Below are 57,671 nucleotides of genomic sequence, written 5' to 3' on the forward strand. Positions count from 1 at the left end.
ACGGTTTGAAAATTATCTATTTGGTGGGTCTCAAATGGCACATCTTTATCAACATAACCAATATTTAAATTTTGATACTCCCCAAACAAACTAATAGTCTCCTTTCCAAATACTGTTTTTAGAGGAATATCAAAACCTACTTTATTTTTTTTAATAGTACCTACTTCTGAATTTGGTAAAAATTCTGAAGTAATATACACACTTCCTGTTTCCTGTGAGAACCCTACACCAACGGTACTAAGAATTAAGATCACTACCAATTTTCGCATTTTCTTTTTCATTTAAAAAGTTAGGAATTAGATCTTAGCAGCTACATAATAGCTACTGCTCTAATTTCAAACGAAATTGATGAAAATGTAAAAAAACAGCAAAGCAAATAGATATGTAAGGGGTTTGGCTATACCAACCCACCATATTCATCTATAGAATGAGGAAAAGAAGGTAATTTTATTTCTTCCTTAACTTAATGGTCCATTCAAAATTAAAGGTAGATACCACTACTCCATCGGTATTAACTCCTACAGATTTCATCCAAATAGTTTGGCCTTCTCCTGTCGCTACCGTTTTATCAATACCTTCTTTAATTAAATGACCGTCTTCACAAGTAAATGTAATTTTACCTGTAGCCTTTTTAGTGAAACTAGCGTTATTATTTGCTACTAACATAGATATTTTCTGTCCGCTTTCTTTAATTTGATCAATCATCATAGCTCCAGTAGATAATTCTGCGGCCATACCTTGAACTGCCCAGAACATAGAATAAAAAGGATTTTGATTTATCCATCTATGGGTTACTGTTACTACAGCTTTCTTTGTATCTATATGACGCAAACGCACACCACACCACCAAGCAGAAGGCAATTTAAAAAATGTAAACGAATTAAACTTACTTGCGGAAACTCCCATAACTACTCTAAATTTTGTATAAAAGTATTGAAAATTAACGAGCTTACAAATGTTAATAAAAAGTTAATTTACAGTACTATGTGTTGCATAGTACCTTTTTTTAGACATATATTTGCATAAGAAATTACTAAGCCATGACAGATACTATATCAAAACACGAAAAAAACCTCTCTGCAATTTTGCATGCATCGACGTTCTCTAAGTTTTTTATTCCTTTCGGAAACTTCATAGTTCCTTTGGTTCTTTGGACCGCAAATAAGAATGAATATAAGTATGTAGATTATAATGGAAAACAAGCTTTAAATTTTCAATTAAGCTTATTGCTTTATTCTATACTTATTGGCATTATAAGCATTCCATTATTTTTAGGGTTAGTTCCAAACCTATTTGATTTCGGAAATTTCTCATTTGGAAATTTAAATCATTTCAATACTATGAATTTTCATTTTGACAGCAATGACTTCAGGTTTGGTTCTTGGCTAATTCCTTTTGGAGTAAGCGGTTTATTACACGGAGCTCTATTTGCACTAAATATTGTTTATACCATTTTAGCCGTCATAAAAACAAATGAAGGTCAAGAATTTTCATATCCATTAACTATTAATTTTATAAAGTAAAAAAAGGTCTTAATCACACCTTTTCAGTACAGGAGTTTATTCATTAATCACAATCAAAAAAATCAATCTGGATGTTTATTCATCAATCAAAAAACGAACCGTTAATCTATGCAAGAAGTTAGTTCTAAGAAAACAGAAAGAATTTCGAGGCTAAAAAAGCTGCATACAAAGCAAGACGAAATTATGAATGTAGAAAATACAAAGGCGCAAATGCGTAAAGGTGTACTGGAATATTGCATCCTCTCTATTTTAAATGGAGAAGACAAATATGCATCAGAAATCCTTGAAACATTAAAAAATGCCAAAATGCTTGTGGTAGAGGGTACCATCTATCCTTTATTAACACGATTAAAAAATGCAGGCTTATTAAATTATCGTTGGGAAGAGTCTACCTCTGGACCACCAAGAAAATACTATACATTGACTGAAACAGGGAAGCTATTTATCAAAGAATTAGATACTACTTGGGATGAATTACGAAGTGCTACTAACCTAGTGACCAACAACAAAAACAACTAACGATGAACAAAACTGTAAATATAAATCTCGCTAATATACTTTTTCATATTGATGAAAATGCGTACAATAAAATGCGACGTTATCTAGAATCTGTAAAAAGATCATTTGCAAATACCTCAGGTAGTGATGAAATTTTAGCAGATATTGAAGCAAGAATCGCAGAATTATTTCATGAGAAACTAGCCAATGAACGTCAGGTAATTACCACCAAAGAAGTAGACGAAGTGATCGCTATCATGGGGCAACCAGAAGATTATATGGTTGATGAAGATATTTTTGATGATGAACCTGTAACCACTTCAAAAGAGCCCAAAAGAGTTAAAAAATTATACCGAGATATTGATGCTAAATATGTAGCAGGTGTTTCCGCTGGTTTAGGGCATTATATTGGAGTAGATCCTATTTGGGTGCGTATTCTTTGGATTGTCTTAACCGTTGGTTCGGGAGGTAGTTTTGCGTTAATCTATGGCTTATTATGGATTTTGATTCCTGAAGCCAAAACAACCGCACAGAAACTAGACATGCGTGGTGAAGATGTGAACATCAGTAACATTGAACGTAAAGTAAAAGAGGGTTTTGATGAAGTTGCAGACCGTGTAAAAAATGTTGATTATGAAAAAGTAGGTAATAAAGTTAAAAGTAGTGGGAAAACTTTTTTTGACACCCTTGGCGAAATCATCATGTTCTTCTTTAAAATTATAGGAAAATTTGTTGGAATCATATTGATTATTACAGGCGGTGCCGGATTAATAGCTATGCTAATTGGTCTCTTTACAGTGGGTGTTTTTGATACTGTTCACTTAGGGCCCTTAAACTTATATGAATTAGTAGATGCTTCAAATACTCCTTTTTGGATTGTAGCCATAGTGGCTTTTCTCTTAGTAGCTATACCCCTATTCTTTTTATTATATCTAGGATTAAAAATTCTAATTACCAATTTAAAATCTATAGGGTCTGTCGCTAAATTTTCACTCTTAGGCCTATGGTTAATATCATTTATTGCTATTATCATACTTGGTGCTAAACAAGCTTCTTCTAGAGCTTTCTGGGATAGCGCAATTACAGATACAGAGTATTACATTAACAGCCCTAATGACACTTTAAATATTGCTTTTACCTCTAATGATCTACATTGGAATAGACGTACTTTAAATATTGGTGATATGATTGTGAGTTACGATGACAACGGACAAGAAATATTATCCTCTCAAGATGTAGAGTTTAATTTTAAAACTTCAAAAGATTCTCTTATTCACATAGAAGTTCAAAAAAACTCTAATGGAAAATCGTTCTTAAATGCCCGAGAGACTGCTGAAAAAATTGATTATGAATTTAGATTAGAAGGCAACACGCTAGAATTAGATGAATTCTTGACAACGCGAAGAGAAAACAAATTTAAGAATCAAGAGGTTCGTGTATTTATTTACTTGCCAAAAGGTATGAAATTAAAGTTTTTGAATACTGTAGATAATTGCTGGCGCGTAAACACTAAAAATGACAGCAAAATTAACGACTGTGATGTCTATGATTTTAAATGGATGATGGGAAACAATGGAACCTTACAATGCCTAGACTGCCCTGTAAAGGAATTAGAATTCTCTGAGGATGAAAATCGCGTAAAAATAAATGGTAATGGTATAGATATCAACATCAACGAAAATGGAGAAAAAGGCAAAATTAAAATAAATGAAGATGGTATTGATATTGATGTTCAAGACAATGGCGAATCATTTATTTTAAAAATAGACGAAAACGGCATTCGTGTTGATGCCGATGAAAACTAGTATTTAATACAAAGCTCTACACTAAACCACTAGTGAACTGCAATTAAATGTAATCTTAACAATTCATCAATCAAAAACAACAGTTGGGTTAGTATAATTATACAACAACCTAAAAAAGCATCAAATTTACACCAATCATAAAAACAACAATCATGACAACTTTAGTAAGAATTGCAATCACACTAGCACTAAGCGTTTTTTTAAGTTCCTGCGGAATGGATATAAAAATAGGCGAATTTGGATCTGGCGTTAAAGGAAACGGAATAGTAACCCAAGACATCAGGCCCGTAAATGAAGATTTCACAGAAATTTCGGCCTCAGAAGGTTTAGAAGTCATTGTAACCCAAGCAGCAGTATTCGAAATTAAAGTTGAGGCAGATGAGAATATTATTGATTTAATAGGAACAGATGTTAATAACAATGTCCTTAAGATTCATGCTATCGAAAACATAGGTAATGCTACAAAGAAAGTATACGTTTCTTTACCTAATATATCTGAGTTAAAAAGCTCTAGCGGTGCAAATGTAACAGCAACAAACACCATTAAATCAGACAAACTAACAATAGATTCTAGTAGTGGTTCTCTAGTTAATGTAAATATTGTAACAGATGAACTAACTGTCGATGCTAGCAGTGGCGCTAATCTTAAAATTCTAGGAGAAGCTACTAATGCTACTATTGATGCTAGTAGTGGCTCAAATGTAAGTGGTAAAGAATTGACTTCAAAAACTTGTAACGCAGAAGCAAGTAGCGGTGCTAATGTTGCAATTTATGTATCAGAAACATTACATGCAGATGCTAGTAGCGGAGGGAATATATCTTATTCCGGTAAAGCAAAAGTAAATTCTAATAAAAGTGTTTCGGGTAGTGTTACCTTTAACGATTAAAAACTAACTTAAATAGATGAAAAGCCATTGAAATTTCAATGGCTTTTCGTTTTTTTATATTTTCTCTTTGCCTATTTTCGTAGGAAAGATTTACACGATGGAGCTTCAATTAAAAAAATACATTTTACCCTTAAAACACACCTTTAGTATTTCTAGAGAATCCCATGATTTTCAAAATACATTAATTGCAAGCCTTAGTTTAAATGGATATACTGGTTATGGAGAAGCAACTTCAAACCCATACTATAAAATTTCTGTAGAGAGTATGATGGCAGAAATAAATGCCGTCCGATCGGCTATAGAAGAATTTACATTTACAACGCCCGAAATATTTCATGCTTTTATAACAAAAAAGGGACTTTCTAATTTTGCGATATGCGCTTTAGATTTAGCTGCTCATGATTTATACGGTAAACTAAAAGGAAAACCGCTTTATGAAATATGGAATACAAGCTTAGATCATTACCCAACAACCAACTATACAATTGGTATTGCTAGTATTGAAAAAATGGTGGCTAAGATGCAAGAAACACCATGGCCTATTTACAAAATAAAGTTAGGAACAGATGATGATGTTAATATCGTAAAAGAGTTGCGCAAACATACCGATGCAATTTTTAGGATTGATGTGAATTGTGCTTGGACCGCAGAAGAAACAATTTTTAATGCCCCATTATTAAAAGATTTAGGTGTAGAATTTTTAGAGCAACCCTTAAAAGCTGATGATTGGGATGGGATGGAAAAAGTAATGCACCATAGTGTTTTACCTATTATTGCCGATGAAAGTTGTATTGTAGAAAGTGATGTAGCAAAATGTGGGTTGCATTTTAGTGGTATAAATATTAAATTAACGAAGTGTGGCGGACTCACCCCTGCTTTACGGATGATTAAAGAAGGTAAAGACTTAGGCTTAAAAGTCATGGTGGGTTGTATGACGGAGTCTTCTGTTGGTATTTCGGCAATCGCCCAAATATTACCGCAATTAGATTATGTTGATATGGATGGTGCTCTTCTATTAAAAGAAGACATCGCAGATGGTATCATCATTCACAAAGATGCTAGTCTAAGCTATCCTAAGCTTGGAGGTAGTGGCATAACACTAAGATCATGACAAAATATATTAATTCTTTTCCAAGCAAAAACATACAAGTAAAAGGCACTAATTATCTTTATTTTGGTGGCACTGCGTATTTAGGCTTACAAACGGATTTAGAATTTCAAAATATATACATTGATAATCTTAGAAAATATGGCACAAATTATGGCGCATCAAGAAAATCTAATATTCGGATTTCTATTTTTGATCAAACCGAAAGTTATTTAGCAAAATTAGTAGGTAGCGAAGCTTGCGTAACCTTATCTTCTGGATACTTAGCGGGTCAATTCATAAGTCAATTTCTAAACAGAAAAGAGTTTCGCTTTTTCTATTCACCCAATACTCATTCTGCTCTTTACCTCTGTAACAATCAAGAAAATAAGCCTAAATCATATATTACATTTGCAGCGCTAAATATTGCATTGCGTGATCATTTAGAAAAAAATAAAGACAGTACGCCTGTTGTATTTCTTGATTCTATCGATTTTTCTGGCGCTAATTTTCCTGACTTTAATGGGTTAAAAGCACTACCATTAAACGATGTAATTTTGGTGGTAGATGATTCTCACGGAATAGGTATTCTTGGAAAAAATGGAGGTGGTGTATTTTCTTCTTTGAAAAAATTACATCCAAAAGAACTTATAGTATGTTGCTCCTTAGGAAAAGGTTTTGGCGTGCAAGGAGGTGCTATATTTGCAGACACTAAAAGAATTAATGAGTTTATTGAAACTGATTTTTTTGGTGGCTCTAGTCCCGCTGCTCCTGCCAACTTAGCTACTATCTATTTTGGAGAAGAATTATTAAATAAAAAGCGTTCTTTATTAGAACAAAATATTGAATTTTTCAGAACACAAATCAATCTTATCACTAAATTTAAATCTATGATTGGTCATCCAGCTTTTACTTTTGCAGATGAGAATTTAACACAACACTTGGAAGAGCACCAAATCTTGGTTACCAGCTTTCGTTATCCAAATGAGAAAGCCAGTTTAATGAGTAGAATTGTACTTAGTGCCGCACATACTAAAGAAGAGATTAACACCCTTTGTGGTGTTATTAATAAATATTAGTAATTTTCTTACATTTTAATAAAAAAATATTGTAACTTATTGGTATATAACAATTTAAAAATACAAGATCATGAAAAAATTAATCGGATTGATTTTCTTGATGTTATTTTTAGTTTCTTCAACTAATGTTACACCTCTTAAATCTTTGAAAAACCCTTCCTTAGAAGGTACATGGGAGCTCGTTAACCGTTTTAACTACGACGGTGTGAATGTAACTGACACTCTTTCCAATATTAATGGATATCGTCAGGTAAAAATTTATAGTAAAGGTAAAGTGATGTGGACACGTTATTCTCCAGATGATCCATCAGAATGGTTTGGTTATGGTTCTTATTCAAATTCAGAAAATAACTTGGAGGAACAATTAGAATTTGGCTCCGAAATGATGATGAAAATTCAAGATACTGTTCAAGTATTTAAATTTGAGTTACAATTGGACAAAGATTCCTTTAAACAAATTACAGTAGATGACGAAGGCAACAAAATTTCTTCAGAAAACTATAAAAGAATAGATTAATACTATTTTTCAAACTTAACCTTAAAAGACGTTGGGAGTATTAAAAAAAAGAGCCGCTAAAAAGCGGCTCTTTTTTAATTTAAGCCATTGAGGCCGGTGTTTCTATCGCTGCCAGGTAACGCTCGGCATCTAAAGCTGACATGCAGCCTGTACCCGCCGCAGTAATCGCTTGTCTGTATTCTTTATCTTGAGAATCTCCACAAGCAAATACTCCTGGAAGATTTGTCTTAGTAGATTTTCCTTTTGTAATTAAGTAACCAGTTTCATCCATATCTAACTGACCTTTAAAAATATCCGTATTTGGCTTATGCCCAATAGCGATGAATAGGCCTGTAATATCTATTTCTGATTTTTCACCAGTCACATTGTTTACCATACGTAAACCTTCTACTACTTGTCCTCCTAATACTTCATCTACTTCTGTGTTATATAGGACTTTAATATTTTTTATATTATGAACTCTGTGTTGCATTGCTTTCGAGGCTCTCATCTCGTCTTTACGAACTAACATGGTAACACTTTTGCAAATATTTGCTAAGTAAGATGCTTCTTCCGCTGCAGTATCTCCTGCTCCAACAATAGCCACGTCTTGGTTCTTATAGAAAAAACCATCACAAACAGCACAGGCAGAAACGCCTCCACCTCTTAATTTTTGTTCACTAGGAATATTTAAATATTTAGCGGTTGCTCCTGTTGAAATAATTACTGTTTCTGCTTCAATTTGAATAGAATCATCTACTGTAGCTTTGTGAATACCGCCCACTTCTGTGCTGAATTCTACTGCCGTAATCATTCCTATTCTAACTTCCGTACCAAAACGTTCTGCTTGAGATTGCAATTGCATCATCATTGTCGGTCCGTCAATTCCTTCTGGATATCCCGGAAAGTTATCAACTTCTGTTGTTGTCGTTAATTGTCCGCCTGGCTCCATTCCCGTATAAACAACAGGCTTCAAATCTGCCCTTGCTGCATAAATAGCCGCAGTATACCCTGCAGGTCCCGAACCAATAATTAAAGTTTTAATTCTTTCAATTTTATCTGACATAATCTAGTACTTCATATTTGTTACTTCAAAAGTAGGTTTTTTGTCAAAAAACTTACATTAAAAGTTATCAAAAGTTGTTATAGTTTAATAGTAGATTTCTCTTTGACGCATTTTTCTAAGAAAAATCTTAATTTTTAGTGAGCATCTTTGGAGTAGCCACAGTTCTAAAACCAACATGTTCTGCCCCGGAATCTGGACTTGAACCCATTCGTGAAGAAATTCTATAACTCGCACAATACGAAGCACTGCATAAAAAAGAACCTCCTTTTATTACTTTTTCTATAGCATACGGGTTATTGGGATTATAGGTTTTAGCGGGCCCTTGAGGATTTCTTGCCAGTGCCACATTATTGGCTACGTCTTTGAAATAATTAGAACTGTACCAATCTGAAGTCCATTCCCACACATTACCTGCCATATCATATAAACCAAAATCATTGGCAGGATAGGACATTACTGCTGCTCTGCGTTCAAAACCATCTAATTTAGAATTGGTAACAGGAAACTCCCCTTCCCAAGTGTTTGCCATAGTGGCTAATTTGCTAAGGTCATCACCCCAGAAATATATGGTTTTCTCTTGATATCCACGGGAAGCACGCTCCCACTCCGCTTCTGTTGGCAACCTTCTTCCGGCCCATGTACAATAAGCCATAGCATCCTCATAAGAAATTTGAACTACAGGCTCTTTATCTTTACCCTGTATGGTACTTTTTGGTCCGTTAGGATGTTTCCAATCTGCTCCAATCTTCCATTCCCACCATTGAGAAAAATCGTATAAATTAGGAACAGAACTTTTTGTTTTTTTGAAAATTAAAGCTCCCGGCTGTAAAATAGAATCATGAGGTTTTGGAGTACCTTCAGGTAGTTGTGTTTTCATTTCCTCCCAATCAATTGCTCGTTCAGCCACGGTAATATAGCCTGTCTCTTTTACAAATTTTGCAAATTGGACATTGGTAACTTCGGTAATATCCATAAAGAAACCATCTACTTGCACTTCATGCATAGGTTTCTCATGATCCATAGCCATTTTATCTTGAGGTACTGCTCCCTGATTAAAAGTTCCTCCTGGGATCCAAACCATGCCTTTTGGCACTTCAATATCTGCAGGTTGCTCCACTAAAATTTCTTTTAACACTTCTTTTTCGGGAGTTACAAGCACTACCTTATCCTCTTCTCTAACCAATTCTTCTTTCTTTTGTTCTTTACACTGGGTATTCAATAAGAGTAGCGCAAAAAGGGAGGGTATTAAGAACTTCATTAGAAAGGGTTTATCGGTTAAGTGTCAAAAATACAATTATAGTCTAATCGAATAAAACATTTAACTTTAAATTAATCCATAAAAAATCAGTAAATTATTAAACAAATGCATTTACAAAAAGTATACTTTTACTATGATTTAAATTTGATCACCCCATGAAAACCAAATCACTTTCTACTTTTATTCTGGTTTTATTCACCGCTACATTATTTTCTCAAAAACTTAGCAATGAAAAGATTACAGAACAAATAAACACCTATAAAAACGATATAAGAGGACCTTACAAAGATATTCGTTGGTTTTGCACCGATGGTAGTATTCGACAACCAAAAGACCCTTGTCCTGAAAATATTGGCCCAGGGGTACAACATGCTCGTTATAAAGATGCGGTAGTTGCTTTAGGAGAACAGAACCATATTTATTTTGGTCAGATTTTAGCATATACCGATATTCAAGAATTTTGGGATACGGAGCATAACCATTCTCGATTAAAACAATATCAATTAGATAAGTATCTAAGAACAATTGATGACGGTTGGATTTTGCAAAAAGGACAATACTATAGAGGTTCTATTCAATCTGAAGATGAACAAGCGTGGGGCATTCAATTTTATAAATGGTTATTAGCAGATCAAGAGCGCGTGGCTCAAAATTATTTTTTAATCCGACAATCGTTAAAAGATATTCCGCATGAGGGTGATGATAACACCTCTCAATTAATGCGTAGCCAGTCTAAAGTAATTTCTGATGGATATGACTCTTTTATGGATCTTAGGGTGAAAATTCATAGTCAACCAGAATTTGTAGACATTCAAAAAGTAAAAGATTTCAAACAGAAACATACGGCAAAATTAACAACGAGTCTTAGCAAACAAATTGATGCGTTGATTGGTACCATGCAAACCTTTTATAAACCTATAGATCCAGCTACATTTTTAGCGAATGCTCCTCTTGTAAAAAAAACAGCCATAGGTAAGAAAATTGAAGCGTATGCAATTACTTCCGCAACTGATACTCCAAAAAGTATTATCATTAATTCTTCTGACTTACTTTTGGAGTTGAGAGCTGCCATTTTAGAAGAAACAAATCCTGAAATTAAACTACAATTGCTGGATATCTCTTTAAAAGTAGAAGATATCCTATTCAAAAATGCTCCTAAATGGGAACCGGAATCTGTAAATGTTTTATTAGAAAAAATCTGTTATTTAGGAATGGCGACTGCAGGTGCTGGCTATGCTGAAACTTGGGAATGGGAACAGTTGATGGGGGCGTTAAGCAAATATGAAGCTAAAAAAATGACTTTAGGTGAACTTACAGCTGTTTTAGAAAATGCCCGTAGAGAAGTAGAATGGAGCGCCGCGATGGTAAAGGCTACCTATCAAGACATTGTTAGTGAATACACGGGTTTTGAACCTAAAGCTTATGGTTTTATTGATGATAAGATTAGAGGATCTATTGCCTTGTATTTAGGTAAAGCTGTAGGTGAGCTTGGCGATTTTATTGCAAAAGAATCTTCTTTGAGTAATAAAGTTTTAGACATACAAAACCAAAGCACATTTAGAGGCTTAAATCCCGGCTACGCCTATGGAGAATTGGTGGTGGTTGATGGCTCTCCTGATGAGATAGAAGTAGCCTCTGATAAGATTTATATTTTCCAACGTCCTCCGGCAGATTTAAAACCTGTTGCAGGAATAGGTACTGTAGCGGAAGGAAACATGGTTTCTCACGTGCAATTACTAGCCCGAAATCTAGGCATCCCGAATGCAGCATTATCCGATGAAAATTTAAAAGATTTACTAACCTATAATGGTCAGAAAGTATTTTATGCGGTCTCTAACAAAGGAAACGTAATTCTAAAATTGGAGAAAAACATGACAGCAGATGAACGTGCTTTATTTGCAAAAAAAGAACGGAAAGAAGAAAAAATTGCGGTGCCGGTAGCTAATATTCGTTTAGACGAAACTGAGATTCTAAATATGCGTAGTGTTGATGCGGATGATTCAGGAAAGCTTTGTGGACCAAAAGCGGCCAATTTAGGTCAATTAAAAAAGATGTTCCCGGACAATGTTGTAGAGGGATTAGTGATTCCTTTTGGAATTTTTAGAGATCACATGGATCAGCCCATGCCAGGACAAACGGTTACGTATTGGAAGTTCCTTAACACTATGTTTGCAGAAGCAGATAAAATGCGCGCAAATAATGTTATTGAGAAAGAGGTAGAAAACTATCAGCTTATTCAATTAGAAATCTTGAGAGCTGCTATAAAAATAATGCCGCTAAAAGATAGCTTTACCTCTTCCTTAGAAAAAGAATTCTCAACAGTTTTTGGTAAAGATTTAGGCGCAATTCCTGTTTTCCTGCGCAGTGACACCAATATGGAAGATTTAAAGGATTTTACGGGAGCGGGACTTAATCTAACCATTTTTAATGCGGTAGCTAAAGAAAAAATTATCGCGGGTATCAAAGAGGTATGGGCTTCGCCTTACACCGAACGTAGTTTTAAATGGAGGCAGAAATATCTATTAAACCCAGAAAATGTTTTCCCTTCTATTTTAGTCATTCCTAGTGTAGATGTAGATTATTCTGGTGTTTTGATCACTAAAGGATTAAATTCTGGTTTTGAAGAAGATTTAACCATAGCCTTTAGTCGTGGCGCTGGTGGTGCCGTTGATGGTCAGTCTGCAGAAACTTATGAAATTAAAAATTCTGGTGGCTATGAATTATTAGCGCCTGCACGTGAACCTTACCATAATACGCTACCAGATACGGGCGGTACTGGAAAAAAATTAGCAACTTTTGAAAAAGCGGTTTTAAATGAGCAGAATATAGAAGAGATACGGGCCCTTGCAGAAACGATCCGAAAAAGAATGCCTGCAGAAACCACTACAGATTATAAAGGTGCATATGATGTAGAATTAGGATTTAAAGACAATAAATTATGGCTGTTTCAAATTAGACCTTTTGTAGAAAACAAAAAAGCATTGAGTTCTGCCTATTTAGAATCCATCACCCCAAAAATAAATACGAATAAAGAAATAGCCTTATCTACTAAATTATAACCATGAAAAAATTACTTATCCTAGGAGTACTAATTAGTTCTTGTTTTGCATTTACGACCCTTTTATATTACCCTATTGATGGGTATGAGCAAACAGGAATCAAAAGATTACTCCGCTTAGAATTAATTAAGAATGGTGAGCTAAAAGAAGCTACTCCTTTACCAGAAGGGGCTAAAAAATCATGGAGTGACATTAAATTGAATTTAATCTCAAAAGCATCTGATAGTGTAGGGAGTTTTTTACAAGTAGATGAAGATTTCCAGAAGGAAATTAGTGGTTTATTCAGAGGTTTAGATAAAAGCTACTCGCTTACTGTTTTAGATATTTCAGATTTAGATAGCATTCGGTATGCCAAAAGAAATGAAACTGCCGGGTACCAACCAGGTAGTGTAGGTAAACTGGCGGTATTAAATGCCTTGTTTACGCAATTGGCTAAAATATATCCAGATTCTTGGGAAAGCAGAACAAGCTTATTGAAAAGTAAAACTGTTAAAGCGGGTGTTTGGGGGCTAACCGATGAGCATACCATCCCCATCTATAATGTAGAAAAGAAAACCTTGGTAAAACGCCAAGTTGTGGCTAGTGATGTATTTTCATTGTATGAGTGGGTAGATCATATGTTGTCTGTAAGTAACAATGGGGCTGCAAGTATTGTTTGGAGAGAAGCTTTACTAATGGCAGCTTTTGGCAAAGAGTATCCTGAATTGACAGAAGAAAAGGCATCAGCTTATTTTAAAACAACACCTAAAAAAGAACTGACAGACTTAGCAAATGATGTGGTTAATTTACCTCTGCGTGATTTAGGCATCACCCATGAAGAATGGCGTCTAGGGAGCTTTTTTACAGGCGGTGCTAATACGTATGTCGGTGACAAAGGAGGTAGTACTGGAACTCCTATCGGATTGATGAAATTTTTAGTACAACTGGAGCAAGGAAAAGTGGTAGATGAAAATAGTAGCCTAGAAATGAAGCGTCTTATGTACATGACAGATCGTAGAATTAGATATGCACAATCTCCTGCGCTAAAAGATGCTGCGGTATATTTCAAATCTGGAAGCTTGTACAAATGTGACCGTTCTAATGGTCAAGTTTGTGGAAAATATATGGGGAATGTTTCAAATTTTATGAACTCTGTTATCATCGTTGAACACCCAGATAATTGTACGTACATGGTGGTATTAATGACCAATGTATTGCGTAAAAATTCGGCTTCAGATCATATGTATCTAGCTTCTGCCATAGACAAAGTCATTAAGAAATAATAATTAAATTCTTCTTAGCTGGTTTACTACTTATGGACACATAACGTCATAATTCCATGTTAATAAAGTAAAATAAAAAACATACTACCTAGTATTTTATTACTTTTACTACATGGAGCAAAAGCAGAAATCGGAATTCACTAAACAATTAATCCTCGAGGAATCATTTAGATTATTTTATTCTAACGGTTTTAAAAGTACTAGTGTAGATAAAGTTATGCTCGCTACCAAGCTTACTAAGGGTGCCTTCTATCACCATTACAAAAACAAACAAGAATTAGGTCTCGCTGTAATTACCACAAAAGTAAAAGAGCGCGTTTATGATGGTATGGTTGCTCCATTATATCAACCGGGTAACGCTTTAGATATTTTAAAAGCTACTTTTATCGATCGTCTAAAATCATTTTCTATTCATGAAAAGAAACATGGTTGCCCCATGAATAATTTAATTAATGAAATTGGAGATGAAGAAATTGCATATCAAATCGCATTAAAAAAAATTATAGAAGAATGGCAAGCAGCGCTAATTTTCTTAATTGATAGAGGTAAATTAGAAAAGAGTATCCAACAAAATATAGAAAGTAAAGCGGTTGCTATTTATTTAATAAGTGCTTTTGAAGGCATCCGAGGGATAAGAAAGCTATACCAAGATGATGCTATTTTAGAAGCCTACATCTCTGGACTTTCTTTCTATCTGCAAAAATTAGAAGTTTAATTTTTTTTACATAAAAACATACTACATAGTATGTTTTAAAAAACCCCCATAATTATGAGTCAACAAAATGAACAAAGAAGAAATTTCGTGAAAAAATCTGCCTTATTAGGCTTAGCGGGTATTGCCGCGCCACACTTAGGCTTTGCTACCAATGACACCAAAGAAAATATAGCACCCACACTTTTGATAGAACGTCCTAAAGTAATTTTCTTTGATGTAAACGAAACCTTATTAGACCTAAACGCAATGAGAGAAAGCGTAGGGAATGCCTTAGGCAAGAGAAATGATTTACTATCCTTATGGTTTACCACCATGCTACAATATTCATTAGTAGACACGGTAGCAAGGCAGTATCATGATTTTGGAATCGTAGGCGTTGCTGCGCTACAAATGGTTGCCTCAAACAACGGAATTACAATATCTAAAGACGAAGCTACAGAAGCCATTCTCACACCCTTGCGATCACTACCTGCACATCCAGAAGTTAGGTCTTCTTTAGAAAATTTAAAAAAGGCTGGTTACACTTTGGTCTCTTTCACTAACTCATCAAACATAGGTGTAAAAACACAGTTTGAAAATTCTGGATTAATAGATTTATTTGAAGAGCGCTTGAGTGTAGAAGATATCGGAAAATTTAAGCCTCATGCAGATGCGTATGATTGGGCTGCACGAAAAATGGGTGTAAAACCCCAAGAGTGTTTACTAGTAGCTGCACATGGCTGGGATATTGCGGGTGCACTCTGGGCAAATTGGAGAGCTGCTTTTATCAGCAGACCCGGCGCACAATTATATCCTTTGGCACCAAGTCCAGAACTCAATGAATCTAATTTAAAATTAATTTCCGATAAATTGATTGCCTTAAAATAAGTGCAATATGAACGTCATTAAGGAAAATATTTTAAATGCTATCACCATCATCATCATCATGGTATTTTTTGCATTTCCTAAATTAACAGGAATGCCTCGAAGCATAGAAGGCTTTAAGCAAATTGAAATTGCGCTAGGTATACCTGCAACTTTTTTTAGAATATTCACTGGCATTTCTGAAGTAGCTTTAGCAGTTCTTTTAATATTCGCATTTGTCTATAAAAAACAAACGTTAGAAAAAATAGCGTTTGCCTTTTTATTGATTACCATGTTGAGCGCTATTTTACTTGAACTCCTGGCTAGACCAGAACCTAAACTTATTCTTGTAGCCATAGCCGTATTTCTAGCTATTGGCGCTACTTATAAATTAAATAAAACCTATAACAACAAAACATGGTATACAATAAAGTAATTATCGTAACAGGATCCTCTAAAGGTATTGGTAAAGAAACAGCCTTACTATTGGCTAAAAACGGTGCAAAAGTGGTCATAAATCACTCTAACAGTGAAAAGGAAGCTAAAGAAACCGTTGCTCAAATAGTTGCTAACGGCGGAAGTGCATTTTCATTTAAAGCGGATGTGAGCAAAAAAAAGGAAGTAACCGCCTTATTTGATGCTACTCTTGAAGCTTATGGTAAAATTGATGTTCTAGTAAACAACGCCGGAACCATGGTTTCTAAACTATTGAAAAATAGTAGCGAAGACGATTTTATTACCCTATTTAATGTCAATGTTAAAGGGGTATTCAATACGTTACAAGAAGCCAGTTCTAAATTAGCGGATAACGGTATAATCATCAACTTTTCTTCTAGTACCGCTAAATTAATGTTGCCAACCTATTCTCTTTATTCGGCTACAAAAGCTGCGGTAGAACAAATGACACGTGTATTCTCAAAAGAAATTGGAAGAGGAATATCTGTAAATGCAATTGCTCCAGGGGCCACAGAAACAGATATGTTTTTAGATGGAAAATCTGAAGAAACACTCACAAAACTTCGAGGCATGAATGCCTTTAATAGATTGGCAAAACCTATAGATATTGCTAAGATAGTATTGTTTTTATCAAGCGATGATTCTAAATGGATTTCTGGTCAGGTGATTGGAGCCAATGGCGCTTTAGTATAAAAACGCTCTAAATATAGCTCTCTTTTTGTGTATAAAGAGGGCTATACTATTTTATGCAATTCTTCCAAGGCTTCTTTTGCAAAAGATTTGATTTTGAAATTATCATCTTCCAAATACTTTTCTAGCAAGGGAATAAATTTTTTATCTTGTTGCTTACCGATCAAAAAGAAAACAGCAAGCTTTAGCTTTTGATCATTAGCTTCTAATAGCAATTGAAAGCATTCTAATTCCGTTAATATCTTTTGTTTAAATTGATGTATTATTTCTTCAGAAGTTACATCTACCACGCTACTCTCTATAATAGGAAGTAATTTTCGTTTTAATTCTCCTGAAAGTAAATTATCTAAAAATTCTATAGCATTAGTTCTTGCCTCCTGTTTTTCACTTACCAAGCCCGCATAGGCAATGGTAATATCGTTCTGCTTATATTTTAATCCTAATAATTTAAAAATACGTTCTAAACCTGCATCCAATCTACGCTCTAATAATTCTAATAAACTTGCACGTGCATCGCGTTCTGCTTCAGAAACTATTTCTTTTGTTTTTTTTCTATTTCGATACGAAACTATAATCTGCGTATGCATCGCAGATAAGGTATTATGATACAATTTGCACTCCTCATAAATACTAGAAACAATTTTAGCATTATTAAAGTGAAGGCTAGGAAAGTCGGCTTTTAAGTCGCTCAAGGCTCTAATTGCTGATAGCCGCACCGCTAAATCTTTATCTTCTAGTAAGCGAAATAGGTTACGGACAGAATCTTGCGAATGAAATGCTTTAAATACTAGCGGAATAAACCTAGCAACTTCTATAGAAACCTCATGAGTTTTAACCATATCTAACAAGGTAGGCTGTATTTGCTGCCCATAGTTCTGTAGTGCTAACAGGGCTGTATTTCTCAAACTTTTATTAGGTAAAAAGCCAACAAGTAATGGAATAAACTCCGGACTTAAGGTTTGTCCTGCGGCATAAATGGCGGTTTTCTGTACCGCTTCCGAAGAGTGCAATAGGTATTCTTTTAGGATGTCATGAAAGCTTGCAATATTAGCAGCCCCTATTGTTTTCAATAGAATCTGCAATCGGTCTACATCTGCTTGATTTTCTTTAACCGCTGCAATCTCCCTAGCTATTCGTTCGGTTAGTTTATAATTTGTACGCAATGAATAATTATCTCTAGACTCCCGTGCCAAACAGAGCAATGCGGTTGTGGCTACTAATAAATTTTCGTCATCCAAATAAGCATCAAATACAATAGCTTCATTCTTTTGAGCGTGTAATAATAAGTAAGCCAATGTAGCCGCTACCAAATCCTCATCCTCACTTTTGAGTAACTCAGGTATTTGAGAAATCATACTATTACTATTCAAAAAATAAAGGCTTTGGATTGCTGCTGTTTTTACTTTAAGAGAAGGATGATCTACTAATAGCTCAACTTCTTTTATAAATCGTTTGTCATTGATTTCCTGTAGTTTTTGCAGCATAAATAAGATTTGAGATTCTGATCCTGATTTAAATACTGTCTTCATACCTTCTACCACTGAAACGTTCTTTACAACGGAAGTATCTTTTATTTTAATATTGGCTAACTCGGCAAGGTTTTCTCTAAAGGTTTGAAAGTATTCTTTTCTAACTTTATAAATGAAAAACATCCAAATCCCCACAAGAAATATGATAATTGAAGTAATATAGTATATGGGTAAATCTAACCCCTTAATAGCAAAAATTAAGATAAAACCAGCGATACCAGTAGCTACACTATCTACAACAACATCTATAAAAGACTTTGTTTTGTTTTTAAGGTCAAAAGCTAAGGGTAAGGACAATAATTCCGTAGCACTCTTATGAATAGATTGCTTTAAGGTGCCATCTACCGCTTTAATAAAAATGATTACCGATAATTCTGGAACTACAAAAAATAATGCTGCTCCCAAGAATATTCCTAAAGGCAATAACATCAAAGAAAAACCAACGCCCCAAATACCTACAACTCTTTGCGTAAAAAATAATTGAATTAATAGCGCTAATAAATTGAAGGTGGAAAACCAAAAAGCAAAGAAAGAAGTCAGCTCATCTGGGTCTGGAATACGTGCAGAAGCAAAATCACTGTACAAATAGTCTACCAGTTTCGCAACAATAACACTGACCCCCACAATACCCGCTAGATAGGTTAGGTGCTTAGAGTTTTTAATTAATGTAATTGGTTTTACCTCTGGCACTCCGGTGCGCTTCTTCTGCTTAAATGTATTTAGTTTGATAATTCTGGCTTTCCATATTTTATTTAGCAAGGCGATACAAATCCCTAAAAACAAGGCGGCAATGAATATTACATTTTCATTGCCAATAAGCGGCGCTAATAATGATGTTAAGTACCCTCCTAAAATTCCGCCTAGAATAGCCCCAGAACCAATAAACCCGAACAGACGCTTGGCTTCTCTGGCGTTGTACACCAAATTTGCCATGACCCAAAACTGTGATGCGGAGAGAACAGCGTGAATGGCTACCCACACGTAAAAAAAATAGAGTGCCCACTTATTTAAGTAATGAAACCTCAGCAATAAGGCAAGAGCAATACTAAGAATTATAGAAACCGATAAGGTAAATCTAATTATTTTTTTTAGTGAAAAACGCGCTAATGCCCTAGAATAGGCATAGGAGCTTACTATTGCGGTTGCGGCAACTAAAAGAAAAGCCAAGGGAAGGTTTTCTACTCCTAATTCCGATAAAAATAAGGCGTTTACTGTTGGCTTGATAATTAGCAAAGAGGCTATTACCAAAAATATATACGCCAACATGTAGAAAGAAATTTTAAACTCTCCTTCTCTTATATCAAATGTTTTCTTAATTAAGTTTAGGAGCATGAAAGGTTTAAAATAATGCTAGTTACTAGCCAAAGATATTCGCTTTTTTAAAACTTTTTCTACTGGTTTTACTAAATCTCTAATAATTTGCTCTCCATTCGCATCATCTATTAAAGCTACTAGAATATAACGGCGGTCTGGATCATCTCCCCAAACCAATATAGAATCTGAATGGAAAGTACGCCAAGAACCAGATTTTCTAAACAAACGGGCATCTGGAGCAATTTGATCTAAGGTATTTACAAATTTGTGATGCAAGTCTGGATTTTCCATAATGGCCAACATTTGCTTAGAACGCTTTTCGTTCACTAATTTCCCATTAGCTAGTAAATAATAATACCTACAAACTTGCGTAACCGTAGCTGCATGACTTAAGTTCTTTAAAGGTTCTCTGTTAGTATCACCTCCGCTACCGTAGCGTTTGCCTACCCAAAGACCTCCTCCTTTATGCTCATCATAAAAAGCATATTTAGGATCTGTCATGACATCTTCTATTTTCTTGTACCCTACACGGTCTATCATTCTAGTAGAAGCTTGGTTGTTAGATTTGCTAATCATTAAACGCATATCTGCCTTCACTTCTTTAGTTTCCTTTAATTGTCCTTTTTCAATAGCATCCATTGCTGCTAAAAGAATGGCAATTTTAGGTAAGCTAGCAGCATACATCATATGATTACCATTGATTCTTGCAAATCTTGTTTGCTCTGGATTGCTTAAATCTACCACACCAACAGCCATTTTCTTTTCTGAGATTAATTTCCTCCACTGTGGATTTGATTTTAATTCTTTCTCAAGGCTATTTTGTAATGATTTATTGAAGACACTAGGAAGACTTTTAATTTCTGTATCAGGAATACGAATTGGCAGCTCATCTTGTGCAAAAAGTGACGTACTGATAAGTACTAATAAAACTACAAGTAGTGAGTTCTTTTTCATAATTAAAACACAGATTTATGCTGTGTCAAAAGTATTTTTTTTATTGGTTCCTTGTGTGTTAAATTTTCATTACAATGTAAAAAAATAAAATCCATATAACACAATAGCTTACAGCAAATTACAGCGCTAGATATGTTAAAAAATTAATATTCTACTAGGTAAAAAAATAAAGTTACGTATTTTCTAGCACCTTAAAAAATAAGGCCGGATTCGCAATAAAATGTGTAAAATATACGGCATTAAAAATTCAGCACTTCTTTTTCATCAGTACCTATTATCGTTATTTCAAATTTATAGGAAGAGAGATCAGCTTTTAACCGGACGCTATTACTGCCTTCAACCCATGAAAAATCAAGCTCATGCTCCGTAGTTGCTGCAATCGTCAGTTTTCCTGTAAAAGCCGCATTAGTATTTCTTAAACGCAATAGTTTTAATTGTTTTAGCACTACTGGTGTTGCTAGGCTTTTTTTAATTTCTTCAAGAGATAGGGTGGTCCTATTTATTTCTTTGTGCCCTCCACTACCACCATGATCAGCAGCTTCATAATTGTTTTTACCTGCAAATAAATCTAAATACCATATCTGAGGTGTACCGGGCATAAATATTTGAATAGCTCTTGCCAATACTAATTTCTGATCACTTTCTCCCAAAGCACTATAAAAAGTAGCATTGACTTGGTAATAAGAAATTTTCTTCCCTGACGGATCATAAAGATTTTTAACCCTTCCACCACGCGCAATAATGGTGTCCATAATTTCTTCTATTTCTTTATCGGCTAATAAACCCTCTTGGTACACACCCTGTACTTCTTTTCCTTTAAGGTCTAGCACAGGAATACCATCATGGCATCCTAACATATTTACGGTAGTATAATTTTTAGCAACAATCTCATTCGCCCATTTCAGAAGCGCTTTATTGGTACCTTTTTCTAAAGCATGAATGGTTAAACCTGGTAAGAAAAAATCATATATAACATATCCTTTAGCCGCTACCTCATCATGAAGATGTAATCCGTATTCCGCATGGATTTCTGGTAAGAGTTGTAACTCATTTTCTTGTGCAATTTTATTAATGCGCTCTAAATAATCCCAAGTACCCGGTGTATTAAAAAAATTAGTTTGTCCCACTTCTTTATGCAAGTATGCAAAAGCATCTAACCTAAGCACATTACACCCATAAATTCGCACTTTTTGTAAGGTCTCTTTGTAGAACTCCCATACTAAGGGCGACTTTGCATTTACATCCATCTGCCCTAAATACGAACGTTTCTTTTCTATAATTGCTAAGATCTGATCTTTATATATTTCGTGAGCTCCTAGATTAAGAGTTCTAAAATCTTGTTGCGTCGCTATCGCTGCATTCATGGTTTCACAAATAGCTACTGCTATTTTCTCTGATACATTTAAATTAGATACATCACCTATTGCTATTGGCTGATACTTAATTTCTTGGTAAAAGGTATTCCAATAGGGCTTTTCTGTGCCATCTGGGAAGATAACTTTAAGTATCGGTAGTCCAGATTTACGCATGAATAACTTATTCAAATGTTTAGCATCAGGTATAATCACTCCATTATCAGCTAGTTCTCCATGGCCCTCCCAAAATTGATTCCAATCAATAAAAAAGTCTTTATATTTTGATGCTTTCCCATATTGCAACATATCTTTAAATTGCGGGGAAGCAACAGAAAGGTGGTTTAAAACAATATCAAACTTAAGCATAATGCGCAATGCAGCTAAAGCTTTAAGGTCTTCTTTTGAAACAAGTTCTTGGTTAAAGTTATAATCAATAATAGAAAAACCACGATCTAAATCACTATTAAAGAAAGTAGGTAGTATATAGAATAATGAAAAAACATCTTCAAATTCGGGCATTTGTAATACCTCTATAGTATCGCTCAATTTGCTTCCAATACTATCTGGGTAAGCGTTTAGCATTACACCATTTCTAATCTCTGTCATATCTGAGGTTTATAATAACTTATTGTCTATTGCTGTAATGGATTGCTTATAATAATTCTGAAATAATATTAATATTATCTGGGAGTCGCCCTACATTTTGAAGCTTTAACGCCGCTAATTTAAGAGCCACTTCTAAGCACTTTTCAATGGGTTTTTCATTGATATAAGCAAATAAAAATCCTGACCAAAAAGCATCTCCTGCACCGGTAGCATCCATAATTTTGTCTACCTTAATTGCTGGTAAAGTGATGACACCATAGCCTTGCTTTGAAAGCTTAACACCTTTACTCCCCAATGTCAAACATACTGTAGTCACCCCCTCAGAATGAAAGAAGTTAAAAATTTCATCATGCGGTACTTCTTTCTTAAACAAGCGAAGCATATCATCCTCGCTAATTTTAACGAGTGGATTAAATTTACAATAGGCTTTGATAACTCTTAATGCTTCTGCCCTACTCTTCCACAGTTTTCTCGCATAATTCACATCAATACTTAATTGACAGCCCAATTCAAAAGCTTCATGCGCTTTTTTAAGAATCGTAGCCTGCGCAGGGTTTTTACTTAGGGCAAAGCAGGTGGTATGAAATATTTTACTATCTAATAGTAAGGCTTTACTTAATTGTTTTTCCGTGATTGCTTTATCGGCTTGTCTAAACGGAATAAAATCTGGCGTACCCGCTGTTCTTGAAACGAAGATGACACTGGTGGGTTTGTTCTTTTTCTTAGTGATGTATTTTGTAGAAATCCCCACCTCATCTAATCGTTTAAAAATATAAGACCCAAAACCATCATCACCAACGGAAGCCACAAGCGCGGGATTTAACCCCAATCGTGCTGCATTCATCGCTACATTGGTAGGAGAACCACCTAAATAGCGGTGATAATCTCTCGTATTATCAATTCCCATTCCGGATTGATGGCCTATAAAATCTATTAAAATTTCACCTACACAGAGAATGTCTATCGTTCTTGGTTTTGTTTTCAAGTTTTTGGTTTTAGAATACTATGTTATTTGGTTTAGTTTTAAGACGCTGACTTATAGTAAAGTATAGCCACTTTTACTAAATTAATTACCAAGATAAATCATAATTAATTTGTTTTGCAATTTTAGCTTACGAAAATGATTTCGTAATTGACTAAAACGATTTCGATTTTTATTTCTAACTTACTTATGAAAGCAAAACCTATATTTAGACTATGAAGCCGGCAACCTTAAAAGAAATAGCTCAAAAATTAAATATATCTGTATCTACAGCTTCCAAAGCATTGAAGGATTATCCTGATGTTAGTAAAAAAACGAAAGCATTAGTTCATGAATTGGCTAAAACCTTAAATTACAAGCCTAATAGTTTAGCGGTTAACTTACGTAATAAAGAGACGAAAACTATTGGTTTAATAGTTCCCGAGGTAGTACATCACTTTTTTTCTAGTGTCATTAAAGGAATTATCTCTCAGGCGGAAAAGAAAGGCTATTTGGTAATTATTTTACAGTCTAACGAATCGTATAAATTAGAAAAAAAACAGCTTAATTTATTAATGCAGCAACGTGTAGATGGTATTCTTATTTCCTTAGCAAATGGTACGGCCGATTTTATGCACCTCAATGAAATTGTTGCTCAAGACAAGCCACTCGTTATGTTTGATAAAATTGCAAAACTAGTACGTTGTTCTAAAGTTATTATTGATGACCGCAAAGCAGCATATGATGCTACGCAACACTTAATTGATATAGGTTGCAAGAAAATAGCGCATTTTAGAGGTGCCTTATTGCCGCAGAATTCAATAGATCGTTTTTTAGGCTACAAGAAGGCTTTGTTAGATAATCAAATGGACTATGACCCTTCACTAGTTTATATCTGTGAATGTGGAGATAAAAGTTTTGAGGAAGGTAAAACCAATGCATTACAACTATTAGAAGATCATACAGATGTTGATGGCATCTTTATAAATACCGATTTAGTTGCCATTGGTGCTTTAACAGCGTTTCAAGAAAAAGGAATACAGGTCCCTAATGATATAGCTGTAGTAGGATTTAGCAATTGGTTTATGTCTTCGGTCATATCTCCTAGTTTAACCACAATAAACCAACCTGGATTTTTAATGGGTAAAACAGCCTTTAAGCAATTATACAAAGAAATTAAAAGCAAAAAAAAGAATAAACCCATTGCTCTAAAAGAGATTATTTTACAAACAGACCTGATACAAAGAGCATCTACAACCCTTAGCTCTTAACCATTAAATCTTTTGTAATTTCTCTGGCTAACATTCCTTCAGAACAATTTTTAAATGACTTAGCTAAACTCTACTAAACTGTAGTATAGGCAATATCCATTCACACTCAAGTCTAATGCTAATTAACAATTTCCTGAAGCTCCGATGTCAATTCGTTATAAATCTCCATCTCCGCTTCACTTAATGTATTATCAAGTAAGTTCGTAATTTCAAGAGGATCTAAGTCTAGATTATAAAGAGCTTCAGTACCATTTCTAAATAACATATACTTGTACGTTGCAGATCTAACCGTATAATCAAGCGTATCGTCATCATAACTAACCTCTGAAAACGCATATTCTCTACTTCCTACACCTGAATCTGTTAGAACATTTTTAAAACTCTTACTATCTGTATTTGAATTCGTTGAATTTCCTGATAATTCTAAAATGGTGTTATATAAATCTGTAGCATTTATGATACTATTCTCTTCTATGTTTGTTCTAGTGATACCTTGACCGGATAATACCATCGGAACATTTATACCACCTTGATAAATAGATCCTTTTGCCCTAGACCTATCATATTCTTGCGCAACTTGGTTTGGCGACCCATTATCGCCTATAAAAATAATAACGGTATTGTCTCTTACCTCAGCACTCATTGCTCCTAAAAGCCTTCCTATTTCAGAATCCATAGCCTCTAACGCCGCTAAAAAATAAGGCAATGGATTGGCATCAATACTTGCCTGGTCTATAGGCAAATCTCCTTGGCTATGTAAATTTGATGGTGGTACATGAAACGGAGTATGAGGTGCATTATAAGCTAACCATAAAAACCAAGGATCATTTTGAGCATTCACCCAATCTATAGATAAATCTGTTAATTTTGAGGTCACATACTCGGTACTTGTAGCTGAATTTGAGTTTTCTACAAGGCTCCAATTGTAATAATCTTGAACGGTACCATTTAGTATTCCTGCAAAATAATCTATTCCCATTGTTGTAGGCTGGCTAGCATCGGTTGAAAGATGCCATTTACCAATTAGTGCGGTGTTATAATTAGACATATCATTTTGAAGAATATGCTCTGAACTTACAAGGGTCTGCGCCACTCTTGTGATACCTATCTGAGTACCGTATTTACCTGTTAGCATTGTTGCTCTGGTGGGACTACATAAAGGATTTACCCAAACATTATTAAACTTAATCCCATTTGCCATCAACCCCTCTAGGTTTGGCATATTTGGTTTTATACTCCCAATAGGATAATTAGGCGTCGCGTCTAAACCCATATCATCTGCTATAATTAAAAGTATATTAGGAGGGTTATCATCTTCAGTGCCATTATCTGCAATTTCTTCTGTAATTTCTTCCGCTGTGGTTTTACTGCTACACGAAAAAATAAAAAGTGCCATGACTGAATATGTAAAAATAGATAGTAGTGATTTCATAAGGAATTAATTTTTATTACTTTTTGTTTTAAGCATGAAGTATTAAAAATCTTCGTTTTTTAAAATATCAATATGCCGTATAAGACGTTTAATATCTAATGCAATAGTACCATTATAAACACCACGTATATAGCCGCTCTTATCTACCAAAATAAAATTTTCTGTATGTATAAAGTCATCTACATCCGTAGTTTTCGTAAAGTCATCATCTGCAAAATAGCCATCTCTTGCAATGGTATAGAGTTCCGTTTTATCCCCTGTTACCAAATGCCATTTTTTTGCATCTACATTTTTTATCCTGCTATATTTTTTTAGCTCCTCAACTGTATCAACCCACGGCATAACCGTATGTGACAATAGCATAATAGCATCATCATTCTGGTAAACTTCTTGAAGACTACTCATGTTTTCCGTAAGTTTTGGACAAATCCCAGGGCATATAGTGAAGAAAAAATTAGCCACGTAAATATGCCCTTTATAGGTTGCATTGGTAATCGTATCTCCGTTTTGGTCTAAAAATGAAAAAGACGGAATTTTATGTATTGGTGTATTCCATTGAGGTGTAAAATCTGCCGTATTAAAATATGGCAAAGCACTGATCTGTTTCCCATTTTTTAGTGAGTCTGTGTTTATTTTTTTTTCATTTTTACATGAACTTAATACTAGGAATAAACTTAATATTAGTACTATCTGCTGCATTTATTTATTTTATATTTTTACTATCAACCGTAACTTTGTAGCATTTCTTAAGACCAATTAAACCAAAACGTTCCCCATTGATAGTTTCAAAATTCGCCCTTATTTTACCTGAAGCATACCACATCTTTTGACTCCCCGCTTCTTTTCCTTTTGAATAATTAAAGTCTTTAAATAGCGTTCCTGTTTTATACCATTCTTTGAGATTTCCATCATAGGCTCCTTTAGCATTAAAATGATACGCAAATTTTGGAGTACCTGTGTCCCACCAACCTTTGTGAGTCCCTATTTTTAAATTATTAGCATAGGAACGCTCTGAGGCTTTTACCCCATTTTGATGCCAAAAAGATTCCAAACCTTCTTTCTTGCCCTTGTCGTAATTGATTTTAGATTTTAATTGACCATCCTGATGATACGCTACTAATACACCTGTGTACGGAATATTTTTATATAGTAACACTCCATTTTCCAAATTGAGGTTGGCATCAGATTCATTAAGATTTAATTGATCTTCTGAACATCCACAAGTAAGTATCAGACATAAAATGCAACCAATAAGTTTTGTAAATAATTTCATTGTACAGCGTGATGAATTAACTCATGCAATCGTTTGTAAATACTCTTTTGCTGTTTAAATTAATTAGTGATATTTCCTGGCGTTCCAAAAAAGCCATTTCCATTAATATATGGATCATCAGCTGTCACGTGATAATGGTAAATTCCATCCGGGAAATCTGCCGTTACCCCTATGTGCCCATGAAACTCATCTAAATCGGCAGATATAATTATCTCACCATCCTCTAGAGGCCCGTAAACTGGAAATCCATCTGCTAACAAACCTATAAAGGCATCTTCTCCAAACTCTTGAGTAAGAAAAGTAGGTTCAATATGATAGTGATAGGTGCTTTGGCCTTGTGGATGCCCCAACCATTGATCGAAGCTATCAATTTCATTAGTTAATGGTTGATCTGGTCCTGCATATTGATTATAGAGAACAATCCCGTTTCTTGCAATGCCTATAGTACCTAAAGACGTAGCCTCATGAATAGCCGCTTCTTCGGGATTTAATGTAATCGTTAAAGTAATATTCTGAGTCGCAATTTTATTAGGGTTTTGATGAAAGGCCGTATTTGTTCCATTATATTCCTCATACAAGTCATTTGATGTTGGCCAATATGGGCTTGTATGATTTGGTAGATCTTCTGTTGTAAATGTTACTGTACCATCATTAATGGCATAGGATAAACCTGTGCCATCAAATTTTGATAGTAACATAGATATATCGTTTATTGTATCTGGAGTTTCAGGTGTTACTTCATCAGCTATAGTATCATCAGCAGCATCATTAGTACTAGAACAGGCAACAAATAGCGCTAGTATACTTATTGTAGCTATTGATTTTAATTTCTTCTTCATTGTAATAGGTTTTGGGTTTTCTATTTATTTAGATGCCAATTAAAAAAATACCTTGCGTTTATTTTAAAATGAAATGAAATTGCAGTAATCCTGTGCTTCTATTCGTCTTTATGCTCAAAGAACTTAGGCCTTTCGTGTGTTGCTTCACTCTTATTTAATGCCTCTTTAATTATTTCCTGTAATTTCAATCGTTGCTTTTTAGTACAAATACGTTCAACATCCTTGAAATAATAAAAAGTCTTTTGCTCTTTCTGTTGTTGAATTTGCCCCATTAATGAGGTTATAGCATCTATTTGGTTTTCTTTTTTTGTTGAATCTGCCAAACTATTCCATAATTGCTTTTTTAGACCTCTATTTTCCATAGATAATTCTCGGATGGACCGTCTATGCTTTCTCGTAATTTTTCTAAATTGCTGTAATTGCCCTTTGTCAAATCCTAATTCTTTAGCAATAAAATTACTGGGTTGTTCTGATGCTGTTGGTTGTTTTTTATTGCCATCCGTCATATAGGTAACTAAAAAGAAACCATTCACTGCGATCAAAAAAAATAGGAATATATATGTTATTAAATTTTTATTCATTTTATCTATATCATCCGTCCAATAAAATTTAAAATAGCCAAGAATAGACAAATTATAAAATTGTATTGGTCGTATTTATTTTAGTTAATTAAACAACGCTGTTTCCTTATTACCTGATAAATCATAGGCTTCCACAAACTGTTCAAGGTTATCATTGTAGCTAAATTTTTTCATTTTAGTAAAGGCTAAAGTATTTAAAACAAGTATTAAAATTAGTAGTGCAAATTGAACTCTTACTGTTAACCATGAAAAAAATACTTTTTCATTTTCAGCTTTATGAAACAAGGTATGCATCACTTTTTCTTTAAAAAAAGGGGACACCGTTACAGGTTTAATCGCTGTTGTACTCTCAAAAACCTCCTGTACGCTATTCTCTATGTTACTGTCTTTTCGCTTCATACTATTTATTTGGATGTGAAAAAAAATAAAATCTCTCGCTAAATTTCATTTTTATAATAATTAACTAATAATTCCTGTAATTTCTTCTTTGCTCTAAACATTAGGGATTCTATTGAAGAAATACTTTTTCCCGTTAAGTCATTAATTTCCTGATAGCTTTTCCCTTCTAATTTATGCAAGGTAAAAACTAGTCTTTGGCTTTCTGGCAATTGGTTTATAGCATAAAAAAGCAATTTGGTTTTTTCTTTATTTTCTAGGATAATACCTGGATGATTCACCTCCGTAAAATAATTAGAATTAGTTAAAGAAATATCGTTTCCATTTATAACTTGCAGGAAGGCAAAACGCTTTTTCGTATTCTTTTTTCTAATAAATTCTAGACATTTATTCGTGGCTATTCTATAAATCCACGTAGATAAAGCTGAATTTTCCTTAAATTTTTTGATGGATTTAAATATTTCTATAAAGACCTCTTGTGCTATATCTTCAGCATCTTCTTTATTTGGAACAAAAGATAGACAAGTATAAAATATTTTATCTTTATATACATCAATTAGCTTACTATAGGCCGCCTGATGCCCGCTTCTTAATTCATCAATAAAATTTGAATCTTCCAATTATAAAAGCTGCATTAGTATTAAAGAGCACAAAAGTAAGTTTGTAATTCTCGGTATCGGTAAAAAGTTACGTTAAGACTTCCTCTTTTTTTGTCTGCTCCCTTTAGTTAACTAACGATATTCGCCTTAATTAATTGCAAGTCTAGACTTATGAACCTTTCCTCATACTAGAAATAGTATATTTATATCTTTGTATTAGACACAAGCTCAAAAATCAAGGTTGGAATTTCAATATTATATTCACGAAGATACATTTAGCACGAACAAACAAGGTTTGAAAGTTGGTACTACAATATCAAAGGTTCCTACCATTTACCAAATCAAATACTCAGAAGATAAAGATGACGGACCTTTTAAAGATATTCCAAGTCTTCGAAAAGAATCCAAAATCTTTCAACAACTTCTAATAACAAATCCAAAAAGAGCTCAACAGATTTGTTTAGAAAAGAATATCCACGAAGTAAAAAATTTCATTATTACAGATGAAAACAAAAGTGTTTCACCTGATTTTATAGAATTGTTAGAGCATTGTAGTAAAGGAAAAATTAAAAATGGATTAATAACTGGAATTCATTTTTACGATAAAGAAGTAGTGAAAATTAAAAAAATTCTGAAAAAAAATAAGTTCGGAGTGTTTGAAGCAAAGATAGAGTATTATGACTCTGAAATGAATAGATGGACAAGAAAGGAAAAACCTAGCACCTTCTTCCCTTCAACATGGACCTACAATCAGTTATTCCATGAATGTTTATTTGCAGTAAAAAATAAAAATAAAAAGTTTGGGACTTTAAACGTTTACAGGTCTAAAATGGAATCTGGAATAAAAGTAGAAATTATAATTAAAAACGGACTGCTTAAATCAATTTATCCCTTGATATAAAAAGCTTGTGCCTTACAATATCTATGAAGCAATACAGATTATGGTGTTTAATTTAATGTTTTACGTACATTTACTACGTCTGCAAAATCTTCCCGATTTTGCTCTGGAAACTAAAAATAAATCAAAACAAAAAAGCTTTTGATAAGTGCTAAAGCGGAAACGAAACAGTTTCCTTGCCCCCGCACTACTCATAGCTGTAGTTTTATCGAATAAATCAAGATCACAATTTCTCATAAATACAGAAAGGCGCATGTAGACCCTTTCTTTTAAGTTTTTCTATGGCAGCATTATTTATTCTAGGCATATTTTTAGTATTCATAGTATTTCTAGTTTGGCTTGTATTAAAACGTACTAAAATAGCCGCTAAACCTCCTGAACTTATCATTGGTTCTGTATATATATTTACACTCTTCTTATTTCTCATTGGCTTTTTATTTCATAGCAATCCATATTACAAAGCTGTAGATCCTGTAGATGGAGAATGCTACAACCCTTTCTCGGAGCAACACATACTCACCCTAATATTTTATTTTATAGCCTATAATAGTTCACTTTTTTTGGTGTGGACAAGAAGTAAAAAATTACCTCCTTTAAGTTTAGTACTTGCTATGATATTCATCCTAATAGGAATTGTATTGAATCTCGTTATTATATACCAAACCTCAACACACGATACCACTAGCTTAGATATATATATAAGTGATACGGAACACATCTTACTACTATTTGCCCCAGTTGCAGCCTTGTGTGTGGGTATACTTCTAATATATAAAGTACTTACGGAACAGCTTACAGAAACCGCAGATAGAACTTATGCTAATCCTTATCTACACAAAATTCAGGATTTCCTATTACATAAGAGCAGGAATCCGCTTTGGATACTTGTATTCCTATTTCCTGTATTTATTATTTGTACGCTAGTACTTATTTTATTTGGCCAAGCTCCTGATGCTCTTATTAAGGTATTTACAGAAACTACCACTTGGAAACTATCGCAACAAATGCATCCACCAGTCTTAGATCATAAAGGACATTATTTATGTACCGTAGCCGCTTCTGGCCATCCTACAATTGTAAAACCGATTAGATTAGGTCAGCGCAATGGCAGGCCCATCATTGTAAATAGACAATTACTCATTGCGAATGCTTTTGAGGAAATGATTCAAGATTTCTCCCCAAAACTACACCACATGATTCGTAAAAAATATGACCGATATGGGTATAACCTTTCAACAAAAATAAATACTCCAAGCTTATCAAGTATCACCTATGTGGCTATGAAACCTTTAGAATGGTTTTTTCTAATAAACTTATATCTCTTTTGTCACAAACCGGAATTAAAAATTAAACAGCAGTATACCTTGAAACTATAAAAGCATAAGCGCGCAACCTTAAAAAGGGAAACCTTCTGCATTTTAGGCAGTAATATAAACTAAGCGTATATTTACTCTGATCTGATGTGCCTTAGAAAACCCCGATCTTTATTGCCTTAAAATATAAAACCATGAAATACCTATTATCTTTTCTTTTTGCTGCTGCCATTATTCTTCTATTCTCCTTTAATAAATTTTCTGATGCCGGTGAGATCAGTTGGAATAAAATTGATGAAGGTTTATACTATGCCGAATACGATGCTCCAAAAAAATCTAGCCTTGGAGACAGTAAAATCAATATTTTAAAGATTTCTCGAAAATTATACAACCTTAATTTACTGAGCGCCAAAGAAAATGGGGAACGCATTAAAACGGCTAAAAAGTGGGCACAAGATAAAAATCAAATTGCAGTTATTAATGCCGGTATGTATATGCAAGATTTCGCTACGAATGTGGGCTTTATGAAAAATTTTGATTTTACAAATAATGGGCGATTAAACAAAGATAATACAATTGCTGCTTTCAACCGAAAAAACGATAGTGTTCCTGAGTTTCAGATTATTGACAGAACCTGTCAGAACTGGGATGAACTAAAAGATCAATACAACTCTTATACACAATCTATCCGCATGGTAGATTGCAATCAGAAAAATAAATGGGGACAGCAATCTAAAAAATGGAGCATGGTGGTTATCGGAAAAGATAAGGAAGGCAATGCCCTTTTTATATTTACACGCTCTCCATATTCCGTTCATGATTTTATTAATATCCTCTTGAATTCTTCTTTGGAAGTATACAATTTAATGTATTTAGAAGGCGGCCCCGAAGCATCATTCTACATGAACCATAATGAAACTAAAGTAGAAAAAATGGGAAGCTACGAAACTGGCTTTAATGAAAATGATGATAACAACGTATTCTGGTCTATTCCAAATGCTATTGGAATTAGCAAAAAGTAAACCATACACAGCATGACCACCATTTATGTTAAGTGCATAACTATTTAATGAACCACAACTACAACTACAAACTACCCTATGAAATATAAAATAGCTGTTTTTTGCTTCGTTAGTTTTCTTTTTTTTAGTTGTACCACCAAAAATAAAACCTTCCATGCTCCTGAGATAGGATGGACTATTAATTTAATTGATGCTTGGGACATTGAAAGTACTAGAAAAGTAGATCAAGATATTCATGAAGGTTTAGCTCTTATTGAAAATTCGGGAGAAAGTGTCTATGTTAGTGGAAAAGAAATAGGCCTCTTTGTGCTTCGATCTGATGAAATAACAAAATTTCAAGCAACCATCATTCCTTTTGAAGAAACCTGTGAAAACGAATGGAATGATAAGTACCCACAGATAAAAAATGTTATTTATTCTATTTTTGCCTCTCAAGGCGTACAAGCAGATTCTACTTCAAGTAAAGAAACCATAGATAATGTAGCTTTTGAAGTGTTCAACATCAAACTGTCACAAAACGGTAGTACGCTTATGGAACAAAACATGTATAGAACGTACATTAATGGTTATGATTTTATCATCAATATGAGTCACAATAGTATTAACGATAAAAATGCTATGTTAGCAACATTAAGAGCCTCAAAATTTGATAAAAAGTAGATCTTGCTAAAACTTAACAAAAAGTTAAAGAATTGCAATATGAGCTATAAAGTTTTTCTGTGTTGATTTGTTTTTTAGATTTGCGGCTAGCTATCGCTAAAAATGAAAAAGACAAATTACATTTCTAAAGCACTAACAGCAGTATTTCTACTGTTGTTTATGATGTTGCCTTTAGCCATTCAATTTGTACATTCTTTTGAAAATCATGAGCATACTACCTGTAAAGATCAGGATAACCAAAAAACTCATATTCACCAGAAATCTCTTGATTGTCACATTTGCGACTTCCACTTCTTTTCATTCTCCTATGATATTTCATCCTATCCAGAGTTTGTAAAAACTGCTTTTTCTTTAAAAGCAACTACTAGTTTTGCAACTCAATTTATCAATACTTTCTTTAACAACAACACCTCATTAAGGGGTCCTCCTAGTTTTCTTGCTTAATTTAAAAAACATATTTTTTAAAATTTAATCAAGAATCTTTATGCGCATTTATGCACTGATGGTACTGCTATTATGCAGCTTACCTTCATTTTCGCAAATCTGCAATAATACACTATCTGGTAAAGTAATAGACTTACATGACGGTACCGCTCTAGTTGGGGCGATGATTATTATTGCAGGATCAGAACAAACTGTAGTCACTGATATTAATGGAAATTTTAGCATCCAAAATCTATGTGACCAAACCTACGCTATTCAAATTTCACATCCCTATTGTTTGACAAGTGGTCATAAAATAAAAGTGGATGGAAATACGATTAAGACCTTTCAACTAGAGCACCATTTGGAAGCCTTAAATGAAATAGTCCTGAAAGGGCATGCCCAAAATAAAAAATCTAATACCCTAGCTCAAAATACTTTAAGTGGGAAAAAGATTGAACAATTTAGCAGTGGCTCCTTGGGTGATGCTTTAAATAGTTTGTCTGGAGTAAGCTCTTTAAATACAGGAAGTACCATTGTAAAACCTATAATCAATGGTTTACACAGCAGCCGCGTGATCCTAATCAATAATGGAGTGCGTATGGAAGATCAAGAATGGGGGGTAGAACATGCTCCAAATATTGATATAAATACTGCCGAAAATATAACCGTACTAAAAGGAGCCAGTGCCATACAATACGGTGGTGATGCTATTGCGGGTGTTATAGTAACAGCACCAGAAAAGATATTTATTAAAGATAGCCTTTATGGCAAAACATTGCTTTCCGCTAGCTCTAATGGAAGAGGTTCTACACTAACTTCTAAGCTCACAAAAAGCGACGACAACGGGTGGTTCAGCACATTACAAGGAACCATTAAACGCTATGGCGATTTTGAAGCCCCCGAGTATGTTTTGAGTAACACGGGAACTTTTGAACGCAATGCGTCTGTACGGGTAGGCTTTAATAAGTTCAATTACGGTATTGAAGGTTATTATTCTTTTTACAAAAATGAAATAGGAATATTAGCCGCATCACATATTGGTGGCGCTGAAGATCAAGTTAGAGCTATAAACAGCACTATTCCTTTGGTACTTAATGATTTTACCTATGCTATTACGTACCCGAAACAAGACATTACACATCATTTGGCGCGTATAAAAGCTTTTAAAAAGTTTAACGGTTTTGGAAAAGTAAATCTTCAATATGATTTTCAGCAAAATCAAAGATTGGAATATGACATTCGTGTTGGAGATGATTCGGATACTCCGTCCTTAGACTTAGTACTGAAAACACATACCCTATTAGTAGATATTGATAGTAACTTATCTGAAAACATCTCTATAAAGTCAGGTTTCATGGCTAGGTATCAGGATAATTTTGCAGATCCGTCTACTGGTGTTCGAAGGTTAATTCCTGATTATGAGAAATATGACTTAGGAGTTTATGGCATTAGCACTGTTCAATTACAAGATAATTGGTTATTAGAAGCGGGAGCAAGATTTGATTTTACCTACATGGATGTTTTCAAATTTTACAGGACCTCCTTTTGGGAATCAAGAAATTATGCTGCCCTATTTCCTGAAATAGTCGTGGAAGAATATGACAATCAGTTGCTAACAAATCCTCAATATAATTTTTTCAATGCATCAGGAACAGTAGGCTCTACCTACTCTTTCAACGATAAGCTTAAATTGTTTTTTAATTACTCTTTGGCCTCACGGGTGCCCAACCCTTCTGAATTGTTCAGCGAAGGTTTGCACCATTCCGCTTCCAGAATTGAGTTAGGAGATTTGAGCTTCAAAAGCGAAATTGCGAACAAAGTTGCACTAACCTTACAAAAAGAAGGAACTGTTTTCGGGTTTTCAATTCAACCTTTTATAAATAACATCCATGACTTTATTGTAATAGAACCCACTAAAGTAGAGCAAACGATAAGAGGAAATTTTCAAGTGTGGGAATACCGGCAAACCAATGCGCAGTTACTAGGTATAGACATTGACGCTACTTATGCACTTAGTTCTCATGTTAATTTCAACCATCAATTTTCTTTAGTAAAAGGTTATGATCGCCAGGGTGGCGGTGCTTTAATTAGTATGCCTCCGGTGAATACTACCAATGAAATTACGTATGAGAATCCTAAGGCAAATAATTTAAAGCTAGCCCTGCAAAGCACGTATGCTTTTCGTCAAAATGAATATCCAAATACCAATTTTGAAGTATACATTGCTCAATCAGAATCTTTTGAATTGGTAGATGTTAGCACTCCGCCTGAAGCGTATCACCTTTTAAATTTTAGGTCCAGCATAGCTGTTCCAATCACTGAAAAATCTAACCTAAGTGTAGGCTTCAATGTTACAAACCTTTTAAATACCCGATACAGAAATTACCTCAATAGCCTGCGGTATTACGCCGATGATTTGGGGAGAAACTTTTTATTCAATCTTAAATTTAATTATTAATCTATTCAAAAAAAAGTACAATGAAAACAATCAAAACATTAAGTTTAGCAGTAGTAGCAGCATTATCATTTGCATCATGCTCCGATGATGATGATACTCCAGAAATTGTTAATGAGGAAGAAGTAATTACTACCATGACCGTAACATTAACGCCAACTGATGATAGTGAAACCATTACCTTACAATCTAGAGATTTAGATGGTGACGGATCAGATGCTCCCGTAATTACCGTATCCGGAAATTTAGTTTCCGGAACAACCTATAATGGTGCTATCGTTTTATTAAATGAAACAGAGAGTCCTGCAGAAGATATTACGGAAGAAGTAGCAGACGAAAGTGACGAGCACCAATTTTTCTATACGATAAGTTCTGGACTTGATGCCACAACCGAGTATACTAGTTTTGATGAAGATGGAAATCCATTGGGAACAACCTTTATCTTAACTGCTGGTGCCGCAAGCTCAGGAACTTTAACCTTCACACTGCGTCATGAACCTACAAAACCAAACGATGGTATTGAAAGTGCAGGAGGAGAAACTGATATTTTAGTATCTTTTGACGTATCTGTAGAATAAGTATCCTTTAAGATTTTAAAAATGCACTTTATAGCTGGTCTATAAAGTGCATTTTTTTTTGGTAACCTTCGAGGAAAAATAAAACTAGCTTTTAAGCTTAAAAATCCTTGAGCTTCAGTTGTAAATTCCCTATTTTTAGAGGAGCCAAAAATTATAGACCACTTGTCTTTTGAGTAGTTTACTAAACGTCTTAATTCAAACATACCACAATGAAAATTAAAGGAATAGTATTTTTTTTCTTGATCACCCTATCAATTTCCCATGCTCAATCTGTGAGTATATCTAACATCTACAATAGAGAATATACATCCTTGAATGGCCAATGGAATTATATTGTAGACCCTTATGAAAATGGATTTTATAATTACCGCTATGAACCGTTTGAAAATCAAGAAATTCCAGAAAGATCTGCCTTTTTTACCAATTCTAAACCTACGTCCAAATCTGATTTAATCGAATACGATTTTGATAAGATGGATTCGATTACCGTACCTAGTGATTGGAATACACAGAAAGAAAAATTGTACTATTATGAAGGTTCTGTTTGGTATAAAAAATCATTTGATTATACGAAAAAAGAGCATTCAAACAGAGTCTTTATATATTTTGAAGCATCAAACTACAAAACAGATGTTTACCTTAATGGTAAAAAAATAGGGCAACATTTAGGAGGGTTTACTCCATTTAATTTTGAAGTGACACATCTATTAAAAGAAAAAGAGAATTTTCTAATTACCAAAGTAGATAATAAAAGAGAAAAAGATGCGGTACCAACACTTAATACAGATTGGTGGAATTATGGAGGAATTACCCGAGATGTAAAAATAATTGAAACAAGCGAAACTTTTATTTCTGACTATTTTATACATTTAGACAAAGAGAATTCTAAGAAAATTACTGGATACCTAAGCTTAAATGGCACCCATATTATTGGCCAAGAGGTAACCGTAGAAATTCCAGCGTTAAAAATAAAAAAAAGGTTTAAAACCGATGCTAATGGAAAAATAAACATTGACATTACCGCATCAAAAATAAAACTTTGGTCTACAAAAAATCCACAGGTATACAAGGTTATTTTTACAACAGCTACCGATACTACAACCGATGAAATTGGCTTTAGAACCATTGCTACCAAAGGCGCTGATATTCTATTAAATGGAAAGAAAATATTTTTAAAGGGGATTTCTATTCATGAAGAGAGCCCGATAACAGGCGGTAGAGGAAATTCTTTAGCGGACTCAAAACAACTGCTAGAATGGGCTCAAGAATTGGGCTGTAACTATGTGCGTTTAGCACATTATCCGCATAACGAACATATGCTGCGCTTAGCTGATAAGATGGGTATTTTAGTCTGGGAAGAAAATCCGGTTTATTGGACCATTTCTTGGGATAATGAATCTACGTATGACAATGCTAAAAACCAACTTTCTGAAGTTATCCAAAGAGACAAAAATAGGGCTAGTGTCATCATCTGGTCTATGGCTAATGAAACCCCCACCACAGACGCACGAAATACTTTTCTAACACGGTTGGCAAAATATACTAAAGAACAAGATCCTACGCGTTTAATAAGTGCGGCCTTAGAGCAAAGTAACTACGAAGGAAATCCGCTTGTGCGGACCATTCACGATCCGTTTGCTGAAGTGGTAGATATTTTAAGCTTTAACCAATATATTGGCTGGTATGACGGCACTATTGAAAAATGTCAAACCATAAGTTGGAATATTCAATACAATAAACCTGTTCTTATTTCTGAGTTTGGTGCGGGTGCTAAATTTGGATTACATGGTCCTAAAGAGGAACGTTGGAATGAAGAATACCAAGAATATCTTTATGAAGAAACCTTAAAAATGATTGATAAAATTGATCAATTAAGTGGCTTTTCTCCTTGGATATTAGTGGACTTTAGATCCCCAAGAAGGCTCTTACCAGAAATACAAGATGAATACAATAGAAAAGGATTAATTTCTGAAAAAGGCGAAAAGAAAAAAGCGTTTTATACCCTTCAGAAATACTATAATAATAAAAATTAATAGTTTTACACTAGCTTCAAAATTTGGTAGCACCCCAGAAGTTAATTATAAAGAGAGACTACATGAAAGAGATGGTTTTAAATGACGGAAACAAATTACCTATTGTAGGTTTTGGAACGTATAAAGCAACAGAACAAGAAGGCATTGAAGCAGTAAAATTTGCCTTAGAAAACGGATATCGCTTATTAGATACTGCCGCAAAATACAACAATGAAGAAGCAGTGGGTAAAGGCATCAAACTAAGTGGTGTTCCTAGAGAAGAAATAAAAGTTACTACAAAATTATGGAGAGAAAATCTTTCCTATGAAGAGGCTAAATCTGAATTTGAAACCTCTCTACAAAAATTACAATTAGAATACATAGACCTATACTTAATTCATTGGCCCGCAAACGCTAAGAATTATGATAATTGGCAGCATGCAAATGCGGAAGCATGGCGCGCCATGGAAGATCTACAGATCGAAGGGAAGATAAAGTCGATTGGAGTTAGTAATTTTTGGCCAGAACATTTAGAAGCGCTTTTTAAAACAGCGCGCGTCTTTCCCGCTATTAATCAGATAGAGTTTCATCCTGGATATTGGCAACCAGATGTTACGGCTTATTGTAAAGCTAAAAATATTACGGTACAATCTTGGTCTCCCTTGGGCAGAGGTGAGATTCTAAACAATAACATACTGAAATCTATTGCTAAAAAGTATCAGACTACGGTTGCCAAGGTTTGTTTACGATGGGTAACACAGCATGATGTTATCGTTATTCCAAAATCTACCACTAAAGAACGAATTAAAGAAAATATTGATATTTTTAGTTTCGAATTAACGCAAGAAGAAATTCAAGAGATTAATGCTATCCCTAAATTAGGGTATAGCGGGGAGCATCCTAATTTATGGCCCGACAGAGAATCGTAAATTCGTGTTTTCTATGATCTAAGTCAATCAACCTTAATAAACCAAAATGAAATCTCGCAGAACTTTTTTCCGTAGTTTTATAGGTGTATCAGCAGTGTCGCTCCTCCCCTTTTCTATTTTCGCCAACGTAAAACAGAATAAAAAAACTACAGAAACTATCAAACCTAAGCGCCTTAAAAAAGGCGACACTATAGGTTTAATTGCTCCAGGTTACGCTATAAAACCTGACGTATTAGAGAAAGCTAAAGAAACTTTAGTTGCCATGGGATTTGTTCCATATCATACGGAGCGCCTACTCTGGAACCATGGTTATTTTAGCAATACCGATACGGAGCGCGCTGCGGACGTTAATGAAATGTTTGCCAACCCTAGTATAGACGGGATCTTATGCGCTAGAGGTGGCTACGGTTGTACAAGAATCATGCATCTTTTGAATTATGAGTTAATTAAAAACAACCCAAAAGTGCTTGTTGGATTTAGTGATATTACAGCCCTAGCCAATGGCATATATTCAGAGACCGGACTTGTAACTTTTCATGGTCCGGTTGGGAGCACTCTCGATAATAAATATTCTATACAACAACTGGAAAATGTTATCATTCATCCTGAACATCAGCTGCTAATAAAAAATGCTATTCTTGAAGATGAAACGCTATTAAACAATCCAGAATTTGATAGGTATACAATTACTCCAGGGAAAGCTACGGGTACATTGGTGGGTGGAAGTTTAACCCTCATCAATGCGTTAATTGGTACTCCACATGAAATAGATTTTACCGATGCCATTGTTTTTATAGAGGATGTAGAAGAAGCTCCTTACCGCATAGATCGGATGCTTACCCAATTAATACAAAGTGCCACTTTTAAACATGCTGCAGGTATTATGGTGGGTGTTTGTAATGGCTGTGATAAACCGGCGGCTTCAGGAAGCTTTACCCTCAGAGAGGTGATTTTAGACCGACTCAAACCCTTAAATATTCCTGCAGCCTACGGTATGAGTTTTGGACATGTAAAAAACAACATGACACTTCCTATTGGTATTAAGGCCACTTTTGATGCGGATAAAATGACACTGAAACTACAAGAAAAAGCCGTTCTATAAGTTTAAGAATAGGCTTTATCCCAATCTTTGAATACAACCTCATAACCTTGAGATTGAATCATCGCTTTTATTTCGGCTGTAGAACGCTCGTCAGAAATTTCAAACTGCTCTAAGGATTGCGGTTCTACACTATACCCTCCAGGGTTGGTTTTAGATTCCGCACTGATAGACGTAATACCTAAATGAATAATGTGATCCCTGAATTTTTCACTTTCGCGGGTAGACATAGATAATTCCACATCTTCATCGAGCAAGCGATACGCACAAATTAATTGCACCAAATCTGAATCTGTCATTTCTACTTTAGGAGCAACATCACCTTCAAAAGGGCGCAATCTTGGGAAAGAAATAGAATACTTCGTTTTCCAATAGGTCTTTTGCAAATACCGTAAATGCAAAGCCGTATAAAAACTATCTACGCGCCAATCTTCTAAGCCAAATAAAGCACCGATACCTATTTTGTGGATTCCCGCTTTCCCCAATCTATCCGGAGTATCTAAACGGTATTGAAAGTTTGATTTTTTCCCTTTCGGGTGATGTACTTTATAGGTAGCTTCGTGATACGTTTCTTGATACACCAAAACAGCATATAAGCCTGCGGCAACTAAGGTTTCGTATTCCTCTTGGTCTAGTGGTTGTACCTCCATGCTTATATTGGAGAAATTGTTTTTTATTAATTCGATAGCATGCTTTATATACGACACTCCTACCGTTTTATTAGCCTCACCAGTAACTAATAAAATATGATCATATCCTAAGCTTTTTATTTTAGATACTTCTTTTAAAATCTCCGCATCGGTTAAGGTTTTCCTAGGAATTTTGTTGGTCATACTAAAACCGCAATAAGTGCAAATATTCTGACATTCATTAGACAGATACATAGGAATATACATCTGCATAGTATTCCCAAATCTTTTTTTCGTTAGCTGATTGCTGCGCTGTGCCATTTGTTCCAAAAAAGGTTTTGCGGCTGGAGAAATTAAGGCTTTAAAATCTTCCAATCCTATTTTTTCTTTTTGAAGTATTTGAGCAACCTCAGCAGTGGTTACGGCATAGATTTCCTTTTCCAAGGTATCCCAATCATACTGCTCAAATGTGGTTTTAAATGACATAGTGTACTTTTAAATTTCGTTTAAAAAAGAAGTTAAAGGGCTGCTGGCTTCTGCGCGCTCTTTAATAGGTGCTAATTTTGCCAAATAGGCCATTCTTCCTGCTTCTACGGCCATTTTAAAGGCATGGCCCATAGCTATTGGGTTCTGAGAAACGGCTATTGCTGTATTTACTAAGACAGCATCTGCCCCGAGCTCCATAGCATAAGCGGCATGAGATGGGGCACCAATACCCGCATCTACAATTACAGGCACATTGCTTTGTTCTATAATGATTTTTAAAAAATCTTCTGTTTTTATTCCTTTATTACTGCCAATAGGAGCGCCTAATGGCATCACACATTGCACCCCTACATCTTCTAAGCGCTTGCACAATACTGGATCTGCATGTATGTATGGCATAACTACGAAGCCTAGCTTCACTAATTCTTCGGCAGCTTTTAAGGTTTCTATAGGGTCAGGCAATAAATACCGAGGGTCTGGATGAATTTCTAATTTTATCCAATTAGTGTTCAGCGCTTCTCTGGATAATTGCGCTGCAAAGACAGCTTCTTTTGCAGTACGAACCCCAGAGGTATTCGGTAGTAAATTTATCCTACTACTCGTTAAATGGCTTAAAATATCATCGGCTTCATCTTCTAAATCTACCCGTTTCAAAGCTACAGTAACCAACTCACTCTCTGAAGCAAGAATAGCTTCTTCCATTACTTGCGCACTAGAAAATTTACCAGTCCCCGTAAATAAACGTGATTTAAATATTTTATCTGCTATGTTCAATATATCTGCCATATTTATTGATTTAGATTAGGTCTCCACACCTGTTCTTCAATGCTTGTTTTTTCTAACGCTTTCTTAAATAGATTAATGTTATTAAAATTCTTAGTGATTTCTGAGGCTACTGCTACCCCGTAAATTCCCGTTTCTAGAATTTTAGGAACATCATTTATTGCAATACCGCCTACCGCGATAACAGGAATAGTTGTTTGTAGCTCCTTCATGATCGCTGCATAACCTTCAATTCCCAAAATAGGGCTTAGACGCTCTTTTGTTTTTGTAAAATGATAAGGCCCTAAACCTATATAATCTACTTTCTTAATTAGTAGTAGGTTACAATCACCAATAGTATTTGCAGTACCGCCAATAATCTGCCAGCTTTCTAAATATTTTCTAGCAATAGACGGGCAAGTATCTGTTCTTCCTAAATGAACACCATCTGCTTTTACCTCTTTGGCTATTCTATAATGATCATTTATTATCAATCTAGTTTGATAGTGATCTGTAATTTCTCTGGCTTCTGTAGCAAATTTCAAAACCTTTTTAGGACTTAAATTTTTTAATCGTAGCTGTACCAATGCTGCACCTGCTGTACAGGCACTTTTGATATTATTTAAATGCTCTTGAGGTGTTTCTCCTTGTGATATGTAGTGTAAATTTGGTAATTGCATGGGTATTCTTTTTAAAATATATTAGTCCGTAGTTTTATTATTTATTGTAGTAGTGTTGCATGGCTGTAAATGCTGCTAGAGGGGAACCGCTATTCCATACGCCCCCTAAAACGCCTATGCCTTGATACCCTAATTCATGTAGTTCTTCTATATTGTTTTCTGTGACACCGCCCATACCAATAATCCGTTTTTGAATATGGCTTACCTTAAAACCTTTGCCTTCATATCCTTTTTTAGAAATTGAAGAAAAAACGGGACTAAGCAAATGATAATCAAACTCAAACTCACAAGCCATTAAAACGTCTGGATCATGAAATGAAGAACTGATGGTTTTACCATACATATTGAGCGGTTTAAAATACTGCCCTGGATTATCTATATGATCTATTCTTTTTTGCTCCTGAAAATGAATACCTTTTAAATTATATGCATTCACTAATTCATGAAAATAATGCACAACGATACGGTTATGGTACTTCTCATCTATCAAATCTAAATAATCACAATGCTCTTGATAATTTTTAGAAGGCTTTCTTAAATGAAAATAGACCAAACCGGCTTCAAAAAGCTGGTGTAAAATTTCAATTTCATTGGTAATATCGTCTTCTAGCGCTATAAGAACTATCATATTTTTTTTGGGTTAGGGATTGCAGTGGCATCCTTTTGCTGTTGGTGTAAATTTATGGCGTAAAACGACATAAACTTATACGAATAGGCAAAAGATATAACGGAAAGCCCGACTACGCCTATTTTCAAGGCGTAGGAACCTCCAGTGTATACTACAAATATACTTCTGACCCTTTATCTTTAAATTCTTTAGACTTTTCCTCCATTCCTTTTTGAATGACTTCATTATCTACAATATCATGCTCCGCGGCAAAATCTCTTACTTCTTGAGATATCTTCATGGAACAAAATTTAGGTCCACACATGGAACAGAAATGTGCCACTTTTGCCCCATCGGCAGGCAAGGTTTCATCATGATACTCTCGAGCTAATTCCGGGTCTAGTCCTAAATTAAATTGATCTTCCCATCTAAATTCAAATCGCGCTTTTGATAAGGCATTATCTCTATGTTGCGCCCCCGGGTGCCCCTTTGCTAAATCGGCTGCATGGGCCGCTAGTTTGTACGTAATTACTCCTGTTCTCACATCTTGTTTGTTAGGCAACCCTAAGTGTTCTTTTGGTGTTACATAACATAGCATAGCACAACCAAACCAACCAATCATAGCGGCTCCAATACCGGAGGTAATATGGTCATATCCTGGCGCGATATCTGTTGTTAAAGGTCCTAACGTATAAAAAGGAGCTTCATCACAAAGTTCTATTTGCTTCTCCATATTTTCTTTGATCATATGCATTGGTACGTGACCAGGGCCCTCTATAAAACATTGCACTTCATGCTTACGTGCTATTTTTGTGAGTTCCCCCAATGTTTCTAACTCTGCAAATTGTGCCTCATCATTAGCATCTGCAACAGATCCAGGACGTAAACCATCTCCTAAAGAAAACGCTACGTCGTATTGTTTTAAAATCTCACAAATATCTTCAAAATGCGTATACAAGAAACTCTCTTTATGATGTGCTAAACACCATTTAGCCATAATAGAACCTCCACGAGAAACAATACCTGTAACGCGTTTAGCCGTCATAGGCACATAACGCAATAAAACACCTGCATGAATTGTGAAGTAATCTACTCCTTGCTCTGCTTGCTCAATAAGTGTATCTCTAAAAATATCCCAAGTAAGATCTTCTGCAACGCCATTTACTTTTTCTAAAGCTTGGTAAATAGGCACAGTCCCTACAGGTACTGGAGAGTTACGAATAATCCACTCTCTCGTTTCATGGATGTTTTGCCCTGTGGACAAATCCATAATATTATCGGCACCCCAACGGCATGCCCAAACCGCTTTTTCTACTTCTTCTTCTATGGAAGAGGTAACGGCAGAGTTACCAATATTGGCGTTTATCTTCACCAAAAAGTTACGACCCAAAATCATAGGTTCTGCTTCTGGGTGATTTATATTACTAGGAATTACAGCTCTACCTCTAGCCACTTCTTCCCGTACAAATTCTGCCGTAATTTTATTAGGAATGGCCGCGCCAAAATGTTCTCCTTTGTGCTGTTTTGCAATTTCGGTCATTTCTTCCATACGCTGATTCTCACGAATAGCAATGTATTCCATTTCTGGAGTGATTATTCCCTTTTTAGCATAATGCAGCTGCGTTACATTTTTACCCTCTTTAGCACGCATTGGCTTTTTTAAAAGTGAAAAACGCATATGATCTAAACTCTTATCGTTGAGACGTTCATTACAATATTCTGAGGTAAACCCCTCTAATTGCTCCACATCTCCACGCTCTAAAATCCACTGCTCACGGATTCTATCTATTCCTTTGTGAACATTTATTTCTATGTTAGGGTCTGTATAAGGACCTGAAGTATCATAAACTGTAACTGGCTCGTTGGGAGTAAGCTTCCCTGTCAAAGAATCTTTAGTATCACTCAACGCAATTTCTCGCATAGCCACTTTTAATTGTGGATGTAGTTTTCCTGCTACATAAATCTTTTTAGAATTAGGAAAAGGTTGCGTACTAAGCTTTTCGTTTTTTGGTGCGGTGTCTTTGCTTTTCATATATTGTGAGATTTGACCTTTAAGAAATAAATACTGTACTAGGGGGTTTCAAAGGGGCTATTAACCGCCTTGAGTGGCCTGAATAATTAGAAGGGAATCATTCTCATCTAAAATTTCATATTTCCAGAAATCTTTGGTGATAATGTTATTGTTCAAAGCGACTGCAATTCCGTTTTGAGGCGTTTGCAATTTTTCAAGAAGTTGCAATACGTTTGTATTTTTTTCAATACGTATTGGTTTTTCATTTACGGTAATAGAAATCATATACAGTATATTTTAAATATGCTGTAAATTTTAGGAGCAGAGAATATTCTTTGAAAAAGGAGGTGCTTCAAGAACAAAGCACACACATATGAAAAGGTTGTAAACACCCATTGCAAGGTGCTATTCAACTTTTCCCTTCGACGGTACTAACCGCATCAGGTTCAAAGGGTATTTCTCAGTTCCGTAAAAGGAACACCCCTAAAGTTTACACTGTAAAACTATAAAAATTCTATGGAACTAAAAGCTTTATACACATATTTAAAAGATAATTTCAAAGAATTAACAATTTAGCAACATGCCTGTAAAAAAATAACACCCCTAAAATTTAGGAGTGTTATGCTATAGTATAAACTAAAAGATGCTCTTAATTAGCTACTTCGCTAATAAATTTAATACGATACAATCGAAGTTCTTCGTCTTCATAGTCGCCATCAAACTCTTTTAAAGCTAGATCTATATTATCTGATTCTGCTTCCAAATAATAGTCATGAATTTCTTCTTGTTGGTCTTCATCTAAGACATCATCAATCCAATAGGAAATATTTAGCTTCGTACCGCTATATACAATCTGCTCCATTTCTTTTAATAGCTCTGGCAGACTTAAGCCCTTTGCTGATGCAATATCATCTAAAGGTAATTTACGATCTACATTCTGGATGATGTATAGTTTTAAGGCTGAATTAGCACCGGTACTTTTTACGATTAAATCATCTGGACGAATAACATCATTATCCTCGACGTACTTTTTAATAAACTCTACGAATGGCTTACCATATTTTTTAGCTTTGCCTTCTCCTACCCCATGAATATTTACAAGCTCTTCTAAAGTCACAGGATACTTTAGGGCCATATCTTGTAGAGAAGGATCTTGAAAGATTACAAAGGGAGGTACGCCTAATTTCTGACCTTGTTTTTTTCTAAGATCTTTTAATACTTTTAATAAGGCTTCATCTGTAACGCCAGCACTCGTCTTTGCGGCACTTACAATAGCATCATCTGCTGCCTTATTGTACACATGATCTTTGGTCATCATAAAAGAAACTGGGTTCTTCACATATTCCGCTCCTTTCGGAGTTACATGCAAAATTCCATATTGTTCTATCTCCTTTCGTAGGTAACCGGCAACTAAACCTTGGCGCACTAATGCCATCCAATGTTCTTTATCTCTATCTTTTCCGATACCAAAAAATGGCTTTTCATCGGTTTTATGCGATGCAATAATAGCATTGACTTTACCTGTAAGTACTTTGACTATTTCTTTAGATTTGAACTTCTCCATGGTGCCTTGTACCACCTGAATCACTTTTACCAAATCATCTTTTGCTTCTTCTTTATCCTTTGGATTTTTGGTATTATCATCCATAAGGGCTCCATCGCCATTAACATCATCAAACTCCTCACCAAAATAATGAAGGATGAATTTTCTTCGCGACATGGATGTTTCTGCATATGCTACCATTTCTTGCAGCAAGGCATTTCCTATTTCCTGTTCTGCAACAGGTTTACCAGACATAAATTTTTCTAACTTTTCTATATCCTTATACGAGTAAAAAGCCAAACAATGCCCTTCGCCCCCATCTCTACCTGCTCTACCTGTTTCTTGGTAATAACTTTCTATACTTTTAGGAATATCATGGTGAATCACAAACCTAACATCTGGTTTATCTATCCCCATACCAAAGGCAATGGTTGCCACTACCACATCTACATCCTCCATCAAGAACATATCTTGATATTTAGATCGTGTCTTAGTATCAAAACCTGCATGGTATGGTACAGCACTCACGCCGTTTACTTGGAGTACTTGTGCTAATTCTTCTACTTTTTTTCTACTCAAACAGTAAATTACTCCAGATTTCCCTGAATTTTGCTTGACAAAACGAATAATATCTGCTTCTATATTCTGAGTTTTAGGACGTACCTCATAAAACAAATTAGGTCTATTGAAGGATGCTTTAAACAAATCTGCATCTGTGATCCCTAAGTTTTTTATAATATCTTCCTGTACTTTTGGAGTAGCTGTAGCGGTTAATCCAATAATCGGAATGGTATCATCTAAGCGACTAATTATACTTTTTAAATTTCGATATTCAGGTCTAAAATCATGACCCCATTCTGAAATACAGTGTGCTTCATCTACCGCAACGAATGATATTTTTACAGATTGTAAAAACTCAACATATTCATCTTTCGTTAATGATTCTGGTGCCACATAAAGTAGTTTGGTAACACCACTAGTGATATCACTTTTTACTTGTTTTATTTCTGTTTTCGTCAATGATGAGTTCAAAACATGAGCAATACCGTGCTCTGAGGAGACACCACGAATGGCATCTACTTGATTTTTCATTAACGCAATAAGTGGGGAAACTACAATTGCAGTACCTTCTTGCATCAAAGCAGGGAGTTGATAACAAAGCGATTTTCCACCGCCTGTCGGCATTACTACAAAACAATTTTTACCTTCAAGAATACTTGTAATAACACTTTCCTGAAGTCCTTTAAATTGTGAAAATCCAAAGTATTTTTTTAGTGAGGAATGCAAATCAATTTCACTCAAGCTCATAATATATTTTACTATTAATACTGATGCTAAGTTCGCATTTTCAATGCGATATAGTTAGTTTCTTAACAAATTTAAAATTAACACAAAAAACAAAAATTTACTTTAAAGAATTTAAAATATCTTTTAACACTAAGTTTATGTAATTTTGTAACTAAATATAAGACATTCTTTTAGGAATACAATCAGATAATTGAATTAATTGATTTGAAAAATAATACTGCGATACTTGACATAGCAAGAAGAACCATTGAAAATGAAGCTAATGCCATTCAAAATTTATCTTCATTATTAGATGCTAATTTTTCGAACACCGTCAATCATATATTGGATTCCACAGGCCGAATTATTATTTCTGGAATAGGAAAAAGTGCCTTAATTGCATCGAAGATAGTGGCTACATTAAACTCCACCGGATCACCTGCAATTTTCATGCATGCGGCAGATGCAATTCATGGAGATTTAGGGACCATACAGCAGAATGACGTGGTCATCTGCATTTCTAAAAGTGGCAATACTCCCGAGATAAAAATGCTAGTTCCCTTGATAAAAAAAACAGGAAATACACTTATTGCCATGACCGGTAATTTAGACTCTGTTCTTGCAAAACAATCAGATTTTATCTTAAATACTTTTGTAGAGAAAGAAGCCTGTCCAAATAATTTAGCACCCACCACAAGCACTACAGCTCAATTAGTTATGGGTGATGCTTTAGCTATATGCCTTTTAGAATTACGAGGATTTAGCAGTAAAGATTTTGCAAAATACCACCCCGGAGGTTCTTTAGGAAAAAGGCTCTACCTACGTGTTTCAGATATTGTAGAAAATAACATGAAGCCGGAAGTAGAAATCCACTCTGATGTAAAACAAGTAATTGTAGAAATATCCGCAAAAATGCTTGGAGTAACAGCCGTACTAGACCAAGGTAAAATTGTAGGCGTTGTTACCGATGGTGACATCCGTAGAATGCTAAATAAGCATGATGATATCAAAGGACTTACCGCTAAAGATATTATGAGTGCTAATCCTAAAACTATTGAGAATGATTCTTTAGCCGTAAAAGCTTTAGAATTAATGCAAGCAAAAAACATATCACAACTAATTGCCATTGAAAATGGCACCTATAAAGGTATTGTTCATATACATAATTTAATCAACGAAGGAATTTTATAATGGCAAATAAGAAAGACACCGTAGATATGTCATTTCTAGATCATCTAGAAGAATTACGCTGGCACCTAATCCGTTCAACTTTAGCAGTACTAATCGTAGGTTCTGTAGCTTTTGCTTTTAGCCGTTACATTTTCGACTGGGTGATTTTTGCCCCTAGTAAAATGAATTTCGCAACCTATGAGTTCTTTTGCAACATTGCAAAGTTTTTTAATTTCACGTCTGATTTCTGTGCTGAAGAATTACCATTTACCATACAAAGTAGAACCATGGCAGGGCAGTTTTCTGCCGATATTTGGACCGCTATCTGGGCCGGAATAATTATCGCATTTCCGTATATTTTATTCGAAATGTGGAAATTTATTAGCCCAGGACTTTATGAAAAAGAACGCAAGAATTCTAGAGGTTTTATTTTTATAGCTTCTTTCTTATTTTTCTTAGGCGTATTATTTGGGTATTATATTGTAGCCCCTTTATCTATCAACTTTTTAGGAACCTATTCTGTCAGTGATGTTGTTAAAAACGAATTTGATCTTAGCTCCTATATATCAACCTTAAGGTCATCTGTAATTGCATGTGGAATTATATTTGAACTCCCAATCATCATCTATTTCTTAACAAAAATAGGATTGGTTACTCCTGAAATTTTAAAGAAATACAGAAAGATAGCTTTAGTAGTTGTATTAATTTTATCTGCCGTTATTACTCCTCCAGATGTTGCCAGTCAAATTGTAGTTTCTATTCCTATTATCATCCTATATCAAGTTAGTATTTACATCTCTGGATATGTAATCCGAAAAGAATTAAAAAAAGAAGCAAAAAGAAAGAAAAATGCCTAATCAAATAGAAGAATTTAATGCTTACCGTTCTAAAATGAATGATAAGCTGCTTGCCGATAATAATAAAATCATCAAAAGAATATTTAACTTAGACACCAATGCTTTTGCTCCTGGTGCATTAGATGTCAAAACAAAAGAACTTCTGGGGCTTGTAGCTTCTGCTGTACTTCGTTGTGATGATTGTGTGAAATACCACTTAGAAAGCTCTCATAGTGTGGGCGCCAGCAAAGAAGAAGTTATGGAAACCTTAAGTATTGCCACACTTGTTGGAGGTACCATCGTAGTTCCGCACTTACGTAGAGCTTATGAATATTGGGAAGCTTTAGAAGAGCAAGAGAACGAATAAGGGTTAAATTTTCTCTAATTAGTTGAGAGAGACCACATTTTCCATTAGTTTTGAAACGATATAAAAGGTAAAAACCAACAACGAACTAGCATTTATGAAGTTACGTGCAGACAATATAATGAAGTCCTATAGAGGGCGACCAGTAGTTAAAGGAATTTCATTAGAAGTTAATCAGGGTGAAATTGTGGGTCTTCTTGGTCCAAATGGCGCCGGAAAAACTACATCGTTCTACATGATTGTTGGTCTGGTTAAACCTAACGGCGGGAATATCTATTTAAACGATATGGATATTACTAAGTTTCCGATGTACAAAAGAGCACAAAACGGAATAGGTTACCTTGCACAGGAAGCTTCTGTATTTAGAAAACTTAGTATTGAAGAAAATATATTAAGTGTTTTACAGCTTACCAAGCTCAGCAAGAAAGAGCAAGAAATGAAAATGGAATCGCTTATCGAAGAATTTAGCTTAGGCCATATTCGAAAAAACCGTGGTGATTTACTTTCTGGTGGCGAACGTAGAAGAACAGAAATTGCGCGTGCTTTAGCTACAGATCCTAAATTTATTCTACTAGACGAACCTTTTGCAGGTGTAGATCCTGTGGCAGTAGAAGACATTCAGCGTATTGTAGCACAGTTAAAAGACAAAAATATAGGTATTCTTATTACCGATCATAACGTACAAGAGACCTTAGCGATTACTGAGCGTTCCTACCTGATGTTTGAAGGGGGAATTTTAAAGTCTGGTATTCCTGAAGATCTAGCCGCTGATGAAATGGTACGTAAAGTATATCTAGGTCAGAATTTTGAATTACGTAAAAAGAAACTGTTTTAGACAACTAAAACAATTAGAACTATAATTAAAGCCAATACTAAAAAACATCTTTTTTAGTATTGGTTATTTTTTTTTGCGTAAAACTCAAATAGGCATTCAAAAACTAATTAACGGAAGTTTAAATAGTATCCGCATCAGTAAGAATTGTGTTTATCTTGAACATACACACTCCAATAGTCTACAAACACTACCCCTTTACCTTAATTAAATTAAGGACAGATGTTAATACATAAAAGAGGATGATAGCAGGTACCGCCATAAACTTAAGGGTTACCAAGAGTATAATACTTACCACTAAAAACACGTAGCGAATGGCATTATCTTTAAAGCTCCAATTTGAAAATTTTAAAGCAAATAATGGGATGTTTGCATTCAGCAAATAGGCACTTAAAAACGTCAACCCTATTAAAAACCATTGATTAAGTATAATGCTGTTTAGCACTTCATTAGTATGGTACAGTAAAATTAAAGGCAAAGAAATAATCAACAAAGTGTTTGCTGGGGTTGGTAAACCTATAAAAGAGTTGGTCTGATTTTCATCTATATTGAATTTCGCTAAGCGATAGGCAGATGCCAAAGTAACAATTAATCCTAAAAGAGGAATCAATTCTTGAGGATTTAGTTTAAAAGATTGCCATGTAGCCATACTTGAACTTTCTGAAAGCAAACCACTACTCCAACCTCCTGTTGAAGACATTTCTAAAAGCTTAAACATCACAATACCCGGCACCACACCACTCGTAACCATATCGGCTAAAGAATCTAACTGTAAACCCAAACCACTTTTAACATTTAGTAATCGCGCAGCAAATCCGTCAAAATAATCAAAAAATATGCCTAGAAAAACAAACAATGCTACCATTTCAAAAACTCCGTGAACTGCAAAAAACACAGCAATACAGCCACAGAATAAATTGAGTAAAGTAATAAGGTTTGGTATGTGTTTTTTCATGTGTTAAGCTTTTGGTAAAAATAGGATATTTTTATCGGAACTAATTATCTCAAATAAATTCTTCGCATATTTGTTTGTAGAAAAGTTTTACCCCATACTATGCTATTTAAAAAATACATTTTAAGTTTCTTTCTTACTTTTTCTTTATTTGGATTCTCGCAACCAACACTATCTCCTAAATCAAAAATTAGTGTCTTAACGGTAGGAACAGCAGATGAACTTTATGCTAAATTTGGTCATAGCGCTATACGGGTTCAAGATCCTGCTTTAGGAATTGATGATGTCTATAATTACGGTCATTTTGATTTCAATACGCCCAACTTTTACACAAAATTCACCCGAGGCAAATTGTTATATAGCTTAGCACGTGAGTCTTTTGAAGGTTTCATTTACGGTTATCAACTAGAAAACAGATGGGTAAAAGAACAAGATTTACAACTCACTGTTCAAGAACGTAATGATTTTTTGAAATTTCTAGAAAACAATCATCTTCCAGAAAACAGGTTTTATAAATATGATTTCTTATTTGACAATTGCTCCACTAGATTACCCGATGCCTTACAAACCGTTTTAGGAGCTAAACTAAGTTTTGACTATACACATTTAGAAAATCAGTTTACATTTAGAGAATTAATACATCAAAACTTAGATGTTAATTCCTGGTCTAATTTTGGTATAGATCTGGCCCTAGGATCTGTAATTGACCGAAAAGCGACGCCATGGGAACATCAATTTTTACCAATCTATGTATTTAAACAACTTCCGCACGCTACGGTAGATGGAAAAAAATTAGTTTCAAAAGAAAGAACTTTATTAAAAGAAGTACCTGAAGAAAAAAATTCCAACTTTCTTCTATCCCCACTACTATGGCTTTCCATACTTAGTATACTAGTATGCCTAATCACTTTAAAAGATTACAAAGCAAAAAAAAGATCTAGATATCTGGACTTTATTTTATTTTTAACCACAGGACTAGCCGGACTCTTAATTGTGTTTCTTTGGTTTGGAACAGACCACCAAGCCACCGCAAAGAACTTTAATTTCTTATGGACCTTTCCTATAAATAGCCTTATCGCATTCTTTTTACTTAAAAAAGGAGCGCCTGCTAAATGGATTTCTAGCTATATGCTATTACTCCTTATTTGTATTGGTATCGCACTGATACTTTGGATTCTTAAAGTACAAATATTCAGTATTTTGATCCTTCCAATCGTATTTGCTTTAATCGTTAGATATTCCTTTTTAATTTATTATCAAAGGTCTGCCAGAGTTCACTAACTTTGCCAGTTCTAATACAAAAATTACATGAATCTATTATCAGTAGAAAATATTGCAAAAGCCTATGGCGAACATGTTTTATTTTCTGATATCTCTTTTGGAATAAACAAAGACCAAAAAATAGCGTTAATCGCTAAAAACGGAAGTGGAAAAACATCCATTTTAAATATATTATCAGGATTAGACACTCCAGATTCTGGCCAAGTAAACTACAGAAAGGGAATTAGAGTTTCATTTTTAGATCAAGAACCTAATTTAGATCCTAATTTAACCATTGAAGAGACCATCTTTGCCTCTGACAATGAAATATTAAAGGTTATTAGAGCCTATGAACATGCTTTAGAAAACCCAGAAGAAGCAGATGCATACCAAACCGCTTTTGAAGGGATGGAGCGCTTTCAGGCTTGGGATTTTGAAACACAATACAAACAAATTTTATCGAAGCTTAATCTTAACGATATTCACCTTAAAGTAGAGATACTTTCTGGAGGGCAAAAAAAGCGTTTAGCCTTAGCAAATGCATTGATCAATAAACCAGACTTACTGGTACTTGATGAACCTACCAACCATTTAGATTTAGAAATGATTGAATGGTTGGAGCAGTATTTTGCCAAGGAAAACATGACCTTATTTATGGTAACGCATGATCGTTACTTCCTAGAACGCGTCTGTAATGAAATTATAGAACTAGATGAAGGTGTTATGTATCCTTATAAAGGAAACTACTCTTATTATCTAGAAAAGAAAGAGAACAGATTAGAGCAAGAGGCCACAGAGCAACATAAATCTAAACTTTTATTTAAAAAAGAATTAGATTGGATGCGCAGACAGCCTAAAGCTAGAACTACAAAGTCAAAATCTAGACAAGATGATTTTTACGAGATAAAAGAAAAGGCGAGCAAACGCAGAAACGAAAATGAGGTAGAGCTTGAAATCAATATGGAACGTATGGGAAGTAAAATTCTTGAGTTGCATAAAATTTCTAAATCATACCCAGGAAAACCTATCTTAGATAAGTTTGAATACAACTTTCTTCGTGGCGAACGTCTTGGTATTATTGGTAAAAATGGTGCCGGAAAATCTACCTTCTTAAATATTCTAAGTGGCAATGATGAGCCCGATAGCGGAAAAGTTATTGTTGGTGAAACTATAAAGTTTGGATATTACACGCAAAAAGGTATAAACATTAAAGAGGGCCAGAAGGTTATTGATGTTATTCGTGAATTTGGCGATTACATTCCATTAGCCAAAGGAAGACAAATATCTGCACAACAATTATTAGAACGCTTTTTGTTTGACCGCAAAAAACAATATGATTTTGTTGATAAATTAAGTGGTGGTGAGCGCAAACGTTTGTATTTGTGTACCATTTTAATTCAGAATCCTAACTTCTTAATTCTTGACGAACCTACAAACGATTTAGATATTGTAACCTTGAATGTTCTAGAGAGCTTTTTAATGGATTTCCCTGGATGCTTACTAGTTGTTTCACACGACAGGTATTTTATGGATAAAATTGTAGATCACCTGTTTGTTTTTAGAGGTGATGCGGTTGTTGAAGATTTTCCGGGTAACTATTCAGATTTCAGATCTTATGAGGATAGTGCTGTATTGGAAAGCAGAGCTGCTAAAAAAGAAAATACACCCACGGAAGTAGATAAGGGGAGTAAGAAAAAAGAAGAGAAAAAGAAGCTTACGTTCAATGAACAAAAAGAGTTCACAAATATTGAACGTGAAATAAAAAAATTGGAAGCAAAAAAAGAAGCTACACAACAAAAGTTTGCTGACCCTGCTTTAACTGGAGATGAAATAGATAAGTTATCTATAGCGCTTAAAGAAATTGAAGCTGCTATAGAACTAAAAACAGAACGTTGGTTTGAACTTTCTGCACTTACAGAATAAAGCTCATGTATTTGCTTAGGTACTTATCTTTTCTATTCTCATCTACAAATCAGCATGGTGTACACTCCCCTTTTGTGTATACTTTGGTGACCAAAGGTTTGTATAAAAAAGATAAGTACACCTCTATAAAATCTTTAAACACCGCTTTAAAACTATTAGATTATTTTAAAATTTCTGAGATAAATCTTAAGGATCAGAACGAAACTTTTAAAGCGCTGATAACAGAAAAATTTCCGAATATAGGTCTGGATACTAATTCCGAATCCTTCATATATTTAGACAACCTATCTGACAAAAATGTACTGTTTTTTAAAGAATTGGAGAGATTCAACAACGATACCCTGATTTACATCAATAATATCAACAAAAATTACGCTCATTGGCAAGCACTAATTACGCTTGAAAAAATAAAAGTGAGTATTGATACTTTTCATGGCGGAATTCTATTTTTTAGGAGAGAGCAAGTAAAAGAACATTTTAAGATTAGGATATAATCCAGTAATTTTAGACTAAATACGATTACAAATGAAATACACCCTTTACATACTATTTGTCGTCTTTGCCGTAATTTTTGTAATGAATCTTCTCAAGAATAAGAAAAGAACCAAAGAGCGAAAAAATCGCAGGTTTATGGACCGTAACAAGCGCTAAGCGCAGTACTAATTATTTTAAAAATAGCTCATGAAAATTTATACAAAAACTGGCGACAAAGGAACTACAGCACTTTTTGGAGGAACTCGAGTAGCTAAACACCATATTAGAATTGAAAGTTACGGTACCGTTGATGAGCTAAATGCATGGATTGGTATGATAAGAGACCAAGATATAGATGAGCATTCTAAAGAAATCCTTACCCATATTCAGCATAAATTGTTTATTGTAGGCGCTGTTTTAGCGACAGATCCGGAGAAAGCGGTTTTAAAAAACGGAAAAGAACGTTTAAATATTGACAAAATCAGTGATGGAGATCTTTTACTTCTAGAACATGAAATGGATGCTATCGAAGCGAAGCTACCGCAAATGACACATTTTATTTTACCCGGTGGCCACACCACTGTGTCATACTGTCATATTGCCAGAACTGTATGCCGTAGAGCAGAACG

55 protein-coding genes and 1 riboswitch (2 of these 56 running past the window's edge) are annotated in these 57,671 nt (G+C 34.6%); of the genes, 32 read left to right on the forward strand and 23 right to left on the reverse strand.

Translation table 11 applies throughout. The features are described 5' to 3' along the window. Both BLQ19_RS13415 and BLQ19_RS13420 read right to left on the reverse strand, forming a co-directional pair. Window positions 1-281, reverse strand: partial view of a DUF6268 family outer membrane beta-barrel protein gene (locus tag BLQ19_RS13415; protein WP_074538683.1) — the 5' portion only. 631 nt of this gene lie to the left of the window's left edge; only the first 281 of its 912 coding nucleotides appear in the window; the start codon lies at window positions 279-281; its stop codon lies off the left edge, out of view. Between the two features lie 166 nt (window positions 282-447). After that, window positions 448-906, reverse strand: coding sequence for a DUF4442 domain-containing protein (locus BLQ19_RS13420; RefSeq protein ID WP_074538684.1), 459 nt, complete (start codon window positions 904-906; stop codon window positions 448-450). Window positions 907-1,040: 134 nt separating this feature from the next. On the opposite strand from BLQ19_RS13420, the gene BLQ19_RS13425 reads away from it, so the two are divergent. From BLQ19_RS13425 to BLQ19_RS13455, 7 genes are all read left to right on the forward strand, one after another. Continuing rightward, the gene (locus BLQ19_RS13425; protein ID WP_024479994.1) at window positions 1,041-1,523 is read left to right on the forward strand and encodes a DUF4870 domain-containing protein; all 483 of its coding nucleotides are present in this window, start codon (window positions 1,041-1,043) and stop codon (window positions 1,521-1,523) included. Between the two features lie 183 nt (window positions 1,524-1,706). Further along, on the forward strand, window positions 1,707-2,042 hold the full coding sequence (locus tag BLQ19_RS13430) for a PadR family transcriptional regulator (RefSeq protein ID WP_074538757.1): 336 nt from the start codon (window positions 1,707-1,709) through the stop codon (window positions 2,040-2,042). Window positions 2,043-2,044: 2 nt separating this feature from the next. Continuing rightward, the gene (locus BLQ19_RS13435) at window positions 2,045-3,826 is read left to right on the forward strand and encodes a PspC domain-containing protein (protein WP_074538685.1); all 1,782 of its coding nucleotides are present in this window, start codon (window positions 2,045-2,047) and stop codon (window positions 3,824-3,826) included. A gap of 152 nt (window positions 3,827-3,978) precedes the next feature. Beyond that, a complete protein-coding gene (locus tag BLQ19_RS13440; RefSeq protein WP_024479991.1) occupies window positions 3,979-4,713 on the forward strand; it encodes a head GIN domain-containing protein in 735 nt (244 codons plus the stop codon). A gap of 97 nt (window positions 4,714-4,810) precedes the next feature. Continuing rightward, complete coding sequence (locus BLQ19_RS13445) at window positions 4,811-5,824, forward strand: dipeptide epimerase (protein ID WP_034666852.1); 1,014 nt, start codon at window positions 4,811-4,813, stop codon at window positions 5,822-5,824. Continuing rightward, the gene (locus BLQ19_RS13450; RefSeq protein WP_074538686.1) at window positions 5,821-6,879 is read left to right on the forward strand and encodes an aminotransferase class I/II-fold pyridoxal phosphate-dependent enzyme; all 1,059 of its coding nucleotides are present in this window, start codon (window positions 5,821-5,823) and stop codon (window positions 6,877-6,879) included. Before BLQ19_RS13445 ends, BLQ19_RS13450 begins: the two co-directional genes overlap by 4 nt. Window positions 6,880-6,949: 70 nt before the next feature. Next, window positions 6,950-7,396, forward strand: coding sequence for a hypothetical protein (locus BLQ19_RS13455; RefSeq protein ID WP_025614541.1), 447 nt, complete (start codon window positions 6,950-6,952; stop codon window positions 7,394-7,396). Between the two features lie 79 nt (window positions 7,397-7,475). Here the strand turns inward: BLQ19_RS13455 and trxB are convergent, their stop codons facing one another. Continuing rightward, window positions 7,476-8,441, reverse strand: a complete 966-nt coding sequence (trxB, locus tag BLQ19_RS13460) for a thioredoxin-disulfide reductase (RefSeq protein ID WP_024479985.1) — start codon at window positions 8,439-8,441, stop codon at window positions 7,476-7,478. Between the two features lie 127 nt (window positions 8,442-8,568). Then, the gene (locus tag BLQ19_RS13465) at window positions 8,569-9,699 is read right to left on the reverse strand and encodes an SUMF1/EgtB/PvdO family nonheme iron enzyme (RefSeq protein WP_074538687.1); all 1,131 of its coding nucleotides are present in this window, start codon (window positions 9,697-9,699) and stop codon (window positions 8,569-8,571) included. A gap of 155 nt (window positions 9,700-9,854) precedes the next feature. Between BLQ19_RS13465 and BLQ19_RS13470 the strand changes: the two genes are divergently transcribed. The 6 genes from BLQ19_RS13470 to BLQ19_RS13495 all read left to right on the forward strand — a co-directional run bounded on the left by BLQ19_RS13470 (window position 9,855) and on the right by BLQ19_RS13495 (window position 16,727). Beyond that, the gene (locus BLQ19_RS13470) at window positions 9,855-12,758 is read left to right on the forward strand and encodes a PEP/pyruvate-binding domain-containing protein (protein WP_074538688.1); all 2,904 of its coding nucleotides are present in this window, start codon (window positions 9,855-9,857) and stop codon (window positions 12,756-12,758) included. A gap of 2 nt (window positions 12,759-12,760) precedes the next feature. Next, window positions 12,761-14,020, forward strand: coding sequence for a serine hydrolase (locus BLQ19_RS13475; protein ID WP_074538689.1), 1,260 nt, complete (start codon window positions 12,761-12,763; stop codon window positions 14,018-14,020). 112 nt (window positions 14,021-14,132) lie between these two features. Beyond that, window positions 14,133-14,735, forward strand: a complete 603-nt coding sequence (locus BLQ19_RS13480; protein ID WP_025614536.1) for a TetR/AcrR family transcriptional regulator — start codon at window positions 14,133-14,135, stop codon at window positions 14,733-14,735. A gap of 54 nt (window positions 14,736-14,789) precedes the next feature. After that, complete coding sequence (locus BLQ19_RS13485) at window positions 14,790-15,602, forward strand: haloacid dehalogenase type II (RefSeq protein WP_074538690.1); 813 nt, start codon at window positions 14,790-14,792, stop codon at window positions 15,600-15,602. A gap of 7 nt (window positions 15,603-15,609) precedes the next feature. Continuing rightward, window positions 15,610-16,014, forward strand: coding sequence for a DoxX family protein (locus BLQ19_RS13490; RefSeq protein WP_074538691.1), 405 nt, complete (start codon window positions 15,610-15,612; stop codon window positions 16,012-16,014). After that, window positions 15,996-16,727, forward strand: coding sequence for an SDR family oxidoreductase (locus tag BLQ19_RS13495; RefSeq protein WP_074538692.1), 732 nt, complete (start codon window positions 15,996-15,998; stop codon window positions 16,725-16,727). Before BLQ19_RS13490 ends, BLQ19_RS13495 begins: the two co-directional genes overlap by 19 nt. Window positions 16,728-16,768: 41 nt before the next feature. Here the strand turns inward: BLQ19_RS13495 and BLQ19_RS13500 are convergent, their stop codons facing one another. The 4 genes from BLQ19_RS13500 to BLQ19_RS13515 form a co-directional block, all read right to left on the reverse strand. Then, a complete protein-coding gene (locus tag BLQ19_RS13500; protein ID WP_074538693.1) occupies window positions 16,769-19,585 on the reverse strand; it encodes a hypothetical protein in 2,817 nt (938 codons plus the stop codon). 18 nt (window positions 19,586-19,603) lie between these two features. Next, window positions 19,604-20,521 carry a serine hydrolase gene (locus tag BLQ19_RS13505; RefSeq protein WP_025614531.1) on the reverse strand — a complete coding sequence of 306 codons (918 nt, stop codon included), beginning with the start codon at window positions 20,519-20,521 and terminating at the stop codon, window positions 19,604-19,606. Window positions 20,522-20,760: 239 nt separating this feature from the next. After that, window positions 20,761-22,482 carry an alpha-amylase family protein gene (locus BLQ19_RS13510; RefSeq protein ID WP_074538694.1) on the reverse strand — a complete coding sequence of 574 codons (1,722 nt, stop codon included), beginning with the start codon at window positions 22,480-22,482 and terminating at the stop codon, window positions 20,761-20,763. Window positions 22,483-22,528: 46 nt separating this feature from the next. Further along, entirely contained in the window at window positions 22,529-23,467 is a 939-nt protein-coding gene (locus BLQ19_RS13515; RefSeq protein WP_083332251.1) for a carbohydrate kinase family protein, read from the reverse strand. 212 nt (window positions 23,468-23,679) lie between these two features. Between BLQ19_RS13515 and BLQ19_RS13520 the strand changes: the two genes are divergently transcribed. Beyond that, a complete protein-coding gene (locus tag BLQ19_RS13520) occupies window positions 23,680-24,714 on the forward strand; it encodes a LacI family DNA-binding transcriptional regulator (protein WP_074538695.1) in 1,035 nt (344 codons plus the stop codon). A 118-nt stretch (window positions 24,715-24,832) separates the two neighbouring features. On the opposite strand, the gene BLQ19_RS13525 is transcribed toward BLQ19_RS13520, so the two are convergent. The 7 genes from BLQ19_RS13525 to BLQ19_RS13555 all read right to left on the reverse strand — a co-directional run bounded on the left by BLQ19_RS13525 (window position 24,833) and on the right by BLQ19_RS13555 (window position 29,855). Next, window positions 24,833-26,146 (reverse strand): sulfatase-like hydrolase/transferase, encoded by a 1,314-nt coding sequence (locus tag BLQ19_RS13525; RefSeq protein WP_074538696.1) that lies wholly within the window; start codon window positions 26,144-26,146, stop codon window positions 24,833-24,835. A 42-nt stretch (window positions 26,147-26,188) separates the two neighbouring features. Then, entirely contained in the window at window positions 26,189-26,845 is a 657-nt protein-coding gene (locus BLQ19_RS13530) for an SCO family protein (protein ID WP_074538697.1), read from the reverse strand. 4 nt (window positions 26,846-26,849) lie between these two features. Beyond that, window positions 26,850-27,419 carry a toxin-antitoxin system YwqK family antitoxin gene (locus tag BLQ19_RS13535; protein ID WP_074538698.1) on the reverse strand — a complete coding sequence of 190 codons (570 nt, stop codon included), beginning with the start codon at window positions 27,417-27,419 and terminating at the stop codon, window positions 26,850-26,852. 59 nt (window positions 27,420-27,478) lie between these two features. After that, the gene (locus tag BLQ19_RS13540; RefSeq protein WP_074538699.1) at window positions 27,479-28,258 is read right to left on the reverse strand and encodes a YHYH protein; all 780 of its coding nucleotides are present in this window, start codon (window positions 28,256-28,258) and stop codon (window positions 27,479-27,481) included. A gap of 98 nt (window positions 28,259-28,356) precedes the next feature. Further along, window positions 28,357-28,839, reverse strand: coding sequence for a Spy/CpxP family protein refolding chaperone (locus BLQ19_RS13545; RefSeq protein WP_139150261.1), 483 nt, complete (start codon window positions 28,837-28,839; stop codon window positions 28,357-28,359). Between the two features lie 84 nt (window positions 28,840-28,923). Further along, window positions 28,924-29,238, reverse strand: coding sequence for a hypothetical protein (locus tag BLQ19_RS13550; protein WP_074538701.1), 315 nt, complete (start codon window positions 29,236-29,238; stop codon window positions 28,924-28,926). Between the two features lie 38 nt (window positions 29,239-29,276). Then, on the reverse strand, window positions 29,277-29,855 hold the full coding sequence (locus tag BLQ19_RS13555) for an RNA polymerase sigma factor (protein ID WP_074538702.1): 579 nt from the start codon (window positions 29,853-29,855) through the stop codon (window positions 29,277-29,279). 220 nt (window positions 29,856-30,075) lie between these two features. Here BLQ19_RS13555 and BLQ19_RS13560 point away from each other — a divergent pair, with 220 nt between their 5' ends. From BLQ19_RS13560 to BLQ19_RS13605, 10 genes are all read left to right on the forward strand, one after another. Beyond that, complete coding sequence (locus BLQ19_RS13560; protein WP_074538703.1) at window positions 30,076-30,735, forward strand: EndoU domain-containing protein; 660 nt, start codon at window positions 30,076-30,078, stop codon at window positions 30,733-30,735. Window positions 30,736-31,013: 278 nt separating this feature from the next. Beyond that, a complete protein-coding gene (locus BLQ19_RS13565) occupies window positions 31,014-32,108 on the forward strand; it encodes a DUF6688 domain-containing protein (protein ID WP_074538704.1) in 1,095 nt (364 codons plus the stop codon). Between the two features lie 131 nt (window positions 32,109-32,239). Continuing rightward, a complete protein-coding gene (locus BLQ19_RS13570; protein ID WP_025614526.1) occupies window positions 32,240-33,067 on the forward strand; it encodes a phosphodiester glycosidase family protein in 828 nt (275 codons plus the stop codon). Between the two features lie 78 nt (window positions 33,068-33,145). Continuing rightward, entirely contained in the window at window positions 33,146-33,727 is a 582-nt protein-coding gene (locus tag BLQ19_RS13575) for a hypothetical protein (RefSeq protein ID WP_074538705.1), read from the forward strand. Window positions 33,728-33,829: 102 nt separating this feature from the next. Beyond that, window positions 33,830-34,171 (forward strand): hypothetical protein, encoded by a 342-nt coding sequence (locus tag BLQ19_RS13580; RefSeq protein ID WP_074538706.1) that lies wholly within the window; start codon window positions 33,830-33,832, stop codon window positions 34,169-34,171. Window positions 34,172-34,211: 40 nt separating this feature from the next. After that, window positions 34,212-36,611 carry a TonB-dependent receptor gene (locus BLQ19_RS13585; RefSeq protein ID WP_025614523.1) on the forward strand — a complete coding sequence of 800 codons (2,400 nt, stop codon included), beginning with the start codon at window positions 34,212-34,214 and terminating at the stop codon, window positions 36,609-36,611. Between the two features lie 20 nt (window positions 36,612-36,631). Further along, complete coding sequence (locus tag BLQ19_RS13590) at window positions 36,632-37,186, forward strand: hypothetical protein (RefSeq protein WP_025614522.1); 555 nt, start codon at window positions 36,632-36,634, stop codon at window positions 37,184-37,186. A gap of 209 nt (window positions 37,187-37,395) precedes the next feature. Beyond that, window positions 37,396-39,219, forward strand: a complete 1,824-nt coding sequence (locus BLQ19_RS13595) for a glycoside hydrolase family 2 protein (RefSeq protein WP_074538707.1) — start codon at window positions 37,396-37,398, stop codon at window positions 39,217-39,219. A 62-nt stretch (window positions 39,220-39,281) separates the two neighbouring features. Then, entirely contained in the window at window positions 39,282-40,127 is an 846-nt protein-coding gene (locus BLQ19_RS13600) for an aldo/keto reductase (protein WP_074538708.1), read from the forward strand. Between the two features lie 46 nt (window positions 40,128-40,173). Then, entirely contained in the window at window positions 40,174-41,229 is a 1,056-nt protein-coding gene (locus BLQ19_RS13605) for a S66 peptidase family protein (protein ID WP_074538709.1), read from the forward strand. A 2-nt stretch (window positions 41,230-41,231) separates the two neighbouring features. Here the strand turns inward: BLQ19_RS13605 and thiH are convergent, their stop codons facing one another. The 7 genes from thiH to recQ all read right to left on the reverse strand — a co-directional run bounded on the left by thiH (window position 41,232) and on the right by recQ (window position 49,252). Further along, window positions 41,232-42,341 carry a 2-iminoacetate synthase ThiH gene (thiH, locus tag BLQ19_RS13610; RefSeq protein WP_024479962.1) on the reverse strand — a complete coding sequence of 370 codons (1,110 nt, stop codon included), beginning with the start codon at window positions 42,339-42,341 and terminating at the stop codon, window positions 41,232-41,234. Between the two features lie 9 nt (window positions 42,342-42,350). Continuing rightward, window positions 42,351-43,127 carry a thiazole synthase gene (locus BLQ19_RS13615; RefSeq protein WP_074538710.1) on the reverse strand — a complete coding sequence of 259 codons (777 nt, stop codon included), beginning with the start codon at window positions 43,125-43,127 and terminating at the stop codon, window positions 42,351-42,353. A gap of 2 nt (window positions 43,128-43,129) precedes the next feature. Then, window positions 43,130-43,783, reverse strand: a complete 654-nt coding sequence (gene thiE, locus BLQ19_RS13620) for a thiamine phosphate synthase (protein WP_074538711.1) — start codon at window positions 43,781-43,783, stop codon at window positions 43,130-43,132. A 37-nt stretch (window positions 43,784-43,820) separates the two neighbouring features. Then, window positions 43,821-44,411, reverse strand: coding sequence for a thiamine phosphate synthase (locus tag BLQ19_RS13625; protein WP_074538712.1), 591 nt, complete (start codon window positions 44,409-44,411; stop codon window positions 43,821-43,823). A 151-nt stretch (window positions 44,412-44,562) separates the two neighbouring features. Further along, window positions 44,563-46,422, reverse strand: coding sequence for a phosphomethylpyrimidine synthase ThiC (gene thiC, locus BLQ19_RS13630; RefSeq protein ID WP_074538713.1), 1,860 nt, complete (start codon window positions 46,420-46,422; stop codon window positions 44,563-44,565). Between the two features lie 60 nt (window positions 46,423-46,482). Next, the gene (gene thiS, locus BLQ19_RS13635; RefSeq protein ID WP_024479957.1) at window positions 46,483-46,686 is read right to left on the reverse strand and encodes a sulfur carrier protein ThiS; all 204 of its coding nucleotides are present in this window, start codon (window positions 46,684-46,686) and stop codon (window positions 46,483-46,485) included. A 115-nt stretch (window positions 46,687-46,801) separates the two neighbouring features. Next, a riboswitch (TPP riboswitch) is annotated at window positions 46,802-46,896 on the reverse strand. Between the two features lie 154 nt (window positions 46,897-47,050). Continuing rightward, complete coding sequence (gene recQ, locus BLQ19_RS13640; RefSeq protein ID WP_029445830.1) at window positions 47,051-49,252, reverse strand: DNA helicase RecQ; 2,202 nt, start codon at window positions 49,250-49,252, stop codon at window positions 47,051-47,053. A 204-nt stretch (window positions 49,253-49,456) separates the two neighbouring features. Between recQ and BLQ19_RS13645 the strand changes: the two genes are divergently transcribed. The 4 genes from BLQ19_RS13645 (at window position 49,457) to lptB (ending at window position 52,436) form a co-directional block, all read left to right on the forward strand. Further along, entirely contained in the window at window positions 49,457-50,422 is a 966-nt protein-coding gene (locus tag BLQ19_RS13645) for a KpsF/GutQ family sugar-phosphate isomerase (RefSeq protein ID WP_024479955.1), read from the forward strand. Further along, complete coding sequence (tatC, locus tag BLQ19_RS13650; RefSeq protein ID WP_024479954.1) at window positions 50,422-51,258, forward strand: twin-arginine translocase subunit TatC; 837 nt, start codon at window positions 50,422-50,424, stop codon at window positions 51,256-51,258. The genes BLQ19_RS13645 and tatC overlap by 1 nt, the downstream gene beginning before the upstream one ends. Then, complete coding sequence (locus BLQ19_RS13655; RefSeq protein WP_024479953.1) at window positions 51,251-51,604, forward strand: carboxymuconolactone decarboxylase family protein; 354 nt, start codon at window positions 51,251-51,253, stop codon at window positions 51,602-51,604. The genes tatC and BLQ19_RS13655 overlap by 8 nt, the downstream gene beginning before the upstream one ends. 94 nt (window positions 51,605-51,698) lie before the next feature. Further along, window positions 51,699-52,436: an LPS export ABC transporter ATP-binding protein gene (lptB, locus tag BLQ19_RS13660; protein WP_024479952.1), complete on the forward strand. Its 738-nt coding sequence runs from the start codon at window positions 51,699-51,701 to the stop codon at window positions 52,434-52,436. A gap of 187 nt (window positions 52,437-52,623) precedes the next feature. On the opposite strand, the gene BLQ19_RS13665 is transcribed toward lptB, so the two are convergent. Further along, window positions 52,624-53,388 carry a CDP-alcohol phosphatidyltransferase family protein gene (locus BLQ19_RS13665; protein WP_024479951.1) on the reverse strand — a complete coding sequence of 255 codons (765 nt, stop codon included), beginning with the start codon at window positions 53,386-53,388 and terminating at the stop codon, window positions 52,624-52,626. A gap of 99 nt (window positions 53,389-53,487) precedes the next feature. Here BLQ19_RS13665 and BLQ19_RS13670 point away from each other — a divergent pair, with 99 nt between their 5' ends. The 4 genes from BLQ19_RS13670 to BLQ19_RS13685 all read left to right on the forward strand — a co-directional run. Further along, on the forward strand, window positions 53,488-54,666 hold the full coding sequence (locus BLQ19_RS13670) for a lipoprotein N-acyltransferase Lnb domain-containing protein (protein WP_074538714.1): 1,179 nt from the start codon (window positions 53,488-53,490) through the stop codon (window positions 54,664-54,666). 27 nt (window positions 54,667-54,693) lie between these two features. After that, complete coding sequence (locus BLQ19_RS13675; RefSeq protein ID WP_074538715.1) at window positions 54,694-56,568, forward strand: ABC-F family ATP-binding cassette domain-containing protein; 1,875 nt, start codon at window positions 54,694-54,696, stop codon at window positions 56,566-56,568. An 11-nt stretch (window positions 56,569-56,579) separates the two neighbouring features. Beyond that, window positions 56,580-57,062, forward strand: a complete 483-nt coding sequence (locus tag BLQ19_RS13680; RefSeq protein WP_139150262.1) for a hypothetical protein — start codon at window positions 56,580-56,582, stop codon at window positions 57,060-57,062. Between the two features lie 187 nt (window positions 57,063-57,249). After that, window positions 57,250-57,671 carry the 5' portion of a cob(I)yrinic acid a,c-diamide adenosyltransferase gene (locus BLQ19_RS13685; RefSeq protein WP_074538717.1) on the forward strand. It continues 151 nt past the right edge of the window, so the window shows 422 of its 573 coding nt (coding positions 1-422); the start codon lies at window positions 57,250-57,252; its stop codon lies beyond the right edge, outside the window.

This window comes from Cellulophaga baltica (genome assembly GCF_900102165.1).
GTDB classification, from domain to species: Bacteria; Bacteroidota; Bacteroidia; order Flavobacteriales; family Flavobacteriaceae; genus Cellulophaga; species Cellulophaga baltica.

Excerpts from the sequence above, each read along its gene's own strand:
- BLQ19_RS13420 (WP_074538684.1), bottom strand. The coding sequence starts at position 906 with ATGGGAGTTTCCGCAAGTAAGTTTAATTCGTTTACATTTTTTAAATTG.
- BLQ19_RS13425 (WP_024479994.1), top strand. The coding sequence starts at position 1,041 with ATGACAGATACTATATCAAAACACGAAAAAAACCTCTCTGCAATTTTG.
- BLQ19_RS13430 (WP_074538757.1), top strand. The coding sequence starts at position 1,707 with ATGAATGTAGAAAATACAAAGGCGCAAATGCGTAAAGGTGTACTGGAA.
- BLQ19_RS13435 (WP_074538685.1), top strand. The coding sequence starts at position 2,045 with ATGAACAAAACTGTAAATATAAATCTCGCTAATATACTTTTTCATATT.
- BLQ19_RS13440 (WP_024479991.1), top strand. The coding sequence starts at position 3,979 with ATGACAACTTTAGTAAGAATTGCAATCACACTAGCACTAAGCGTTTTT.
- BLQ19_RS13445 (WP_034666852.1), top strand. The coding sequence starts at position 4,811 with ATGGAGCTTCAATTAAAAAAATACATTTTACCCTTAAAACACACCTTT.
- BLQ19_RS13450 (WP_074538686.1), top strand. The coding sequence starts at position 5,821 with ATGACAAAATATATTAATTCTTTTCCAAGCAAAAACATACAAGTAAAA.
- BLQ19_RS13455 (WP_025614541.1), top strand. The coding sequence starts at position 6,950 with ATGAAAAAATTAATCGGATTGATTTTCTTGATGTTATTTTTAGTTTCT.
- trxB (WP_024479985.1), bottom strand. The coding sequence starts at position 8,441 with ATGTCAGATAAAATTGAAAGAATTAAAACTTTAATTATTGGTTCGGGA.
- BLQ19_RS13465 (WP_074538687.1), bottom strand. The coding sequence starts at position 9,699 with ATGAAGTTCTTAATACCCTCCCTTTTTGCGCTACTCTTATTGAATACC.
- BLQ19_RS13470 (WP_074538688.1), top strand. The coding sequence starts at position 9,855 with ATGAAAACCAAATCACTTTCTACTTTTATTCTGGTTTTATTCACCGCT.
- BLQ19_RS13475 (WP_074538689.1), top strand. The coding sequence starts at position 12,761 with ATGAAAAAATTACTTATCCTAGGAGTACTAATTAGTTCTTGTTTTGCA.
- BLQ19_RS13480 (WP_025614536.1), top strand. The coding sequence starts at position 14,133 with ATGGAGCAAAAGCAGAAATCGGAATTCACTAAACAATTAATCCTCGAG.
- BLQ19_RS13485 (WP_074538690.1), top strand. The coding sequence starts at position 14,790 with ATGAGTCAACAAAATGAACAAAGAAGAAATTTCGTGAAAAAATCTGCC.
- BLQ19_RS13490 (WP_074538691.1), top strand. The coding sequence starts at position 15,610 with ATGAACGTCATTAAGGAAAATATTTTAAATGCTATCACCATCATCATC.
- BLQ19_RS13495 (WP_074538692.1), top strand. The coding sequence starts at position 15,996 with ATGGTATACAATAAAGTAATTATCGTAACAGGATCCTCTAAAGGTATT.
- BLQ19_RS13500 (WP_074538693.1), bottom strand. The coding sequence starts at position 19,585 with ATGCTCCTAAACTTAATTAAGAAAACATTTGATATAAGAGAAGGAGAG.
- BLQ19_RS13505 (WP_025614531.1), bottom strand. The coding sequence starts at position 20,521 with ATGAAAAAGAACTCACTACTTGTAGTTTTATTAGTACTTATCAGTACG.
- BLQ19_RS13510 (WP_074538694.1), bottom strand. The coding sequence starts at position 22,482 with ATGACAGAGATTAGAAATGGTGTAATGCTAAACGCTTACCCAGATAGT.
- BLQ19_RS13520 (WP_074538695.1), top strand. The coding sequence starts at position 23,680 with ATGAAGCCGGCAACCTTAAAAGAAATAGCTCAAAAATTAAATATATCT.
- BLQ19_RS13525 (WP_074538696.1), bottom strand. The coding sequence starts at position 26,146 with ATGAAATCACTACTATCTATTTTTACATATTCAGTCATGGCACTTTTT.
- BLQ19_RS13530 (WP_074538697.1), bottom strand. The coding sequence starts at position 26,845 with ATGCAGCAGATAGTACTAATATTAAGTTTATTCCTAGTATTAAGTTCA.
- BLQ19_RS13535 (WP_074538698.1), bottom strand. The coding sequence starts at position 27,419 with ATGAAATTATTTACAAAACTTATTGGTTGCATTTTATGTCTGATACTT.
- BLQ19_RS13540 (WP_074538699.1), bottom strand. The coding sequence starts at position 28,258 with ATGAAGAAGAAATTAAAATCAATAGCTACAATAAGTATACTAGCGCTA.
- BLQ19_RS13545 (WP_139150261.1), bottom strand. The coding sequence starts at position 28,839 with ATGAATAAAAATTTAATAACATATATATTCCTATTTTTTTTGATCGCA.
- BLQ19_RS13550 (WP_074538701.1), bottom strand. The coding sequence starts at position 29,238 with ATGAAGCGAAAAGACAGTAACATAGAGAATAGCGTACAGGAGGTTTTT.
- BLQ19_RS13565 (WP_074538704.1), top strand. The coding sequence starts at position 31,014 with ATGGCAGCATTATTTATTCTAGGCATATTTTTAGTATTCATAGTATTT.
- BLQ19_RS13570 (WP_025614526.1), top strand. The coding sequence starts at position 32,240 with ATGAAATACCTATTATCTTTTCTTTTTGCTGCTGCCATTATTCTTCTA.
- BLQ19_RS13575 (WP_074538705.1), top strand. The coding sequence starts at position 33,146 with ATGAAATATAAAATAGCTGTTTTTTGCTTCGTTAGTTTTCTTTTTTTT.
- BLQ19_RS13580 (WP_074538706.1), top strand. The coding sequence starts at position 33,830 with ATGAAAAAGACAAATTACATTTCTAAAGCACTAACAGCAGTATTTCTA.
- BLQ19_RS13585 (WP_025614523.1), top strand. The coding sequence starts at position 34,212 with ATGCGCATTTATGCACTGATGGTACTGCTATTATGCAGCTTACCTTCA.
- BLQ19_RS13590 (WP_025614522.1), top strand. The coding sequence starts at position 36,632 with ATGAAAACAATCAAAACATTAAGTTTAGCAGTAGTAGCAGCATTATCA.
- BLQ19_RS13595 (WP_074538707.1), top strand. The coding sequence starts at position 37,396 with ATGAAAATTAAAGGAATAGTATTTTTTTTCTTGATCACCCTATCAATT.
- BLQ19_RS13600 (WP_074538708.1), top strand. The coding sequence starts at position 39,282 with ATGAAAGAGATGGTTTTAAATGACGGAAACAAATTACCTATTGTAGGT.
- BLQ19_RS13605 (WP_074538709.1), top strand. The coding sequence starts at position 40,174 with ATGAAATCTCGCAGAACTTTTTTCCGTAGTTTTATAGGTGTATCAGCA.
- thiH (WP_024479962.1), bottom strand. The coding sequence starts at position 42,341 with ATGTCATTTAAAACCACATTTGAGCAGTATGATTGGGATACCTTGGAA.
- BLQ19_RS13615 (WP_074538710.1), bottom strand. The coding sequence starts at position 43,127 with ATGGCAGATATATTGAACATAGCAGATAAAATATTTAAATCACGTTTA.
- thiE (WP_074538711.1), bottom strand. The coding sequence starts at position 43,783 with ATGCAATTACCAAATTTACACTACATATCACAAGGAGAAACACCTCAA.
- BLQ19_RS13625 (WP_074538712.1), bottom strand. The coding sequence starts at position 44,411 with ATGATAGTTCTTATAGCGCTAGAAGACGATATTACCAATGAAATTGAA.
- thiC (WP_074538713.1), bottom strand. The coding sequence starts at position 46,422 with ATGAAAAGCAAAGACACCGCACCAAAAAACGAAAAGCTTAGTACGCAA.
- thiS (WP_024479957.1), bottom strand. The coding sequence starts at position 46,686 with ATGATTTCTATTACCGTAAATGAAAAACCAATACGTATTGAAAAAAAT.
- recQ (WP_029445830.1), bottom strand. The coding sequence starts at position 49,252 with ATGAGCTTGAGTGAAATTGATTTGCATTCCTCACTAAAAAAATACTTT.
- tatC (WP_024479954.1), top strand. The coding sequence starts at position 50,422 with ATGGCAAATAAGAAAGACACCGTAGATATGTCATTTCTAGATCATCTA.
- BLQ19_RS13655 (WP_024479953.1), top strand. The coding sequence starts at position 51,251 with ATGCCTAATCAAATAGAAGAATTTAATGCTTACCGTTCTAAAATGAAT.
- lptB (WP_024479952.1), top strand. The coding sequence starts at position 51,699 with ATGAAGTTACGTGCAGACAATATAATGAAGTCCTATAGAGGGCGACCA.
- BLQ19_RS13665 (WP_024479951.1), bottom strand. The coding sequence starts at position 53,388 with ATGAAAAAACACATACCAAACCTTATTACTTTACTCAATTTATTCTGT.
- BLQ19_RS13670 (WP_074538714.1), top strand. The coding sequence starts at position 53,488 with ATGCTATTTAAAAAATACATTTTAAGTTTCTTTCTTACTTTTTCTTTA.
- BLQ19_RS13675 (WP_074538715.1), top strand. The coding sequence starts at position 54,694 with ATGAATCTATTATCAGTAGAAAATATTGCAAAAGCCTATGGCGAACAT.